Annotated in this window: 34 protein-coding genes (1 of these 34 cut by a window edge); 30 read left to right on the forward strand and 4 right to left on the reverse strand. The window is 33.5% G+C overall.

Annotated elements, in window-relative coordinates:
• The 28 genes from nrfD to tsaB all read left to right on the forward strand — a co-directional run.
• Positions 1-513, forward strand: partial view of an NrfD/PsrC family molybdoenzyme membrane anchor subunit gene (gene nrfD, locus HM982_RS10340; RefSeq protein WP_179353079.1) — the 3' portion only. 1,221 nt of this gene lie to the left of the window's left edge; the window shows 513 of its 1,734 coding nt (coding positions 1,222-1,734); its start codon lies off the left edge, out of view; it ends in the stop codon at positions 511-513.
• An 8-nt stretch (positions 514-521) separates the two neighbouring features.
• A complete protein-coding gene (locus tag HM982_RS10345; protein ID WP_179353080.1) occupies positions 522-1,061 on the forward strand; it encodes a DUF3341 domain-containing protein in 540 nt (179 codons plus the stop codon).
• Position 1,062: 1 nt separating this feature from the next.
• The gene (locus tag HM982_RS10350) at positions 1,063-1,623 is read left to right on the forward strand and encodes a c-type cytochrome (protein WP_179353081.1); all 561 of its coding nucleotides are present in this window, start codon (positions 1,063-1,065) and stop codon (positions 1,621-1,623) included.
• Between the two features lie 21 nt (positions 1,624-1,644).
• Positions 1,645-2,976: a quinol:cytochrome C oxidoreductase gene (locus HM982_RS10355; RefSeq protein ID WP_179353082.1), complete on the forward strand. Its 1,332-nt coding sequence runs from the start codon at positions 1,645-1,647 to the stop codon at positions 2,974-2,976.
• Between the two features lie 24 nt (positions 2,977-3,000).
• Positions 3,001-4,062 carry a cytochrome c oxidase subunit II gene (locus tag HM982_RS10360; RefSeq protein ID WP_179353083.1) on the forward strand — a complete coding sequence of 354 codons (1,062 nt, stop codon included), beginning with the start codon at positions 3,001-3,003 and terminating at the stop codon, positions 4,060-4,062.
• Positions 4,063-4,094: 32 nt separating this feature from the next.
• Positions 4,095-5,888, forward strand: coding sequence for a cytochrome c oxidase subunit I (locus HM982_RS10365; RefSeq protein ID WP_179353084.1), 1,794 nt, complete (start codon positions 4,095-4,097; stop codon positions 5,886-5,888).
• A 187-nt stretch (positions 5,889-6,075) separates the two neighbouring features.
• Positions 6,076-7,098, forward strand: coding sequence for a Holliday junction branch migration DNA helicase RuvB (gene ruvB / locus HM982_RS10370; RefSeq protein ID WP_179353085.1), 1,023 nt, complete (start codon positions 6,076-6,078; stop codon positions 7,096-7,098).
• A gap of 102 nt (positions 7,099-7,200) precedes the next feature.
• Complete coding sequence (locus HM982_RS10375) at positions 7,201-8,532, forward strand: cytochrome P450 (RefSeq protein WP_179353086.1); 1,332 nt, start codon at positions 7,201-7,203, stop codon at positions 8,530-8,532.
• Between the two features lie 93 nt (positions 8,533-8,625).
• Positions 8,626-9,522, forward strand: a complete 897-nt coding sequence (gene queG / locus HM982_RS10380; RefSeq protein WP_394354351.1) for a tRNA epoxyqueuosine(34) reductase QueG — start codon at positions 8,626-8,628, stop codon at positions 9,520-9,522.
• A gap of 138 nt (positions 9,523-9,660) precedes the next feature.
• Complete coding sequence (locus HM982_RS10385) at positions 9,661-11,958, forward strand: NADP-dependent malic enzyme (protein ID WP_179353088.1); 2,298 nt, start codon at positions 9,661-9,663, stop codon at positions 11,956-11,958.
• A gap of 297 nt (positions 11,959-12,255) precedes the next feature.
• Positions 12,256-12,837 (forward strand): Holliday junction branch migration protein RuvA, encoded by a 582-nt coding sequence (gene ruvA / locus HM982_RS10390; protein ID WP_179353089.1) that lies wholly within the window; start codon positions 12,256-12,258, stop codon positions 12,835-12,837.
• 5 nt (positions 12,838-12,842) lie between these two features.
• Entirely contained in the window at positions 12,843-20,135 is a 7,293-nt protein-coding gene (gene sov / locus HM982_RS10395; RefSeq protein WP_449489500.1) for a T9SS outer membrane translocon Sov/SprA, read from the forward strand.
• Between the two features lie 60 nt (positions 20,136-20,195).
• A complete protein-coding gene (gene gcvH / locus HM982_RS10400) occupies positions 20,196-20,576 on the forward strand; it encodes a glycine cleavage system protein GcvH (RefSeq protein WP_179353090.1) in 381 nt (126 codons plus the stop codon).
• A gap of 34 nt (positions 20,577-20,610) precedes the next feature.
• The gene (locus tag HM982_RS10405) at positions 20,611-20,931 is read left to right on the forward strand and encodes a VanZ family protein (protein ID WP_179353091.1); all 321 of its coding nucleotides are present in this window, start codon (positions 20,611-20,613) and stop codon (positions 20,929-20,931) included.
• A gap of 65 nt (positions 20,932-20,996) precedes the next feature.
• Positions 20,997-21,725 (forward strand): energy transducer TonB, encoded by a 729-nt coding sequence (locus tag HM982_RS10410; RefSeq protein WP_179353092.1) that lies wholly within the window; start codon positions 20,997-20,999, stop codon positions 21,723-21,725.
• 119 nt (positions 21,726-21,844) lie between these two features.
• Complete coding sequence (locus HM982_RS10415; RefSeq protein WP_179353093.1) at positions 21,845-22,639, forward strand: energy transducer TonB; 795 nt, start codon at positions 21,845-21,847, stop codon at positions 22,637-22,639.
• Positions 22,640-22,781: 142 nt separating this feature from the next.
• Positions 22,782-24,890, forward strand: coding sequence for a gliding motility protein RemB (locus tag HM982_RS10420; RefSeq protein ID WP_179353094.1), 2,109 nt, complete (start codon positions 22,782-22,784; stop codon positions 24,888-24,890).
• Between the two features lie 92 nt (positions 24,891-24,982).
• Positions 24,983-25,876: a heme o synthase gene (gene cyoE / locus HM982_RS10425; protein ID WP_218849812.1), complete on the forward strand. Its 894-nt coding sequence runs from the start codon at positions 24,983-24,985 to the stop codon at positions 25,874-25,876.
• Positions 25,877-26,476 carry a cytochrome c oxidase subunit 3 gene (locus HM982_RS10430; protein ID WP_179353095.1) on the forward strand — a complete coding sequence of 200 codons (600 nt, stop codon included), beginning with the start codon at positions 25,877-25,879 and terminating at the stop codon, positions 26,474-26,476.
• A 38-nt stretch (positions 26,477-26,514) separates the two neighbouring features.
• A complete protein-coding gene (locus HM982_RS10435; protein ID WP_179353096.1) occupies positions 26,515-27,519 on the forward strand; it encodes a cytochrome c oxidase subunit 3 in 1,005 nt (334 codons plus the stop codon).
• An 18-nt stretch (positions 27,520-27,537) separates the two neighbouring features.
• Positions 27,538-27,987 carry a cytochrome C oxidase subunit IV family protein gene (locus tag HM982_RS10440; RefSeq protein WP_179353097.1) on the forward strand — a complete coding sequence of 150 codons (450 nt, stop codon included), beginning with the start codon at positions 27,538-27,540 and terminating at the stop codon, positions 27,985-27,987.
• A gap of 157 nt (positions 27,988-28,144) precedes the next feature.
• The gene (locus HM982_RS10445; protein ID WP_179353098.1) at positions 28,145-28,858 is read left to right on the forward strand and encodes a hypothetical protein; all 714 of its coding nucleotides are present in this window, start codon (positions 28,145-28,147) and stop codon (positions 28,856-28,858) included.
• The gene (locus tag HM982_RS10450) at positions 28,851-29,615 is read left to right on the forward strand and encodes an SCO family protein (RefSeq protein ID WP_179353099.1); all 765 of its coding nucleotides are present in this window, start codon (positions 28,851-28,853) and stop codon (positions 29,613-29,615) included. The genes HM982_RS10445 and HM982_RS10450 overlap by 8 nt, the downstream gene beginning before the upstream one ends.
• A gap of 2 nt (positions 29,616-29,617) precedes the next feature.
• Positions 29,618-30,163 carry a DUF420 domain-containing protein gene (locus tag HM982_RS10455; protein WP_179353100.1) on the forward strand — a complete coding sequence of 182 codons (546 nt, stop codon included), beginning with the start codon at positions 29,618-29,620 and terminating at the stop codon, positions 30,161-30,163.
• A 4-nt stretch (positions 30,164-30,167) separates the two neighbouring features.
• Positions 30,168-30,413 (forward strand): hypothetical protein, encoded by a 246-nt coding sequence (locus HM982_RS10460; protein ID WP_179353101.1) that lies wholly within the window; start codon positions 30,168-30,170, stop codon positions 30,411-30,413.
• Positions 30,414-30,574: 161 nt separating this feature from the next.
• Complete coding sequence (locus HM982_RS10465; RefSeq protein ID WP_179353102.1) at positions 30,575-32,017, forward strand: TolC family protein; 1,443 nt, start codon at positions 30,575-30,577, stop codon at positions 32,015-32,017.
• A 2-nt stretch (positions 32,018-32,019) separates the two neighbouring features.
• Positions 32,020-33,330, forward strand: coding sequence for an efflux RND transporter periplasmic adaptor subunit (locus HM982_RS10470; RefSeq protein ID WP_179353103.1), 1,311 nt, complete (start codon positions 32,020-32,022; stop codon positions 33,328-33,330).
• Between the two features lie 55 nt (positions 33,331-33,385).
• The gene (gene tsaB, locus HM982_RS10475; protein ID WP_179353104.1) at positions 33,386-34,057 is read left to right on the forward strand and encodes a tRNA (adenosine(37)-N6)-threonylcarbamoyltransferase complex dimerization subunit type 1 TsaB; all 672 of its coding nucleotides are present in this window, start codon (positions 33,386-33,388) and stop codon (positions 34,055-34,057) included.
• On the opposite strand, the gene HM982_RS10480 is transcribed toward tsaB, so the two are convergent.
• The 4 genes from HM982_RS10480 to HM982_RS10495 form a co-directional block, all read right to left on the reverse strand.
• The gene (locus HM982_RS10480) at positions 34,054-34,866 is read right to left on the reverse strand and encodes a mechanosensitive ion channel family protein (RefSeq protein ID WP_179353105.1); all 813 of its coding nucleotides are present in this window, start codon (positions 34,864-34,866) and stop codon (positions 34,054-34,056) included. The genes tsaB and HM982_RS10480 overlap by 4 nt on opposite strands.
• A 63-nt stretch (positions 34,867-34,929) precedes the next feature.
• Positions 34,930-35,628 carry a hypothetical protein gene (locus HM982_RS10485; RefSeq protein WP_179353106.1) on the reverse strand — a complete coding sequence of 233 codons (699 nt, stop codon included), beginning with the start codon at positions 35,626-35,628 and terminating at the stop codon, positions 34,930-34,932.
• A gap of 297 nt (positions 35,629-35,925) precedes the next feature.
• Positions 35,926-36,828, reverse strand: coding sequence for a NifU family protein (locus HM982_RS10490; RefSeq protein WP_179353107.1), 903 nt, complete (start codon positions 36,826-36,828; stop codon positions 35,926-35,928).
• 96 nt (positions 36,829-36,924) lie between these two features.
• Positions 36,925-38,676, reverse strand: coding sequence for a tetratricopeptide repeat protein (locus HM982_RS10495; RefSeq protein ID WP_179353108.1), 1,752 nt, complete (start codon positions 38,674-38,676; stop codon positions 36,925-36,927).
• 575 nt (positions 38,677-39,251) lie between these two features.
• On the opposite strand from HM982_RS10495, the gene HM982_RS10500 reads away from it, so the two are divergent.
• Positions 39,252-42,320: a T9SS-dependent choice-of-anchor J family protein gene (locus HM982_RS10500; RefSeq protein WP_179353109.1), complete on the forward strand. Its 3,069-nt coding sequence runs from the start codon at positions 39,252-39,254 to the stop codon at positions 42,318-42,320.
• Between the two features lie 127 nt (positions 42,321-42,447).
• Positions 42,448-46,464 (forward strand): choice-of-anchor L domain-containing protein, encoded by a 4,017-nt coding sequence (locus HM982_RS10505; protein WP_179353110.1) that lies wholly within the window; start codon positions 42,448-42,450, stop codon positions 46,462-46,464.
• Positions 46,465-46,514 lie beyond the last annotated feature (50 nt).

Here is a 46,514-nt window from a genome sequence, read left to right on the forward strand (position 1 = left end):
TCTCCAACATTTGTTGATATCGGAATCTTTATCGGAACTATTGGATTCTTCTTTGTATTATTTTTATTATACTCAAGAACCTTCCCAGTAATTGCACAAGCAGAGGTAAAAACAATTTTGAAATCTTCAGGAGAGCGTTACAAACGTATTAGAGAAAGTGGTGAAAGTTTAGTAGGAACTGGTACTGATGCTAGAACATCACATCCATTAATTCCTGAAGAAACAACAGCACCTAAACCGTCTCAAGATAAAGAAGAGAAATTAGGTAACTTACTAGAAGGTGTTGGACGCTTTGATGCTGATAAACAAACTGCAGATGATTTAAAAGTTATTAGCGGTATTGGTCCAAAAATGGAAGAAGTACTTAATGAGATTGGTATCTTTACTTATGCTCAAGTAAGTAAAATGACAAAAAGAGAATATGACTTGTTAGACGAAATTACAGGTTCTTTCCCAGGAAGAGCAGAGCGTGATGATTGGTCAGGACAAGCTAAAAACTTATTAAACAACTAATATAGGCTATGGAAACTTCGAAAGTAATTCATGCTATTTATACTGATGATGATGTATTAATGTCTGCTGTTAAGAAGGTAAGACAAGAAAAACATCACATTGAAGATGTATTCACACCTTTTCCTGTTCACGGACTAGATAAGGCGATGGGATTGGCACCAACTCGTTTAGCGATAACAGCATTTTTATATGGCGCTTTAGGGCTATCTGTATCCATCGCAATGATGAATTTTATAATGATTGAAGATTGGCCTCAAGATATTGGAGGTAAGCCAAGTTTTAGTTTTTTAGAAAATTTGCCAGCATTTGTGCCAATTATGTTTGAGCTTACTGTATTTTTTGCAGCGCATTTAATGGTAATTACTTTTTACCTAAGAAGTAGAATGTGGCCATTTAAAGACGCTGAAAATCCTGATCCAAGAACTACAGATGACCATTTTTTAATGGAAATTGCAGTTCATAATAACGAAGAATCATTAACTAACCTGTTAAAAGATACAGGTGCAGTTGAGATAAATATTGTTGATAAAGATGAAGATGCACATTAATATGAAGATAGTCACAAAATATATCGTAGTATTAGTATTACTGGTAAGTCTTGTATCTTGCCAAGAAAATGCTAGGCCAAATTACCAATTTATGCCCAACATGTATGAGTCGGTTGGTTATGAAACATATCAAGAATCAGATGCTTTTGCAAATGGTGTTCAAGCCCAGTTACCTGCAGAAGGAACCATACCAAGAGGTGATTTTATGCCTTTTGAAATTGAAAACACAAACGAAGGCTACTTGTATGCTAAAGAGAACCTTAAAAGTCCTTTAGATTCTACTCAGATAGACTACGATAGAGCAGGACCATTATTTGGAATTTACTGTGGAATTTGCCACGGTAATAAAGGTGATGGTCAAGGTAAATTGGTACAACGCGAAAAGATTTTAGGTGTTCCTAGTTATGCAGATGCAGGAAGAGCTATAACAGAAGGTAGTATTTATCATACACTTTATTATGGTAAAAATACAATGGGTTCTTATGCTAACCAATTGAACGAAGAAGAACGTTGGCAGATTGTTGCTTATGTTCAAAAACTTAAGGCAGATTTAGAAAAATAAGATTTAGATAAAGATTATATAATGGAATATAAAATTTCAAATCGATTAAGAATAGGAGCTATCATTTTAATGGTCTTAGGCGTATTAGGTGTAGGTTATGGCTTTATGGATGCGTATAGCGTTACTGAAGATAATATCACTGAATATTTAGCCAGCGAAGATCATCATGGTGAAGCACATGCTACCGAAGGACATGATTTAGAAAAAGATCACGGCCATGGTGCTGAAGCAGAAGTAGAAGGTCATGAGTTATCTCATGAAGAACATGTATTACATCAAATACACAATAGACCTTATGCGGCTTTATATGTTGCTGCTTTGTTTTTCTTTATGATTGCTTTAGGTGTTTTGGCGTTTTATGCCATTCAATATGCTGCGCAATCAGGATGGTCACCAGTGCTCTTTAGAGTTATGGAAGGAATTACCTCTTATGTTTTACCTGGAGGTATCCTTGTTTTAATTATCCTTTGGATAGCCGATAGTCATATCTTTATCTGGTTAGATGAGAGTGTTGTTGCTCATGACACCTTAATTCAAAATAAATCAAGTTGGTTAAATAAACCATGGTTTTTTATTAGAGGTTTTATTTATTTAGCTGGTTGGTCTTTATACCGTCATTTTTCAAGAAAATTTTCAGTAGCTCAAGATTTAGCAGATATTAATGATAATAGTAATTTTAAAAAGAACTTTAGAATCGCAGCAGGATTCTTAGTATTCTATATTTATACAGAATCTATGATGTCTTGGGATTGGATTATGAGTGTAGATCCTCACTGGTTTAGTACATTATTTGGATGGTACGTATTTGCAAGTATGTTTGTAAGTGGTATTACTGTTATTGCTTTAATTACTTTGTATCTTAAATCTAAAGGTCTACTAGAATTTGTAAATGATAGTCATATTCATGATTTAGCTAAATTCATGTTTGGTATTAGTATTTTCTGGACTTACCTATGGTTCTCTCAATTTATGTTAATTTGGTATGCAAACATTCCAGAAGAGGTAACTTATTTTATAACTCGTATTGAAGATTATAACGTACCATTTTTTGGTATGTTAGCTCTAAACTTTATATTCCCACTATTATTATTAATGAATAGTGATTACAAACGTATTCCTTGGTTTGTTGTGATGACTGGTGTGGTGATTCTATTTGGACATTATTTAGATGTTTTCAACATGATTATGCCTGCAACAGTTGGTGACAGATGGTTTATAGGTGTGCCAGAAATAGGTTCAATACTATTCTTTGCTGGTTTATTTATGCTAATTGTATTTACTTCGCTTGGCAAATATCCATTATTAGCAAAAGGAAATCCATTTATTAAGGAAAGTGAACACTTCCACTATTAATTTTAAATAAGAACAGAAACGATAATGACTGCTATATTAACGATTATAATTGTACTATTTGTAGCTGTTGCCTTGTGGCAAATGGTAAAGATATTTGACTTGGCTCAGGTTGGTACTACTAACACGCAAATTGCGGATGACCATGATAACAAAATCAATGGTTATCTAATGATTGGTTTTCTAATTTTTATCTATCTAATAACAATTCTTAGTTTTTGGTATTTAGGGGATTTACCTTTAATGTCCAATGCTGCATCAGAACACGGATCTAAAGTTGATAATCTTATGATTATCTCTATGATAGTGATTTTTGTAGTACAAACAATTACCCAATTCCTTTTACATTACTTTGCTTTTAAATATAGAGGAGAGAAAGGGAAAAAAGCATTTTTCTATGCTGATAACAATACTTTAGAATTTATTTGGACGGTTATACCCGTAATTGTTTTGGCAGGTTTAATTATATATGGTTTATTCACTTGGAATGATATTATGAATATCGACGAAGATGATGATCCAATGGTAATTGAATTGTACGCTCAGCAGTTTAACTGGAAAGCACGTTATAGTGGTAACGATAATGTATTAGGTAAAGCTAATGTAAGATTGATTGATATTGATCGAGCAAACATTTTAGGTGTTGATGAAGAAGATCCTAATGCTGAAGATGATGTTATTGTAACAGAACTTCATTTACCAGTAGGAAAGCCTGTGTTATTTAAAATGCGTTCTCAAGATGTATTGCACTCAGCATACATGCCTCACTTTAGAGCACAAATGAATTGTGTTCCAGGTATGGTAACACAATTTGGATTTACACCTACAGTTACAACAGCTGATATGCGTCAAACACCAGAAATAATTGATAAAGTAAAAAATATCAATGAACTTAGAGTAGAACGTTCAGCGGAAGTTGAGGCATCAGGACAAGAGCTGATATACGAGTTTGATTACTTGCTTTTATGTAATAAAATTTGTGGAAAGTCGCACTACAATATGCAGATGAAAATCATTGTAGAGACACAAGAAGAGTTTGATGCGTGGATGGAAGAGCAAACTACTTTCCCTAATTCATTGATTAATTAATTAAAGGTTTTTAAGAAAAAGAAAAAGAGATTATGTCAGCAACAGCAGATACACACGGTCACGACGATCACGACGTACATCATCACAAAGAGACATTTATAACTAAGTATATATTTAGTACAGATCATAAAATGATTGCTAAACAGTACTTAATTACAGGTACAGTGATGGGTATTATTGGTATTTTAATGTCAATAATGTTTCGTATGCAAATTGCTTGGCCAGAAAAGCCAAACGTTTTATTTGAAGCCTTATTAGGAAAATGGGCTCCTGATGGTGTTATGGATGCTGATATTTATTTGGCTTTAGTTACCATTCACGGTACCATAATGGTATTTTTTGTATTAACAGCAGGTTTAAGTGGTACGTTTAGTAACCTTTTAATTCCATTACAGATTGGTGCAAGAGATATGGCTTCTGGTTTCCTTAATATGGTATCCTATTGGTTATTCTTCATCTCATGTGTTATAATGATTGGTTCTTTATATGTTGAAGCCGGACCAGCAGCAGCAGGATGGACAATTTACCCACCTTTATCAGCATTGCCTATGGCATCTAGTGGTTCAGGTATGGGTATGACACTCTGGTTAATCTCTATGGCGATATTTATTGCGTCTCAGTTAATTGGATCTTTAAATTATATTGTTACTGTAATTAACCTTCGTACAAAGGGTATGTCAATGACAAGATTGCCTCTTACTATTTGGGCGTTTTTTGTTACTGCAATTATTGGAACAGTATCTTTCCCAGTTCTACTTTCAGCAGCACTATTATTAATAATGGATAGAAGCTTTGGTACGTCATTCTTCTTATCCGATATTTTTATTCAAGGTGAAGTATTACATTATCAAGGAGGATCACCAGTATTGTTTGAACATTTATTTTGGTTTTTAGGTCACCCAGAAGTATACATCGTTATTCTTCCGGCCATGGGTCTAGTTTCAGAAATTATGGCATCAAGTTCACGTAAGCCTATATTTGGTTATCGTGCGATGATTGCTTCTATACTAGCTATTGCATTTTTATCAACTATTGTATGGGGTCACCATATGTTTGTTTCTGGTATGAATCCGTTCTTAGGGTCTGTATTTACATTTACAACCTTATTAATTGCAATTCCTTCAGCTGTAAAAGCATTTAACTGGATAACGACGATTTGGAAAGGTAATCTTCAAATGAATCCAGCCATGCTATTCTCTATAGGTTTTGTCTCTACTTTCATTACAGGTGGATTAACAGGAATCATTTTAGGAGATAGTGCTTTAGATATTAATGTTCATGATACGTATTTTGTAATTGCACACTTCCACTTGGTAATGGGTATATCAGCATTATACGGTATGTTTGCAGGTATCTATCATTGGTATCCAAAGATGTTTGGTCGTATGATGAACAAAAACTTAGGATATCTACACTTCTGGATAACTGCGGTATGTGCTTACGGGGTGTTCTTCCCAATGCACTTTATAGGTATGGCAGGTTTACCTAGACGTTATTACTCTAACTCATCATTCCCATTATTCGATGATTTAGCGAATACTAATGTAATTATTACAATATTTGCCATCGTTGGTGGTATTGCACAAATTATATATCTATACAATTTCTTCATTAGTATATTCTATGGTAAGAAAGCTGAACAAAATCCATGGAAATCTACTACTTTAGAGTGGACTACGCCTGTTAAACATGTACATGGTAACTGGCCAGGGGCTATTCCTCATGTTTACCGTTGGTCTTACGACTATAGTAAACCAGGACATGATGTTGATTTTGTACCTCAGAATGTTCCATTAATGGAAGGTGAAGAAGAGTTACAACATTAAAATACGTACGAAAGCGGGTATCTCTACATAGATTAAAAAAGACCTTTGGAAAGCATTTAGTTTCCAAAGGTCTTTTTCTTTATATTTGCTTTAGCCAAATTAAAATTGGCTAACCTACTAGGTTTTCGGAACCTTGTAGGTTTTAGAAACTATAAAATAAGAGATTCCTGCCTTCGCAGGAAGTAGCATGAACGAAAACCTAAATCCATACAACGATAACTTCACACCCGAAGAACTAGATGTCGAAAAGAAATTAAGACCCTTAACCTTTGATGACTTTACAGGTCAAAATCAAGTCTTAGAAAATCTGTTGGTTTTTGTACAAGCAGCCAATTTACGTGAAGAAGCATTAGATCATACTCTGTTTCACGGTCCTCCTGGCTTAGGTAAAACCACCTTAGCGCATATTTTAGCAAATGAATTAGATGTTGGTATCAAAGTTACTTCAGGGCCTGTTTTAGATAAGCCTGGTGATCTTGCAGGATTATTAACAAATCTTGAAGAACGTGATGTCTTATTTATAGATGAAATTCATCGCTTAAGTCCTATAGTTGAAGAGTATCTTTATTCAGCCATGGAAGATTATAAGATAGATATTATGATTGAGTCTGGCCCTAATGCAAGAACCGTTCAAATCAATCTGAATCCATTTACACTTGTAGGAGCCACAACACGGTCAGGATTACTAACAGCGCCAATGCGTGCGCGTTTTGGTATAAGCAGTCGTTTACAATATTATAAAACTGAACTATTAACTTCTATTGTTCAGCGTAGTGCCGCTATATTAAATATGCCCATCTCTATGGAAGCAGCCATTGAAATTGCTGGCAGAAGTAGAGGAACACCTCGTATCGCTAATGCCTTACTAAGACGGGTTAGGGATTTTGCACAAATAAAAGGCAATGGAAAAATTGATATTGCCATCTCTAAATTTGCTTTAAAAGCATTAAATGTCGACGCATATGGTCTCGATGAGATGGACAATAAGATTTTATTAACCATTATTGATAAATTTAAAGGTGGTCCTGTAGGAATTACAACCATTGCTACAGCCGTTAGTGAAAGTCCTGAAACCATAGAGGAAGTATATGAACCTTTCCTTATTCAACAAGGTTTTATTATGCGTACACCACGTGGCCGTGAAGTTACGCCACAAGCCTATACGCATTTGGGAAAAACAAAAGGCCCAACTCAAGGTGGCTTGTTTTAGAATGTTTCCTATTAAGAGTGACTTGTTCTATTATTTCGGTTGTATTTTGCTGATTAAGGGAAGTAATTACAATTTAAGAATCACTATTAAAGCATCATATATTTGAATTCTGAAAATAACATACCTACAGTTCCACTAAGTCGATTTGTTAAACATTCCTTAGAAATTTTAAAAAATCCGCTCCCGTTTCATCATCAAAATTTTGAGGAACAAGGCGATGTTTTTAGGTTAAAAATTGGACTAAAGAATAGTGTGGTATTTGTAAGAGATGCCGCTTTTGCAGCGTATGTGCTTCAGAAGAATCAAAAGAATTATACCAAATCTAAAATTCAAACCGAAGACTTAGTCAAATATGTTGGCACAGGTTTATTAACTGCAGAAGGTGAGCATTGGAAAAAGCAGCGTAAACTTATTCAGCCAGCCTTTCATAAAAAACAGTTAGAAAACCTTTTAGATAGTATAGCTAATGCTATTACTTCAGAATATAATAAGATTACACCCAACCAAGTTATAGATATATTTCCTATTCTTAATGATTTGGCATTTCAAACTGTAGTCAAATCTTTGTTTAGTAGTGCTGCCAATCAGGAAGATATTAACAGGCTGCAATATATTACTGAAGCAGCTCAAAAAATGTTGGTTAAAGAATTACGTCAACCGTATTTAGGCTGGTGGTTTACTGTTAGTGGTGAAATTAAAAAGCATCTAGATTTAACCCAAGAAGCACGACAAATATTAAAGCGCATTGTTAACGAAAGAAGAACTTCGGGGATAAAGGCGCACGATTTGTTAGATATGTTGTTAGAGGCCAGGTATGAGGATGGTCATCCTATGGAAGAAGAACAACTGATTGATGAAATCTTAATTTTATTTACAGCAGGTCATGAAACCACATCTAATGCTCTCACTTTTGTAACCCAACTTTTAGCATTACATCCCGAATGGCAGGATAAAATACTAAAGGAACGCCAAAAGATACAAAGCGAAAGTGATGACCTTATGGATTTGGTGACCAAGTCTAAAATATGTCAACAAGTTATTGAGGAAGGCATGCGCTTATATCCACCGGTATATTTTATAGATCGGGTTAATAAAACAGAAGACACTTTTAATGGTCTGAATTTTGAAGCCGGATCTAATTTATTATTTTCCGTTTACGAAATGCATCGTCATCCCGAGTTGTGGGAACAACCTGATGCGTTTTTACCAGAACGTTTTAGTGAAGGTGGGCGTAAATTTTCATCACAGTATTTTCCATTTGGCGCAGGACCAAGAAAATGTATAGGGAATAATTTCGCGATGTTCGAAATGATTATTGCAATTTCAGAATTAGTGTCAAACTATAAAATCATCCCAGATTTTGAAACTATAGATATTACGCCATTAATTACATTAAAACCCAAAAATGCTTTTCTAAAGTTTGAAGAAAGATAATTGCTCGGCTGAGCATAGTCAAAGCCTTTAGAGGTTTATATAGGTCTGATTTAACGATACCATAAATTGAATAACAAAGCAAAATACACAGCGATGATTAAATCCGAAGCCAAACGCCTCGGATTTTTGTCTTGTGGTATTAGTAAAGCGGAATTTTTAGAAGCTGAAGCCCCACGATTAGAAACTTGGCTTAATAAGAACATGAATGGCGAAATGCGTTATATGGAAAACCATTTCGAAAAACGTTTAGATCCTACTTTACTTGTTGAAGGTTCAAAATCTGTAGTGTCTTTATTATTAAATTATTACCCTTCAGAAGTTCAAAAAGAGGACACTTACAAGTTATCTAAATATGCTTATGGCAATGATTATCATCATGTCATAAAACACAAACTAAAATCACTATTATATTTTATTCAAGATGAAATAGGTGAGGTTGGTGGACGTGCATTTGTAGATTCAGCGCCAGTTTTAGATAAAGCTTGGGCAGCAAAATCGGGTTTAGGTTGGATAGGAAAACACGCTAATTTATTAACGCAAAAAGTCGGCTCCTTTTATTTTATTGCTGAATTAATAATTGATTTAGAACTGGACTACGATATGCCAGTTACTGATCATTGCGGTACATGCACAGCCTGTATAGATGCTTGTCCTACAGAAGCCATTACCCAACCTTATGTGGTAGATGGTAGTAAATGCATTTCTTATTTTACTATAGAATTAAAAGAAAATATACCCACCGAATTTAAAGGCCAATTTGACGATTGGATGTTTGGCTGCGATATTTGCCAAGACGTTTGCCCTTGGAATCGCTTTTCAAAACCACATAATGAACCTTTGTTTAATCCACATCCCGAGTTATTAGATATGACCAAAAAAGATTGGGAGGAAATAACAGAAGATACCTTTAAGAAAGTGTTTCAGAAATCGGCAGTGAAGCGGACAAAGTTTTCTGGTTTGGAACGGAATATTAAATTTTTAAAAGGTTAGGTTTTACTTATAAAACTTAAAGCGCCTCCTATAAAAGATTATTGATTTTAAAAATAGATGACCACCCTTTTTTAAGCGTATTAGGATGAATACTCAACATTCAAATGCTTATATTTGTAGCTTAATTCTTTTCAAGATATGAGTAAGCAAAGTAAACGTTTAGAGGCTCTAGTGTATCATGCTAAACCAACTCCAGGAAAAATAAAAGTAGTACCGACAAAAAAGTATGCTACCCAGCGCGATTTATCATTAGCTTACTCACCTGGTGTAGCTGAACCTTGCTTAGAAATCGAAAAGGATGTTAATAATGTTTATAAATATACAGCTAAAGGAAATTTAGTAGCTGTTATTTCAAACGGAACAGCTGTTTTAGGTTTAGGAAATATCGGACCAGAAGCTTCTAAGCCTGTGATGGAAGGTAAAGGTTTGCTATTTAAGATTTTTGCAGATATTGATGTATTTGATATTGAAGTTGATACTGAGGATGTCGAAGCTTTTATTGCAACGGTGAAGAATATAGCGCCAACTTTTGGAGGGATAAACCTCGAAGATATCAAAGCACCTGAAGCCTTTGAGATTGAACGTCGTTTAAAGGAAGAATTAGATATTCCGGTGATGCACGATGATCAACATGGTACCGCAATAATATCCGCAGCAGCTTTATTGAACGCTTTAGAAATCGCAGAAAAAAATATTGAAGAAGCTAAAATTGTGGTAAGTGGTGCTGGCGCAGCAGCAATTTCTTGTACACGATTATACCAAGCTTTTGGTGCTCGCCGTGAAAATATTGTGATGCTAGACAGTAAAGGTGTGATTAGAGATGATAGAGATAATTTAACACCTCAAAAAGCAGAGTTTGCTACACATCGTAAAATACATACGTTAACTGAAGCAATGCAAGATGCCGATGTTTTTATCGGTTTATCACAGCCTAATATAGTAACGCCAGAGATGTTAATTTCTATGAATGCAAACCCTATTGTGTTTGCTATGGCAAATCCTGTTGCCGAAATAGATTATCAACTCGCTAAAAATACAAGGGAAGATATTATTATGGCTACGGGCCGCAGTGATTATCCTAATCAAGTTAATAATGTACTCGGATTTCCATTTATTTTTAGAGGCGCGTTAGATGTTAGAGCGACAAAAATTAACGAAGCTATGAAAATGGCAGCCGTTAAAGCCTTATCTAATTTAGCTAAAGAATCCGTACCTGAACAAGTTAATATTGCCTATTCTGAAACAAAATTAACGTTCGGAAGGGACTATATTATTCCAAAACCTTTTGATCCAAGACTTATCTCAGAAGTCCCACCTGCTGTAGCAAAAGCAGCTATGGAAAGTGGTGTGGCTAAAGAACCAATAGAAGATTGGGACCGTTATAAAAACTCGTTATTAGAACGTTTAGGGTCAGATAATAAGTTGGTTCGTATGTTGTTAGAACGTGCAAAAACGAATCCAAAACGTGTTGTTTTTGCAGAAGCTGATCAGCTCGATGTGGTTAAAGCAGCTCAAATAGTATATGATGAAGGCATTGCTTATCCTATTTTATTGGGTAGAAAAGAGGTTATAGCTTCACTGATGAAAGAGATTGAATTTGATGCTGATGTTCTTATTATTGATCCTAAATCAGATGAGGAAACAGACCGAAAAAATCGTTATGCTAAAGTTTATTGGGATAAATGTAAGCGCGAAGGTGTCACACTTTATTCATCTCAAAAGAAAATGAGAGAGCGTAATTATTTTGCCGCAATGATGGTAAATGTTGGTGATGCAGATGCGCTTATTACGGGCTATTCTCGTAGTTATCCATCGGTAGTAAGACCAATGTTAAAGTTAATTGGTATGGCAGAAGGCGTTAACAGAGTTGCAACCACTAACTTAATGATGACGCAACGTGGACCTATGTTTTTAAGTGATACAGCAATAAATATCAATCCTACGGCCAAGGATTTAGCTAAAATTGCACGTATGACTTCTAAAGTGTCTAAAATGTTTGGTATTGAGCCTGTTACTGCAATGATTTCGTATTCTAACTTTGGTTCTTCAGATCATCCTAATTCAGAAAAAGTAAGAGAAGCTGTAGCTCAATTACATAAGGCTTATCCAGATATGGTAGTCGATGGTGAAATTCAGAGTGATTTTGCATTAAATTCAAAAATGCTTCAAGACATATTTCCATTTTCAAAATTAGCAGGTCGAAAAGTTAATACGCTTATTTTTCCAAATATAGAAGCTGCTAATATTACCTATAAATTGTTGAAGGAATTAAATAAATCAGATTCAATTGGTCCAATAATGATGGGAATGCGTAAACCTGTGCATATCCTACAATTGGGGTCTAGTGTAGATGAAATTGTAAATATGACCGCAATTGCCGTTATAGATGCTCAAGAATGTGAAAAACGAGAACGTAAAATTGAAGCCAGAGGTTAGATGTGAGAGATGAGAAGTTAGAGGGTTAATTTGAAAAATGTTAGATTAAATCAGATATACAGTTTTAATTTGTCTTCGACAAACTTCCTCGAAATCTCAGTCTGGTTTTTTCTAAAAATTCCAGAAATTACCCGTGTAATCCGTTCTGATGACTTCAAGAAATAATTCATTCCGTTTCCAATAACAGAATCGCTATTAAATTAAACATATTACTAAAACCAAGTTTCATAGTGCTGATTGAAACCCTTAAATGAAAATAATTTTACTACATTTGGTTTTTTAACTTTTCTTTAATAAATGATTACACATATAGAGGGCAAACTTGTAGAAAAGAACCCGACTGATATTGTTATAGATTGCAATGGCGTTGGATATTTTATTAATATCTCATTACACACATTTTCTCAAATTCCAGATAAAGAACATCTCAAACTTTATACTTTTCTTCAGGTTCGTGAAGATTCACATAGTCTTTATGGATTTTCAACAAAAACAGAACGTGAAATATTTAAATTATTAATTTCTGTTAGTGGTATTGGTGCTAATACAGCACGTACCATGTTGTCTTCTCTTACACCAGAGCAAGTAAAGGAAGGAATAGCAGGTGAAGATGTTGCTTTAATTCAAAGTGTTAAAGGAATAGGTATCAAAACTGCCCAGCGTGTTATTATTGACTTAAAGGATAAAGTGTTAAAAGTGTATGGTATTGATGAACTTTCTTTAATACCAAACAATACGCACAAAAATGAAGCGTTATCTGCTTTAGATGTTTTAGGATTTAATAAAAAACAGTCTGAAAAAGTGGTCGATAAAATTTTAAAAGTCCAACCAGAAGCCCAAGTGGAGCAAATTATTAAAGAAGCTCTAAAAAACTTATAATCCAATTGAATACTACTAGTCATAACCAACGCTTATCCAATTGTTTTTACTGCATATTAGCTTTTGTAATGCTAATGAGCAACCCGCTTATTGCACAAGAAACAGAAACAGAACAAGATTCAACCAGTACTAGCTTTGCAATGGGCAAACTCAATATGCCTAACCCAACTAGTATTGTTTCAAAATATACGTACGATCCTATACTTGATCGTTATATATACACCGAAAAAATAGGCAATTTTAATATTAATTACCCTTTAATTCTTACGCCTGAAGAATTTCAAGAATTAGTACTTCAAGAAAAATTAAAAGAATATTACAAGAAAATGGCTGATGCTGCAGCCGGACAAAAAGAAGGTTCAGAAGAAGATCAGAAGAATTTATTGCCAGAGTTTTATGTCAATTCAGGATTATTTGAAACTATTTTTGGTGGAAATACTATAAATGTAGTACCTCAAGGTTCAGTAGAAGTAGATTTAGGGGTGTTGTTTTCTAAGCAAGACAATCCCAATACTTCCCCTAGAAATAGAACGAATTTTACCTTCGATTTTGATCAGCGAATTAGTTTAAGTTTATTAGGTAAAGTAGGAACACGTCTGCAAGTTACCGCTAATTACGATACAGAAGCCACTTTCGATTTTCAACAGGTTGTAAAATTAGAATATACACCAACTGAAGACGATATAATACGTAAGATTGAAGTGGGTAACGTAAGCATGCCATTAAATAGTTCTTTAATCACAGGAGCGCAAAGTCTTTTTGGTGTAAAAACTGAATTGCAATTTGGTAAAACAAGAGTAACAGCTGTGTTTTCTGAACAGCAATCACAGTCGACTTCAGTAGTAGCTGAAGGCGGAGGAACTGTTGATGAATTTGAGTTTTATGCCAGAGACTATGATGAAAACAGACACTTTTTCTTAGCACATTATTTTAGAGAGACTTATGATAAAGCGTTACTGCAATATCCTTGGATAGATAACCAAGGTCTTCAGATCACTAGAGTAGAGGTATGGGTAACTAATACAAATAATCAAACTGAAAACGTTAGAAATATTGTTGCTTTTCAAGATTTAGGAGAGTCTTCAATAGAGAATATTGGACTTACGTCTTATCCCCCCAATTTTGTTAATAATCCTGGAGCAAGACCAAATAATGAAAACAATGAGTTTGACCCCACTAATATTGGCGGTCCTGGGTCGTTTTTAACCGATGCCGTTAGAAATATTACCAATGTTGAGTCTGGTGTAAATACAGTGAATGTTAATGAAGGTTTTGATTATGGTAAGTTAGAATCGGCACGAAAATTAACGCAGAATCAGGAGTATGTTTTAAATGAAGAGTTAGGGTATATTTCCTTAAATCAGCGCTTACAAAATGACGAAGTATTAGCCGTAGCATTTCAATACACTATTGGAGGTCAGGTGTATCAAGTTGGTGAGTTTGCCAATGATGGTGTAGAAGCAACAACTGTAGATAATAGTTCGGGTAATGAAGTGATAAATAATCAAAGCTTAATCCTTAAAATGCTGAAAAGCACGGTGACTTCTGTCGATCAGCCGATTTGGGATTTAATGATGAAAAATATTTATGATACGGGGGCGTATCAACTTAGCGAAGAAGATTTTGTACTTAATATTTTTTATAATGAATCTTCTGCCTCAAACTATATTAACCCAGTTGAAGGTACAGCGTTTCCATTATATGATAATAATACGCCTTTTGATAATGGTGATGATGCTGTAATTTCAGAAACGCCGTTAATTAGGTTATTTCATTTAGATAAGCTAAACTCAAATAATGACCCACAAGAAGGTGGTGATGGTTTCTTTGATTATGTAGAAGGACAAACGGTTTTATCTCAAAACGGAAAAATTATTTTTACCAAAACACAACCTTTTGGTAGTTATTTATTTGATGTATTAGACGATCCAGATAATCCAGGAAATTATGATGCTGCAACATACACCAATCCCAATCAAGAAAAATATGTGTATGATTTATTATATAAATCAACTAAAACGGCTGCTTTAGATGAATCTGAAAAGAATAAATTCTTAATAAAAGGTCGTTTTACAAGTAGTGGTGGTGATAGTGGGATTCCTATTGGTGCGTTTAATGTGCCTAGAGGTTCTGTTACAGTGACCGCTGGCGGAAGACAGCTAGTAGAGGGTATTGATTATACGGTGAATTATCAGTTAGGTCGTGTAGAAATTTTAGACGAAGCCTTAAAAGCATCTAATACGCCTATTAATGTTTCTGTAGAAAATAATGCGGTATTTGGTCAGCAAACCAAACGTTTTACAGGCATTAATGTAGAACATCAATTTAACGAGAATTTTGTGTTAGGGGGAACCTTGTTAAACCTAAACGAACGGCCAATTACACAAAAAGCAAATTATAACTCCGAACCTATTAATAATACCATTTTTGGTTTTAATGGAAATTACTCTACCGAAGTTCCATTTTTAACTCGAATGGTAAATAAATTACCAAATATAGATACTGATGTACCATCTAATCTTTCTATAAGAGGTGAGTTTGCTTACTTATTACCAGGTGCCTCAAGTGGTGCTGATTTTAATGGCGAAGCAACGGCTTATATCGATGATTTTGAAGGTAGCCAAGGCGCTATTGATTTATTAAGTCCTTTGTCTTGGTCCTTATCTAGTAGACCGCTCACAGTTAATGGTGTGGACGAAAATAACGCTGTTAATAATCCTGGAATAGAAAACGGTTATGGAAGAGCGCTTTTAAACTGGTATACTATTGACCCTATATTTTATAGTAGTCAACGTCCTGATGGTATTACAGATGATGATATTTCTGATTTATATACGAGACGTGTTTTTATAGATGAAATTTTTAGGCAAGATATAGCACAGGGACAAACCTCTGTTATCAATACTTTAGATTTAGCGTATTACCCTAGAGAGCGTGGTCCTTACAATTTTGATCCTGCAGCAGCAAATGGAGCCGATTTAAACCCTAACACAAGTTGGGCTGGTATAATGAGGTCGATAACATCTACCGATTTTGAGCAAGCAAACGTAGAGTATATTGAATTTTGGGTACAAGATCCTTTTTTAGATTCGTCTACGAATACCGGTGGGAAATTATTTATTAACCTTGGTAATATCTCTGAAGATATTATTAAAGATGGTAAAAAACAATATGAAAACGGTTTGCCTGACGATGGAGATATATCTATGCTAGATCCTACTGAATTTGGAACTGTTGTACCACAAAACCAATCTCTGATTTATACGTTTGCGACTACTGGAGCTGACAGAGCCAACCAAGATGTCGGTTTAGACGGTTATAATGACTTTGAAGAAATTAATAGGTTTGGGGCAGAGTTTGGTGAGGATCCATCAAACGATAATTACAGTTATTATCTAAATACAACTGGTAATATCTTTGACCGTTATAAAAAATACAATGGTACTGAAGGTAATACCCCAGATACCTTTACAGATACCAACCGTGGTTCTACAACGCAACCAGATGTTGAGGATATCAATAGAGATAACACCATGAATACTATTGATAGCTATTTTGAATATGAAATAGATATTACGCCTACAAGTTTAAATATCAGTAACCCTTTAATTAACGATATAAAAGAGGATGTTCAGGTAACGTTACCTAATGGCGATGTTAGAGACGATGTAAAATGGTATCAGTTTAGAATTCCTATCGATGAAGAAACCCAGCGTGTTGGTGGAATAACCGATATTCGCTCGGTACGTTTTGCTCGTATGTATGTGTCCGATTTTACCGAAAATACAGTGATGCGTTTTGCCTCTTTAGACTTAGTGCGTAGCGATTGGAGACGTTATACCTTAGATTTAGATAATGATGATACTAATAACAGCCCCAATGCAGAATTTAATGTTGGTGTTGTAGGTGTTGAAGATAATCCAGATTACGAAACACCACCAGGAGTAGAACAAGAGGAGCTTAATAATAACAACAGTATAATTAGACAGAATGAACAGTCTTTAGTTTTACAAGCTTGTGATTTACGATCTACAGATTCTAAAGGTGTTACTAAAAACATCGATTTAGACATGCGTCAGTATAAAAAACTGCGGATGTTTATGCATGCAGAAGCTCAAGAAGGTTCAACCCTACAAGCTGGTGAAATGATTGGTTTTATAAGAATGGGTAATGACTTCACAGAGAACTACTACCAAATAGAATTGCCTTTATTACCAAGTGCTGATGCGGAAGGTACAGACAGTGAAAGAGTATGGCCAGATCAAAACGAAATTAATATTCCTCTAGAGTTTTTACAAACGATTAAATCCTTAGGTATTTCTAATGGATCGTTGTCAGCAGAAGACCCTACATTTTATAATGTAGTTGATGGGGTGTTAGATGAAGAAGGATTTACAAACCCTAATGATGTGCCTTATGAAATGGATTCAGGGCTTAAGCAACAACGTATTGCTATTAAAGGAAATCCAAATTTTGGTGATATTAGGGTGTTGATGATTGGTATTAAAAATTCGGGAATTACAGGAATGAATTCTTGTGGGGAATTCTGGTTTAACGAATTGAGAATGTCAGATATGGATAACGAAGGCGGTTGGGCTGCAGTAGTAAGTATGGATACTCAAATTGCAGATTTCGCTAATATCAGTGCTACAGGAAGTCAAAGTACTGTTGGTTTTGGTGGAATAGAACAAGGACCAAGTGAGCGTAGTTTAGAAGATGTAAAGCAATATGATGTTGTTACTAATGTGCAATTAGGGCAATTATTACCTGAAAAATGGGGCGTACAGCTTCCGTTTAATTATGCACAAAGTGAAGAGCTCATTACGCCTAAGTACGATCAATATTATAACGATTTAACGTTACAATCACGATTAGATGCTGCAGAATCTGATGCAGAAGAGGATCAAATAAGAGAACAATCAGAAGATTATACTAAGCGCCAAAGTATAAATTTTATTGGTGTAAGAAAGCAAAAAACGGACGACTCTAAAAAGCGTGTTTATGATGTAGAAAATTTAACCTTTAATTATTCTTACAATAAGGTAGAACATCGCGATTTTGAAATTGAAAATTCTCTAGATCAAACCATTAGAGCAGGTGCTAATTACAATTATGCTTTTGAACCTTTAAAGATTGAACCTTTCAAAGAAAACGATTCACTCTTTGCGAGTAAACATTGGAAGATTTTGAAAGATTTTAATCTTAATTTATTACCCTCTAGTTTTTCAATTAATTCTGATATCAATAGACAATTCAGTAAACAAAAATTTAGAGAAGTAGAATTAGAAGGCGATAATATTGGCATTCAAGAGTTGTTTAGAAGAGATTACACCTTCGATTTTCAATACAATATTAATTACAATTTAACAGATGCACTGAGTCTTAATTTTATGGCATCTAATAGTAATATTGTTCGTAATTATTTTGTAGACGATCGTATTAATGGAACTCAAGATGCAGAGCTAAATGTTTGGGACGGGTTCTTTGATTTTGGAGATCCTAATTATCAAACCCAAGAACTTCAGGTTAACTACGAATTGCCTTTATATAAAATACCGGCTTTAAGTTTCTTAAGAGCAACTTATGCTTATAACGGTGCTTTTCAATGGCAAAAAGGATCGGATTTAAATACGGGATTACAAGTAGAAGATCCAGATAATCCAGGGGTTTATGAAACTTATAATTTAGGTAATTCGATTCAGAATTCTAATACGCATAACATCAATTCTACTCTTAATATGGAAACGTTATACCAGACTTTAGGTTTGGTTAAAAAAGGAAAACAAACACGAGGTAGATCAAGACAAAGAAGTGCGCCAGTAACAAGACGTTCAGCAACTCCAGATAGAGGAGGAGATAATGAAGATGATCCTAATAAGTTGAGTACAGGTGACAAAGCTTATAATACGTTGCTAGATGTTATAACCATGGTAAAACGTGTTCAGTTTAATTACGGTGAAAATAATGGTACATACCTTCCAGGATATTTACAAACACCTGGTTTTGTAGGTACTTTAAAGCCTACTGTTGGTTATACGTTTGGTAGTCAGAATGATATTAGGCAACTAGCAGCAAGTAATGGGTGGTTAACTATATATGATAGCTTTAGTGAACAATATACTGAAATAGAAAATAAGATATTGGATTACTCGGTTAATATAGAACCGATGAGAGATCTAAAATTAGACTTAACAGGAAACAGAATGTATGCTAATAATGTTTCTGAAAGTTTTATAGCTATAGATTCAGATGATGATGGTTTGAGTGATACCTATGAAGATTTAATTACTAACGCTTATGGTAACTTTAATATTTCAACCGTACTTATTAAAACAGCGTTTAGTAAAAGTGACGAAAGTCAATCGGCAACCTTTGAAGACTTTAGAGCCAATAGATTAGTTATAGCAAAGAGGCTTGCTTCAGAGTCAGGTATGGATGTTAACGATGCAGATAACTTAGATGATGAAGGGTACCCAATTGGGTATGGAAAAAATAGCCAACGTGTATTGCTTCCAGCATTTTTGTCTGCTTATCAAGGATCCAATCCAGAGAGTGTAAATACGGGGGCATTTAGAGATATTCCACTTCCAAACTGGACGTTGAAGTATACAGGGTTAATGAGAATCCCTTGGTTTAAAAATACGTTTAAACGTTTTTCTATTCAACACGGTTATCGTTCTAGTTATACAATTAATCAGTTTAGAACTAATTTAAATTATGTGTCACCAGATTACGATTACTTAGCCAGCGATCCAGAAAACGCAGACGCTATTGATCAAGCTGGAAATTTTAAAAATGAAACACTTTATAGTAATATTAACCTAGAAGAACAATTTAGTCCTCTAATTCGTTTAGATTTCGAAATGAAGAATTCTATCAAGGTTTTAGCTGAAATTAAGACAGACCGTACGCTATCACTTAGCTTTGATAATAATTTAATGACAGAAATTCAAGGTAAAGAGTATACGCTTGGTTTAGGTTATCGTTTTAAGGATTTAAGAATTAGATCTCAACTTGCAGGTCCTAAACAAATTATTGTAAGTGATTTAAATATGCGTGCAGATGTTACTGTAAGAGATAATAAAACAATTATTAGATATTTAGATTTAGATAATAACCAAGTTACAGCAGGTCAAACGATTTGGGGGCTTCAATATACCGCAGATTATGCCTTTAGTAAAAACCTAACGGGTATCTTCTATTTTGATTATACCTTCTCTGATTTTGCGATTTCAACCTCATTCCCACAGACCTCTTTAAGATCCGGAATTACCTTGCGTTATAATTTTGGGAATTAAGCTTGATTGATGCTATTAATAAATTATCTTTGCTTTCTTAATTTTATATCCTTTTAAAATATGAATACACCAACAGAGTTAAAGTACACTAAAGATCACGAATGGATTAAGATAGAAGGCGATATAGCTACTATAGGTATTACAGATTTTGCGCAAAGCGAACTTGGTGATATCGTTTACGTTGAAGTAGAGACCTTAGATGAAACTTTAGATGTCGAAGAAGTTTTTGGTACTGTTGAAGCTGTAAAAACTGTTTCAGATTTATTTTTACCATTATCTGGGGAAATTATTGAGTTCAATGAAAGCTTAGAAGATGAGCCTGAAAATGTGAATTCTGATCCTTATGGAGCAGGTTGGATGATTAAATTAAAATTCTCTGATGCTACAGAAATTGAGAATTTATTATCTGCAGAAGACTATAAAGCACTTATCAGTGGTTAAAAAAATGCTTTTATTGGTGTCAATATTTTATACATTGGCATTAATTATTGCTAGTTTAATCAGTTTAAATGGTGTCCCAAGTTTAGGGTCATCCTTTGATGATAAGATTTTCCATGTGGTCGCTTACTTTGGTTTGGCCTTTCTATGGGTTTTATGTGCTAAGTTATATAAAACTAGAGGTTTACTTGTTAAAGTGTGTTTAGCAGCTATTTTTCTTGGCTTTATTCTAGAATTGTTGCAGTACTTTGTAAATCCTAATAGAACTTATGATACTTACGATTTAATAGCGAATACGATAGGAGCTGTTTTTGGTACGTTAATTGCAGCTAGTCTAAATATATTTAAATTAAAATAACATAATCCTTTGTTTTTTTTACTATTTATTAGTTAAATTAGCGATGTTATAATTAAAATCATTTTATGAAACCTAAAAAGAATCCGAAATCAGATGTCAGCCGTAACAGCTCTTTATACTTTGCTGTTGGTCTTGCCTTAATGTTAGGCATTACTTATATGGCTATCAACTACAAGACTTACGATAAAACTGATGTAATTGCTGATACACTTAATCTAGACGATGAACTAGATGAAGAAGTACCAATTACTGAACAAATTGTTACACCACCACCACCACCTCCACCACCACCACCAGCACCAGAAATTATTGAAGTTGTTGAAGATGAAGTTGAGGTAGAAGAAACCGTAATTGAATCTACAGAAGTTGAAATGGAGACTGAAATAGTTGAAGTTGAAGAAGTTATTGTAGATGAAGTTGAGGAAGATATAGAGGTACCTTTTAGTGTTATTGAAAATGTTGCTGTTTTTCCTGGATGTGAAAAGGAAAAAACAAATGCTGCTAAGAAAAAATGTATGAATGATAAGGTGAATAGATTCATCGGTAAAAAGTTTAATACAGATTTAGCAGGAGATTTAGGTTTACCTCCTGGAAGAAAAAGAATCTTTGTTCAGTTTAAGGTTGACAAATCAGGAAATATAACCAATGTTGTTGCACGTGGACCACACCCTGGACTAGAGCGTGAAGCAAAACGTGTTATTGGTCAGTTACCTAAAATGCAACCAGGTAAACAAAGAGGAAAAGCGGTAGTAATGCCATTCTCAATTCCTATTGTATTCCAAGTACAAGACTAAGAAATAGTCAAAAACATACTTAATATAAAAATCCCGTTCAAAATTAATTGGACGGGATTTTCGTTTTGGTATGCTTATTGTGGATTTAGCATAATATTAACATTTAAATAAATAGTATTATGAAAAATTTTAAACATGACTTCGGAAGTGCTGGTCAGAGCACTAAAGAAGTAAAGAAACCACACAAGCACGATGCAAATTTACAAAAAAACTCAAGCCTTTATTTTCAAATAGGCTTGATACTTTGTTTATTGGGAACATATGCGCTTTTTGAAATGCAGTTTCAAGAAACAGACCTTAGCATTATTAAAGAAAAAGCGCAGGTCGATCCAATTATGATAGATTATGTGCCGCCTTTTATAGAAGAGGTAATTGAGAAACAGGCTCCTAAACCAAAATCGAATACTGTACTTAAAGATAAGGTTAAAGAAGTGGACAACGATAAACCTTTAGTTGAAACAGTTATAGATAGCAAAGAAGACCCGAAGCCAATAATAGAAGAGCCCACTAAAATTGTAGATATTATAACAGTGGACGAACCAAGTGAGCCAGTAATAGTCGACTTTGTTCGTGTAGAATCAGTACCTGTTTATCCTGGTTGTGAAAAATACACTACCAACGAGGATCGTAGACAATGCATGTCTGATAAGATTAACAAATTAGTAGGTCGAAAATTTAACGTTGATATTGGTTCTGAATATGGTATTTCAGGTCGTCAAAAAATCTTTACCCAGTTTACAATTGATAAAAACGGGAGCGTTACAGACGTTAAAATTAGAGGGCCGCATCATGCATTAGAAAGTGAAGCTGAACGTGTTCTAAATATAATTCCAAAAATGCAACCCGGTTTACAGCGTCAAGTTCCAGTCAGCGTTATCTATACTTTACCGATTATGTATGATGCTCGAAATTAATTAGAGTAGTAACATTAATTATATAGTTACATCATTTTTATAGAACCGTTATTGTCTCAATAACGGTTTTTTTAATCTGTTATTTGTAGCTCAGGTTACTAAAAAAAAGAAGTATCTTTCGCAGATTTTAAAATTGTCTTTTATGAAGCGCATTTTTCTATTTGCTTTTTTGTTATTAACTAGCTTTGGTTATGCTCAAAACATACTAACTTACGAAAAACCTCCGGTGTTCAGTGAATGTAATTCTGAAGCTGTAGCGGATTTAAAATCCTGTTTCAACTTCACACTAAACACCTATATATACGAAAATTTTGAAGTACCTCAGATTGTAGAGGACGAATCTTATCAAGGAGAGATTGAATTGCTATTTGAAGTGAATAATAAAGGTGAATTTAAAATCATTTATGTAGATGCTCTATATGAAGCTTTAAAAACAGAAAGTAAACGTGTGTTTAATGCTTTACCAAACATAGCGCCTGCAACCTATAATGGAAATCCCACATTTGTACAGTACAGTATCTCTATTGCAATTCCATTGGTAAAGCCAGTTAGGAAAGTAAATATTCTAGAAGATGACGTTCAAATTACTAAAAATGATAGCCTCAACGCTACTTTGTCTGATGAGTTTGATCAATTGGCAAAAGAATTAAAACCCTATAAGAAATTAGAATATAGTAGCGAATTAAATGTTCCATTTACCCACTCATATTATGCACATTTTGATGCAGAAATGAATGTTATAGGTGCCAATAGTCATACGGCTGCAAAGCCATTTTTGTATAGTGACGTAGAACGCTATTATGATATAAAAGCAGAAAAAGAAAGCTTAGCAAAAGATACTGATACTTGGTTGGGTAGAAAACTTTTTAATGAGCATATGGTTGAAATCCAAGGTAAAGACTATTGGTTCACTGTAAATCCAATTATAGATTTACAAATAGGAAAAGATACCGAAGCCGATTTTAATTCTACATGGAATAATACAAGAGGTATTAATATTCAAGCTGGCTTAGGAAAACGTTTTAATTTAACCGCTTCGGTTTATGAAAGTCAAGGTCGTTTTGCAGATTATTATAATCGGTATGCCGAAAGTTTAAAAGCTTTTGGTCCAGATCCAGCCATTATTCCAGGTCGTGGAATTGCAAAGCGCTTTAAAGAAAATTCATATGATTACCCAGTAGCAGAAGCTTATTTGTCTTATACACCTGCCGATTTTTTAAATATTCAATTCGGACATGGTAAAAACTTTATTGGTGATGGTTATCGCTCTTTATTTCAGAGTGATGTTGCTAGCCCTTATCCATTCTTAAAATTAAATGCTACCTTCTGGAAAATAAAATACACGAGTACATGGAATTGGTTAAAAGATGTTAGAGACGAAGTTATTGTAGATAAAGCATTTTTAACTAAATATATGGCGAATCATTATCTGAGTTGGAATGTTTCTAAACGTTTAAATATTGGTTTGTTTGAATCCGTATTGTGGGCAGATTCTAATGGAAGAGGTTTTGATGTTAACTATTTAAATCCTATTATCTTTTTCAGAGCTATAGAATTTCAAACAGGTCAAGGTGCTGGTAATGCAATTTTAGGTTTGAGTTCTAAATACAAATGGAATAATAAAGTGAATCTTTACGGGCAATTTATTTTAGATGAATTTTCTTTAAGTGAAGTAAAAGCAGGAGAGAAAAGTTGGAAGAATAAATTTGGGTTTCAATTAGGTGCTAAGTATTTTAATGCCTTTGATGTGGATAACTTATTACTTCAAGCTGAGTATAATAGAGTAAGACCATATACCTATTCTCATAATACTGAAATTTTAAATTACGCCCACTTTAATCAACCCATGGCGCATCTCTGGGGAGCAAATTTTAGAGAGTTAGTACTTATTGGTCGTTACCATTATAAACGTTGGTTTGGTGATGCTAAATTTATTATTGGGCAACGTGGTTTTGATTTTAATACCGATGAAGATAGTTTTTCTTATGGAGGCGATATTTATAGAGATTATAACGAGCGTAACGCAGATACAGGGATAGAAATCGGTCAAGGGAACACAACCAATAGCTTTATGACCGAAATACAAGCGGGTTATTTATTAAATCCTGAAACCAATTTAAAAGTATTTACAAATATTATTTATCGCGACTTTAATCCAGACGCTATTACGGCTTCAACGATGGATTCTAATACACTTTGGTTTAGTTTAGGTATAAGAACAGACTTGTTTAACTGGTATAATGATTTTTAACCATTAATAATAAAACTAAGTTATAAGGTAGGTTAGAATCAATTTTCAAACTACCTTTGCAATCGCTTTAAAAACAACTAAAAATAGATAACTTGAGTAGTATAAAGTCTTCGGTGTCAGGAGCTTCTGTGGTAAAAGATTTTAAGCAAATCACTAAGGTTGGTTTGTCCATAAGTGTCGTGTTTTCCTCTGTTGCTGGCTATTTTCTGGGTGCAGAAGTGATAAGCGCTACAACAATCCTATTATTAATTGTGGGTGGCTATTTTATGGTTGGTGCGTCTAATGCTTATAATCAGGTTATTGAACGTGATTTGGACGCGTTAATGGATAGAACTAAAAATAGACCTATTCCTACTGGCCGAATGAGCGTAAACACCGCTTTTGCAATCGCAACGACCTTTACTATTCTGGGTTTAATTACGTTATACATAATTAATCCTAAAACGGCAATGTATGGTGCCATTTCTATATTTTTATATACAAGTGTTTATACACCGTTAAAGACTAAAACTTCATTAGCTGTTTTTGTTGGTGCTTTGCCAGGAGCAATTCCTTTTATGTTAGGTTGGGTGGCTGCACGTAATGAATTTGGTATTGAACCAGGAACCTTATTTGCAATTCAATTTTTCTGGCAATTCCCTCACTTTTGGTCTATCGGATGGTTTTTACACGAGGATTATAAAAAAGGAGGCTTTCATATGTTACCAACCGGAAAACCAGATAAAGGAACAGCAGTACAAATTATAATGTACAGTGTTTGGACAATAATAGCGTCTATTATTCCTGTTTTTGGCTTCACAGGAGATTTAAAATTGTCTATTGTAGGTGCTATTTTAGTGTTTTTGCTTGGCTTAGTAATGTTGTCTTACGCATTTAAGTTGTTTACTAAACGTTCAATAAAAGCGGCTAAACAATTAATGCTATCAAGTGTATTTTATATTACCATGTTGCAAATTATATATGTTGCAGATAAATTTTTAAGATAAATGGATTTAACACAAGGAACAAAACAGGAGAAAGTCGCCCGGTCAAAAAAAATGATGCTTTGGTTTGGTATTGGCTCTTTAATCATGTCTTTTGCAGGATTAATTAGTGCATTTATTGTAAGTAGTAAACAGCGATTAAATGAAGATTGGCTGGTTAATTATGAACTACCTAATGCCTTTTTTATAAGCTTAATACTAATGTTATTAAGTAGTTTTACTTTTATTTTAGGCAAACGTGCATTAGAGCAAAATAATCGTAAAATGGTAACTTTATGGTTGTTAGTTACCTTGGTTTTGGGTTTCGGATTCATTTTTAGTCAATTTCAAGGTTTTCAAGAAATTATTTCGGCTGGATATTACTTTACAGGACAAACCAGTAATATTACAATGTCTTACATTTATGTTATTGCAGTATTGCATATAGCTCACGTTATTGCTGGCCTAATATGCCTCATTGTCGTAATTTATAATCATTTTAAACAAAAGTATAACGCCAACAATATGTTGGGTTTTGAACTTGCAGCAAATTTTTGGCATTTCGTAGATATGCTTTGGCTTGTGCTCTTTTTGTTTTTATATTTTTTTAGATATATAATTTGATTATTTTTGTCCAATCTAAAAAAATTTAAATAAATTCTATGGATTCTACAGTAGTTAGTACTGGCACAGAAGATAAAACTTGGGGAGGTGGTAACAATCCACTTAGAGCAAGTTATGGGAAGTTAATGATGTGGTTCTTTATTGTATCAGATGCATTAACCTTTTCAGCTTTTTTGGCCGCTTATGGTTTTTCAAGGTTTAAGTTTGTAAATGAATGGCCAATAGCCGATGAAGTATTTACTCACGTACCTTTTTTACATGGGCAAGAGTTGCCAATGATTTATGTGGCTTTTATGACCTTTATCCTTATTATGTCTTCAGTAACAATGGTGCTTGCCGTTGATGCTGGTCATCATATGAATAAAGCCAAAGTAACCATTTACATGTTCTTAACCATTATTGGTGGTATTGTGTTTGTAGGTTCTCAAGCATGGGAATGGTCAACGTTTATTAATGGAGATTATGGTGCTGTACAAACAAAGGCTGGGAATATTCTACAATTTGGCGAATATGTCAATGATGAAGAAGGTGAAGAAGTCTTCAAGCGTATTGCTATCGAGGATTTCGCAGTAACTGTTGCTGGCGATCGTGTAGCGCATGAGCGTAATAATGGTATATGGTTTACTGATGAAGCAGCATTACCACCATTTTCAGTAGATGAAATTTATACAGGATTGGCGGCTAATGATAATATTTTAGTAAGAACGCAAATACTTAATGAAGAAGGACATAAAACGGTTTTATCTCGAGCGGAGTCACTTAGACAAATAGAGGAGAATGGTAAATTAGTTGTAAAAGGCGCTAATCTTAAGGTTAACGAATACGGTACAACACTTTTTGCTGATATGTTTTTCTTTATAACAGGATTTCACGGTTTTCACGTAACAATGGGAATAATACTTAATATTATTATTTTCTTTAATGTGGTACTTGGTACTTATGAGCGTAGAGGTAGTTATGAAATGGTTGAAAAAGTCGGGCTATACTGGCACTTCGTAGATTTAGTTTGGGTATTTGTATTCACATTCTTCTACTTAGTTTAAAAATAATAATATTTAATTATGGCACAAGAGCATAAATTAGAAATATTTAGAGGTTTAGTAAAATTTAAATCTAATAAAGACAAAATTTGGGGTGTATTAATATTCCTGTCTATAGTAACTGCTATAGAAGTTGTATTAGGTATTTACAAACCAGATATATTAATGGAAATCTGGATGGATCCATTTGAAGGTGGCGGATTTTTCGCAACTGTAGGTAATATAATTTTATCGCCTATTGTTTACATGAAGCCTTTAAACTTCATCTTTATCGTGTTAACAATTGTAAAAGCCTATTATATCACATGGGATTTTATGCACGTTAGAGATGAAACTGGTAGCTTGAGAAAAATGATTGTTTGGACAGCTGTTTTTCTTATCAGTTATTTAGTTTTTATTTTATTACAAGAAGGTGGTTATGTGTTTAATGCCTACAATGGAGCTGATTCTCTAATTACACATGATTTTTAAAAATATAAGTTCCTCACTAAGTTTAGTCTAAGTGTTAAATACAATGAAAAGGTGGTTTATATAAACCACCTTTTTTATTTTTGCATTTTAATAAATTATGGGGATTAAAGGTGTACCAAAACCTCTCTATCAACGCTGGTTTTTTATTTCTTAATAGATGAAAACAAACACTACAAAACGTTATGTAATTCTGGGCATATTATTCTTCCTGCCAGTAGCCTTTTTATTAATGTTGTATCCTGCCAAACATAATTATATACCCTTAAATGTGGTTAATAATAATGTTTATGACATACATAATTTCTTATCAGATAACAGCGAAGAGTTAATATTAAAAGACAAAATTACTGTTCTAGGATTTTTAGGAAAAAATCCCTTAGAGCGCTCCATTGAAGCTTCTAATCTCAAAGAGTTAGTCTATGATAAGTTTAAAGGCTTTAAAAATTTTCAAATTGTAATTGTGGTTCCCGAGGGAACAGAAGACGAAATAGCAACACTTAAGAAAGAAGTCAATACATACGAAGATTTAACGTTCTGGCATTATGCATATGGAACAGAAGGAGAAATAAAAATGTTATATAATTCTTTAAAGTCTCAAGAAAAATTAGGAAATGACTTAGCTGTAAATAGTGTTTTTATTATAGATAAAGATCTTAACCAACGCGGCAGAATTGATGGCAGAACTGAGCGTGAAATAGAAGATAATAAACCCGCATTTAGTGTTTATGCTTATAATACAATAGAAGTCTCAGAAATCAAGAATATGATGAGTGATGATGTTAGGATTTTATTTACAGAATACCGCCAGAAACGTAAAGGTAAATTTGACGACTCCAACACAAGAAGAGCAAAAGAATTAAACAATGAGTAAAAAATCAAATTATTCCTATGTAGGAATTGCATTTATCATTTTAGTATTTGGAATTATTTTTATTCCAAAAATTATAGATCGTGTTAATCAAGATGATATTACAAGAGACGGAAGTCGAAGTAAAGATGTTACCACATCAACCATCGAAAAACACAAAAAGGAAAACAATAGTGGTTTACGCTATCTAGAAATTAATGGCGAAGCTAAAAAAGTACCAAGCTTTAGTTTTACAAATCAAGATGGAAAGACGATTACTAACAAAGATTACTTAGGTAAAGTCTATGTGGTGGAATTCTTTTTCACAACCTGCCCAACCATTTGTCCTATTATGAATCAAAACATGGTAGAAATTCAAAACCATTTTACTGATTTTGAAAACTTTGGTGTGGCCTCTTTTACCATTGCGCCAAAAATAGATACCCCAGAAGTTTTAAAGGCTTATGCAGAAAAATATGGGGTTACCAATCCAAACTGGAATTTTTTAACCGGAGATGAAGTAGCCATTTATAAATTAGCGAATGAAGGGTTTAACCTTTATACCGCTAAAGATGATGAGGCTGCAGGAGGTTTTGAGCATTCAGGAAATTTTGCTTTAATAGATAAAGAAGGATATATAAGATCTAGAAATGATGATTTTGGAAATCCAATGATATTTTACAATGGATTAATTCCAGAAGCCGTTGGCGTAGATGAAGATGGCATTCCACAAGAAATTTCCATGTTAAAAGAAGATATTGCTAAACTTTTAAACGAATAACTATGGATACAATAGACCACGAAAAAGCAAAAAAATATAATAAATGGGTTATTGTATTGTCTATAATTATTCCAATAGCTGTAGCCGTTTTATTCGGTGTAAATTTACGGAGTCTAGGTTTTGATGTGGAGCCTTTAACTTTTTTACCACCAATTTATGCGACTATAAATGGCATAACAGCATTAATTTTGATTATTGCGGTTATAGCCATAAAAAATAAAAATATTGTCTTACACGAAAATTTAATGACTACAGCTATTTATTGCTCTGTTGTCTTTTTAGTGCTTTATGTTGCCTATCATATGACGAGTGATTCAACAAAATTTGGAGGTGAAGGTGTCATTAAATATGTTTATTATGTCATTTTATTCAGCCACATCGTATTATCCGTTATTATTATTCCATTTGTATTAATTACTTACGTAAGAGCAATTACTAATGATATAGAACGTCATAAAAAAATAGCAAAAATCACTTATCCTATGTGGTTATACGTTGCTATAACAGGTGTTATTGTTTACATTATGATTTCACCTTATTATATCTAATTTTATGAAACGTAAGATTCTTTTTTTTCTCTTCTCTATTTTCTTTTTTATAAAAACGAATGCTCAATGTGCTATGTGTAGAGCCGTTTTAGAAAGTGGTGAAGATCAATCTGCAGCAGAAGGTATTAATGATGGTATTGTTTTTTTAATGGCTGTACCTTACATTTTAGTCGCCACTATTGGGTATATTATTTATAGAAAATATAATCAACCTAATAAAAAGAAAAACACCAAAGAAAACCTATCATAAACCCTCGTTTTTAAAATTTATGGTTATAAATTTTAAAATAAATGTAACACTTTTAGTTTTACATAGACAAATAGGCATTAGGATATGAGATAATAATTAACTAGTTTATGAATCATCCCAATAATTATTTTCATATTTGGCAATAAAATTTATCATTATAAATGAAAAAATCAACACTTATTGTTTTGCTTTTTTTTGGAGTTATAGCTCAAGCACAACACAAAAAATGGACGTTAAAAGAATGTGTAGAACATGCGCTAGAAAATAATATTTCTGTTAAGCAGAGTGAACTAGATATAGAGTTAGCAGATGTAGATCAACTTACAGCTAAGGGTAATTTTATACCAAGCTTAAATGCCAGTGGTGGTGTTTCTGAAAATACAGGTCTAAGTTTTAATCCGGTGACAAACAATGCGCAAACCACAACTTTTTTGTCGGTTTCAGGGCGAATAAATGTAGGTTATACTTTGTTTGATGGTCTGAGAAACTTTAGGCAGTTACAGCGCGCAGATATTTCTAAGCTTGCGAGTCAATATCGTTTAGATAAAATGAAAGATGATATCTCTCTCTTTGTGGCGAATAATTATTTGCAAGTCATATTAAATAAAGCAAATCTTGCAGTTTTTAAATCTCAGAATCAAGTCACTAAAGAACAGATTCAAAGAACTCAAGAACTCGTAGATGCAGGGTCTTTACCTCGTGGTGATTTATTAGAAATAAAAGCTACAGATGCCAGTGAGCAACGTTCTATTATTGATGCAGAAAATAGCATCCAAATTTCTTTAATTAGTTTGGCGCAATTGCTACTGATTAAAGATTATGAAAATTTTGATATCGAAGACGAAGGTTATGATATTGTAGATGACGGTATTTCTGATAAAAGTATTTCAGAAATTTTAACTAAAGCAAAGGAAACACGTTCCGAAATTAAAATAGCAGAGCAAAATGTAGCCTTAGCATCTAAAGATTTACAAATCGCAAAAAGCGCTAATTATCCTACTTTATCTGCTTTCTTTAGTTATGATACAAGATTTACCGATGCCACTTCTTTTGATCAGCGAATAGATTCTGAGAATCCTACAATTACACAGCAAATTGGTGTTGTTGAAGGTACCGGGCAGCCTGTTATTGGCGAATTGCCAAATACATACGCCGTAGAAGTTGGTGCAGATTCGTTTGTTGATCAATTATATCTTAACGATGGTATTGCTTACGGGTTTCAACTTAATATTCCTATATTAAACGGTTTTTCAACAAAAGGAAGTATCCAGAGAAGTAAAATAAATTTAGAACGTTCTAAGTTTGAATTGGAACAAACAGAATTAGATTTAGAATCTACCGTTTATCAAGCCTATGTAGATGCTAAAGGCGCTTTAAAATCTTATGAAGCAGCAGAATCAGCTCTAGAGTCACAGCAATTAGCATACGATTATGCTAAGGAGCGTTACGACGTAGGCTTAACTAATGCATTCGATTTTAGTCAATCTAAACTAAGATTCGACAATGCAAACATTGAATTAAATCGTGCTAAATACGATTATATTTTTAAGCTAAAGGTTCTTGAATTGTATTTCGGAGTCCCAGCAACTGAATTAAAGTTTTAATTATGAGCAAAACAGTAAAAATCATTATCGCAATTGTCGTTGTAGCACTAGTAGTCTTAGTACTTGGGAAATCAATGGGGTGGTTTGGTAAACAAGGAGATTTTAAACAAGTAACCGTTAAAGAAGTCACCTTAAAGGATATTGTAGAAACGGTTTCGGCAACAGGAAAAATTCAACCAGAAGTAGAAGTGAAAATTTCTTCTGAAGTGTCTGGTGAGATTTTAGAGCTACCATTTAAAGAAGGTCAAGAAGTTAAAAAAGGCGATTTATTAGTTAGAGTAAATCCAGATTTAATTCAATCTGCAGTTAGCCGATCTCAAGCATCATATCAAAATGTAAGAGCTGGTTTAGAGCAAGCTGAAGCTAATCTTAAACAAGCTAAAGCCGATTACGATAGAAGTAAAATACTATTTGATAAGGGCGTAATTTCCAAATCTGATTGGGATCAATCTATAGCTGCTTACGAAACTGCTATTGCGGGTAAAAATTCGGCTTATTACAATGTGCAGAGTGCTGCAGCAACGGTTAATGAAGCTAAAGACAACTTAAATAGAACTACGATTTATTCACCAATGACAGGGACTATTTCACTGTTAAGTGTTGAGTTAGGTGAGCGTGTAGTTGGTACGCAACAAATGGCCGGAACAGAAATTCTGCGTGTTGCTAATTTAAAAAACATGGAGGTTGAAGTCGATGTTAATGAAAACGACATTGTAAAAGTTAATATAGGTGATTCTACAATTGTTGAAGTTGATGCGTATTTAAAAAAGCAATTTAAAGGTGTTGTTACGGCTATTGCAAACTCTGCAGCAAGCGATTTAGCAGCAGATCAAGTGACTAATTTTGAAGTTAAAGTAAGAATTATAGAAGAGTCTTATAAAGATTTAACGGAAGGAAAACCAGAAACCTATTCGCCTTTTAGACCTGGCATGACGGCAACGGTAGATATTATTACCAAAACTCGAAAAGATGCTATATCTGTACCAATAAGTGCTATTGTTATAAAAACAGATACGACTTCTACTAAGAAATCTTACAGTGAAACTTATCAAAGCAATACTGGTGATTATGATGCGCAAGAGCAAAAGTTTGAATGTGTTTTTGTAAATGAAAATGGTAAAGCAAAATTAAGAGTCGTAAAAACAGGAATTCAAGATGATGCAAATATTGAAATTGTTTCTGGCCTGAGTGAAGACGATAAAATTATTACGGGGCCATATATTATGGTTTCTAAAAATTTGAATCCTGGAGACTTAATTGAAGTTGAAAATAAATCGACTTCAGTTACTTCAAGTAGCAATACAGAAGATTAAAAAAAAATACGGTTGAACAGCATCTAGAATCAATCAAACGGTTAAAAATAAAGCGATGGCATTAGTGCTAAATATAGAAACAGCAACTACAAATTGTTCAGTCTCTCTGTCTAAAGATGGAGAGACTTTAGTTTTAAAAGAGGATAATAGTTTAGGGTACTCACATGCAGAAACCTTACATCTGTTTATAGATGAAGTTATAAAAACAGCTAACATTAAACCATCACAAATTGATGCTGTAGCCGTAAGTAAAGGACCAGGGTCTTATACGGGGTTACGTATTGGTGTGTCGTCTGCTAAAGGCTTGTGTTTTGCTTTAAATAAACCATTGATTGCGATTTCTACATTAGAAAGTTTAGCACATCAAGTAAAAAACAATGATGGGTTTATTGTCCCAATGTTAGATGCCAGACGTATGGAAGTTTATTCGGCTATTTATAATTCAAATTTTGAAATACATAGAGAAATTCAAGCTGAAATCTTAACAGAAGACAGCTATGCAGAACTTCTAAAAACGTATAAGGTGTATTTTATTGGTAATGGTGTAGAAAAAACTAAAGCGTTAATTCAGCATCCAAACGCTATTTTTATTGAAGGAAAATTACCGTCTGCTAATGAGATGTCTTTGTTAGCCGAAATTAAGCATAAAAAAAGCGACACCGAAGATGTCGCTTATTTAGAACCTTATTACTTAAAGGATTTTGTAGCTTTAAAAAAGAAACATTAAGCTTCTTTATGTATCTCAACTTGATGTGGGTAAGGAATATCAATTCCTGCAGCATCAAGAGCTTCTTTTGTTTGTTCAATGACGTCAAAGTTAACGGTCCAATAATCCGCTTTATTAACCCACACTCTTGTAAAGAAGTTTATAGAACTATCACCTAGTTCAGAGACGTTAATCGCTGGAGCTGGATCTTTAAGAATTAAGTCGTGCTTGTTAATAACACTCATTATTGTTTCTTTGGTTAGCTTAATATCTGAATCATAACCGACACCAAATGTGAAATCGACACGTCGTGTTGCTTCGGTAGAAAAGTTTACAATATTTCCATTTGATAAACTTCCGTTAGGAATTATGATTTCCTTATTATCTGGAGTGGTTAGTTTAGTCGTGAAAATTTCAATTTCTTTAACCGTTCCAGCTTCTCCTTGTGCTTGGATATAATCTCCGATTTTAAAAGGTTTAAAAATCATAATTAAGACACCACCAGCAAAGTTACCTAATGAACCTTGTAAGGCTAAACCAATAGCCAAACCGGCAGCAGCAATAATAGCAGCAAAGGATGTGGTTTCTACACCTACGGTACCTAACACGACAATGATTAAAATAATTTTTAAAATCCAGTTAAGCAGATTAGATAAGAATTTTTTCAAACTCTCGTCATAATCACCTTTATTCATTGCTTTTTTTGCCGTTTTAAGAAGTACTTTAATAACCCAGCTACCAATTATCCATATTAGAATAGCTCCTATTACTTTAGGACCAAATTCAATTATAAAGTTGTAGCCAGAGTCAATCCATTTTTGTGTATCCATATTTGTGTATTAAATTTTAGTTCAAAAATAAATGTATTAAAGAAAAAAATAATTCTGTTTATCTTATTTCAAAGTGTTGATATATCCAAATAATAAAATTAAGTCTTCTCTTTTAGAAGTCTTAATTTTGTTGGATTTTATAAAGTTTAGAATTTTTTTTGAGTTATTAGGAAATATTTTAGCTAGTTTTTTTTTGTTTTTAGGAAGATTAACTGCGACACCTTCATTATTTAAAGTATAGAATTCATCATTCATTCTTTTAAATTTTGCTGGCTTTACATCATCGTATCCACTTTTTGGCTCTTTAGCCTCAATAAAAACTACTTTTTCTTTTAATAAAAGAGGCTTTTCACCTGTGTCATCTTCTACTACAAAGTACCCTTTTTTATTGTTTACTGTGTCATTATCCGGATTGATATATTTATAGGGTCTATAGAGTTTGTTGTTTTTTAAAAAAGCAATAGAGACGTTTGATATACTTTCGTTTAAACCTATAGTTTCATCTGATTCATTTTTAAGTTCTATAATATCATCGTATGCATTATATCTAACTCCATATACCTTACTTTCATCACCTATCTGAATTTTAGCCGGTAAAAACTCTTCTTCTAAGTAGGGTGATCCCTGTACAGAAGTGTTATTATTGAATACGGTTATTAATCCCCTTGAAGCAAAATTTTCTCCCCATGTCACATTTTGAGCCATAATACTCATAGAAGATATAAATAGTAAAGTTGTAATTGTTATGATTTTTTTTGTCATTATTATCAAATTATTTAAGAATTATTAAATTTATAGTCTAGTTTAAAAAAATAAGCATGTTAGAATTTATTAAAATGGAACTAAGTACTAGGATTTTATAACTTAATGTTTTAGAAATGTCTTTGTAGCTCTCAATTTTGTTTTGATATTTCTTACTTATCCTAAGTTTAGATAAGACCCTGACGATAGTTGGTAACCTGACTATAGTTGATAAGTAGTAATTATTTGTTTAAAACCATGTATGTCTATTTAAGACACAAGCATAAAGTCATTTTTAAAAGTGAAATTAATAAATTTTTAACCGTTTATAGCATTTACAGTAATAGAATTGTCATTTAGCATATCTTTTAACATTGTTTCAATGCCATTCTTTAAGGTAAACGTTGAAGAAGGACATCCGCTACAAGCACCTTGCAATAGAACTTCTACTTTTTTGGTAGTTTCATCATAAGACTTAAATTCAATATTTCCACCATCACTTTCAACAGCTGGTTTTATATACTCTTCTAAGATGTTTATGATATTTTTTGAAGTATCGTCTAAAGCTTCAAACTTTTGCTCAATAGCTTCCTCTGTTTTGTTGAGTGTTTTAGGGGCATCATCATTAAGAATTGTTTTACCATCTTCAACATAAGATTTCAAAAATTCTCTAAGTTGCAGTGTAATGTCTTCCCACTCTATAATATCGAATTTTGTTATCGAAACAAAATTCTTTTCCATAAATACATTTTTTACAAATGGGAATTGAAATAATGCCGTGGCCAATGGAGAAGGTTTAGCGTCTTCTATAGAAGTAAATTCGTACATGCTAGCAACCAATACTTTATTGCATACAAATTTTAATACGCCAGGATTAGGTGTACTTTCAGCATAAAAAGTCACTGCAGCTTTAGGTTTCACAGCATCTTCAGTGACAATAACACCATCTTTAGATAAATAAGCTTCAATTTGTGTAGCGACTTCTTCTTGTACATCTTTCCACTCTACAATATTATAGCGCTCAATAGCTACAAAATTTGAAGCGATATAAACTTTTTTTACAAAGGGTAAATAAAATAACTGTTGAGCTAATGGCGAGTGTTCTGCTTCATCTATATTATTAAATTCAAAACTGTTATGGTGTGTTAAAAACCGGTCTGCCTCAAATTTTAAAATAGCGTCATTAGAAGTGGGGATTATAGAGATTTTGGTATCTGTCATTTTTTATTTGCAAAAGTAGTGAATATTGTTTTTATGTATTCAGGCTTTACTTAAGTTTAACGACTTTAATAAAATGACAAGTAATTATTTGCGTCCTTAATCTCTTGATATATTATCTAAGAAGACCTTAATTGAAATATTCGAAGGAATGTCTAATTTCTTTTTTAATCGACTTCGAGCTACTTTTACTGTGTCAGGTGTTACATTTAGTATGGTAGCGGTTTCTTTTATAGATAAATTGAGTTTTGTTAAAAGACAATAGCGGATTTGAGTGTCTGATAAATTTGGGTATTTATTTAATAAGGTGGCTGCCATTGTTGGGTATTCTGATTCTATTCTTTTAGTAATTATTGACATATCTGAAGCCGTTTTTATAAGACTGTCTATTTTACCTTTGGCCTCTTCTAATTTTGGTATTAGTGGTTTTTTTATTTCGTCTAGTTCATTCTTTATTAATGTAAGCATTTCTATACGCTTTGATAAGGCTATAGCAGAAGCTTCTAGTTCATTTTCGCGAAGTGTAATTTTTTCTTCAAGTAGTTTTTTCTCGTTACTCTTTAAAACTTCTATAACTTTTTCTCCTTTTTTATATTTTCTAAATAATAAAATACTTCCTAATAAAAGAATGATGCTTGCAAGTATGGCACTAATACTTAAATAATAGAGCTCTTGCTTTTTGTTTTTAATTTCTAACAACTCCATGTCAAAAAGTATTTTCTGACTTTTTTGTTTTTCTTTAAGAAGTTTTATGTTAGAATCAATATAGCTAGTAAGTGCTTTTTTCTCATTGGTTCTTAACCTATCAATCAGCTCATCTTTCTTTTGATATATTTCAATAGCATCTAAGTATTGTTTATTCTCTGTATAATAATCTGCAAGTCTATCGTATGTATCTTTTTTGTATTCTGCTCCAGATGAAAATTCAAGAGCTTCTTTTCTATAGGCAATGGCCTTATCTAAATCTCCTGCTGCGTGATAGAATGTACTTAAATATGCTGTATTATTAAAAACGATTTGATGAATATTCTTATCTAAACAATATTTTCTCACAACTAAAGCAGAGTCAATAGCTCTTTGTACATCACCTAGTCTAAAATAGTCATTTGCTAATTTGTTTTTAGTCCACCAAATGTCAAAAATGTTATTATTTTTTATAGCTATATCTAATAATGCTTTATGTAGAGGATAACTTTTTTTAGGCATGTCTTTTTGGACATAATTTGCTGAAATATTTTCTAATAATCTCTTTTTTGTAAAAGACCCGAGGCCAACTGTGTCTTTTAATAATGGCGTTAGTACTTCAAGTGCTTTGTCATATTGGAATTTATGATAATATATTTCAGAAATAGAAATGTTATAGGCTATTGATAATCTAACATTTCCTTTTGGGATTAATGGATAAACTTTAAAATAGCTTTCTAAGCCTTGTTCAGGCAAACCAAAACCATTAGCTAATATTTGACCTTTATTTAAGTAATATTCGGGAAGTTGAAGTTCTCTAATTAAAGCGGTGTCTTTTTGAATATTCTTAGTCGCTATTTTGGTTTCAAAAAGATTAGCATAATGTAAAACACTATCTAAATTTGCTCTTTTACTAGTGCCATGTTGCCAAAGCAACGATTTATAGGCGAAAAGAATCCCTTTAGTATAAGATAGTTTTTTTGATTGCCTTAGAAGTTTATTATGAATTATGTACGATTCTTCAGTAGCCTGACCATAGTATTTAAGGTGTAAACTATCTAAGTCATTAATTTTAATTATACGTTCTTTATTTTGAGCAAATAATGAATTGCAAAAAACAAACGACAAAATGAGTATAATTATTATTTCTTTGGCATTTGAAAACATACAAACGTTATAATTTTTTATCTATTTTAGACGGTAATTCTTCTTAAAAAAAGCTATTATTCTAGTTTTAAAAATTTAATAATAAAGAAAGTTTACAATATAATTACGGTAATTAAATTTATTTCTAAATTTTTATTATAATCATGATTTTTGGTGTGTTTTTTTACCAAAATAAATACTATTCTCACTGTAATATTTTGCCTAGATTTTTTTTGACAAATAATTTTAACACTTAATTTTTTTTTCAAATTCATTAAGTTTTTTATCTAGAATCATTTTGGTAAATGTTATTTTGTTTGATATAAATTCAATCAAAACTCAATATTTCTACTTAATTCTTATATTTTTAATAAGGATGCTGGTTTTTTTCTTGTAAATCCATTATTAGCTTAACGTATTGATTGTAGGTGATTTAAAGAAAAGTGTGTTTGCTAAATTCGGCTTGATTACCTTTTGATAACCCTTAAAATTCAAAAATAAGGAAGATAATGTTCAACTTTAGCTTCATAAGTTTTAAAATTTGAAAGCGCTATTTTTTGAAACTATATTAACACTAACTTTTTAATCCAAACTTTATGAAAAAAATTACTTTTCTATTTATCTTAATGATTGCTTTTTGTTGGCAATCTAATGCACAATTTAGTGAGAGCTTCGAAACAGAGATACCTGCAACATGGACTATATTAGATCTCTCTAGTACAAATTCATGGGTATGGGATGATACTCCAGAAGGTGATGGTGCACAAGATGGTTCTGCTATTGCAAGAATTGAGTCTGGATTTGAGAATCCTAATGACGATTACTTAATTACACCTCAAATTACAGTAGCTTCTGACTTAAATGATAGAATCTCATTCTATGTAAAATCAAGAAGTGGTTTATTTTTAGAGTCTTACGATGTGTTGTTGTCTAATGGTACAGCGACTGCAGCCGATTTTACTGTAGTCTTACAAGAAGAAAGTTTAGCCCCTGAAGAATGGACTAAAGTAACACTAGATTTAAGACCTTATGATGGTCAATCCATTTATGTTGCAATTAGATCAACTTCACAAAGTGAATGGGAATTGTATGTGGACAATTTTATAAATGATACATTTCCAGCATGTATGGAGCCTACGGATTTAACAGTGGATAATATTTCTACTACTACAGCAGATTTAGCATGGACAGAGAATGGTACTGCTTCAGCTTGGAATATAGAAATTGTTGATATTACTGCTGGTGGAGTTGTAACCGGCACCTCAACAATTAGTGGAGTTACTAACCCTTATACAGTAACTAATTTAGTCTCAGGTAACCAATATGAATTTTATGTACAAGCAGATTGTGGTGCAGTTGATGGTTCTTCTATTTGGATGGGCCCAATGGCATTTACAACGGTTTGTGATACTTTTACAGCACCTTATACACAAAATTTTGAGAATTCAGGTGATATTCCAGCTTGTTGGACAACCTACAGCGACACAGGAGAAGAAGATTGGTTTTTTAGAGATTCAGGACCAAGTCATGTTGGATATGATGGCGATATAACAGGAAATTCATTGTCAGATGGCTATTATGCTGTTTGTGATGCATCAAGTAGTCATGGTCCAAGATACTTATTAAGTCCTTTTGTAGATGTAAGTACGTTAACTACGCCTGAATTACGTTTTTATGAAATAAGTGATAATGAAGGTTCAAGTAACGCACAATTAGATGTAGAAATTTGGGATGGGGCTGCTTGGAATCTTATGGCTACATTTGATACAAATACAGTAGGTTGGGAGTTAAAAATAATTGATATAAGTACTTTAGCATATACAGGACCAGCACAAGCTCGCTTTACCTTTTCTGAACCTAATGGAGGTAGTAGAGATGATATCGCTATTGATGATGTAATTTTTGATAACCCTATACCTTGTATTTTTCCTGCAGATTTATCAGTTGCAAATATTACTGCTACTACAGCAGATTTAGCATGGATAGAAACTGGTAGTGCTTCGGCTTGGAATATTGAAATTGTAAATATAACTGCAGGTGAAACTGTAACAGGTGTAGCAACTTTAACTGGGGTTTCTAACCCATTTACAGCTACAGATTTATTGCCAGATACATATTATGAAATTTATGTACAGTCAAATTGTGGTGCAACGGATGGAAATTCGCTTTGGATAGAACCAATATCATTTCAAACAGATTGTAATGCGCTTACGGCACCATATACAGAAGGGTTTGATAATGGTGGTGCAATACCAGATTGTTGGAGAATGTATAGCGATTCAGGAGAAGAAGAATGGTTTTTTGAAGCTTCAGGATTGAGCCATGTTGGAAATGATGGTATTATAACAGGAAGTACGGCTTCAGGAAGTTTCTATGCCGCAGCTGATTCTTCTAGTGATCATGGACCTAGATATTTGTTGAGTCCTTTTGTAGATGTAAGTACATTAACATCACCAGCATTAAGTTTTTATGAAATAAGTAATTCTGAAGATTCAGAAAATGCACAATTAGATGTAGAAGTTTGGGATGGTGCTGCTTGGAATCTTATGGCAACATATAATACTAATACAGTAGGTTGGGAATTGAAGACTTTAGATATTAGTGATTTAACATTTACCGGACCAGCACAAGCGCGTTTTACATTTTCTGAAGTTATTGCTCCTGGTGATAATGACGATGATATTGCTATTGATGACGTTACTTTTGATGAGGCACCTGCTTGTATGGCTCCTACAGATTTATCTGTATCAAATATTACATTAACTACTGCAGATGTAGCTTGGACAGCTAATGGTATTGGTACAACTTGGAATATTGAAGTTGTTAATACAACTGCCGGCGAAACAACTACTGGATTAGCAACTGTATTTGGGGTTACAAATCCATATACACTTACAGGTTTAGAAGATGATAACCATTACGAAGTTTATGTGCAAGCCGATTGTGGTATAGAGGGTGTTTCAACATGGACAGGTCCGTTTATATTTGCAACAGCAATTGTTCCTCCAGCTTGTGAAGGTATTTTTGTTGATGGAGGAGGAAGTCATGGCAGTTATTCAGAATCTGAATTTTCGTCTTCGACTATTCTTCCAGATTCAGCTGGAGAAGCCGTAACAATTACATTCACATATGTTGATATAGAGGTTGATACTTTTGGTACAGGAGAACAAGATGGTTGTTATGACTATTTAACTATTTATAATGGGCCAGATAATACATATCCTGTATTAGCACAAACATTGTGTGGACAAGACAGCAGCAATGGAGATAATACAATCGTAGCAGATAGTGAACTTCATATTGGTGATTCTTTTACTTCTACAGATGCATCAGGAGCCCTTACTATTGAGTTTAGGTCTAGTCCTTATACTAATTTAACAGGTTGGGAAGCAACAGTTTCATGTGCTGTTTTAGGAGTTGAAGATGTGATTAACGAAGCTGCATTTACGTATTACCCTAATCCCGTTACAAACACATTAACATTAAATGCTCAAAAAAGTATTGAAAATGTAACGGTGTACAATATGTTGGGTCAAAAGGTGTTGAGAACAGCTCCTAATAATATCACCAATGAGTTAGATATGTCTAGCTTAAGTGTTGGTACTTATTTTGTTAAAGTTACTATTGAAAGTGTAACGCAAACGATACGAGTAATCAAACAATAAATTTATTTTAAAATACAGAAGCCACTTAATTTTACTATGTGGCTTTTGTTGTTTTAATTAATTTAAGGTTTAACAGGTGTCTGTTTAAATATTGACTTTTTTTTACCGAATTAAATAAAAATTGAAAATGAATAAGAATATCTTCAAACTGACTTTTTTAGCTTTATGTTTGCTGGGGAGTTCAATAGCTTTATGTCAAACAATACCCTCGCCAGTTGGGGTATCTTGCCCTTCTAATAACTCTACTTACGTATTTACAGAAGAATTTGACGATTCTGACGGATGGGTAGGGGATATAACTACTAATAACATTGGGGGCCATTGGGAAGTTCCGGGTTATTCTGATAGTAGCGAAACCGGGCCAAGTTCAGCATTTAGTGGTTCTAATTATATGAATTTTGAAGCTTCAGGTAATGTTGACCAATCATCAGCATCAATTATTAGTCCTGTTATTGATCTCACTACAGCTACAGATGGGGCTGAATTGTCTTTTTATATGCATGCTTATGGGGATAATATGGGGGAGTTGGAAGTTGGGATTTCTACTTCAATTTCAGGGCCCTTTACAAATGTATTTACATGGGCAGGTCAATTACAAACATCTAGTTCTGAAGCTTGGGTGCCAGTTGGTGTTAATTTAGATGCTTATCTTGGGCAATTTATATATATTGAATTTAAGAATACTCGAGATACATATAGTGGTAGAGCAGATATGTCTATAGATTTATTACGTGTAGAGACTTGTGGAACGTTTTGTATTTCACCAACCCTTTCTCTTAATTACATCAATTCTAACGAAAACAATACGTATGCCAGTTTCTCTTGGGAGGCTAATGATAGTGAGTCGTCATGGGAGTATGTTGTAATACCTTCAGGATCTAATATTCCTTCATCGGGTACATTCTCTTCTGTTACAACTATTATAGAAAACGACCTATTATTTGATATGGAGTATGACGTATATGTAAGAGCAAATTGTACAAACGGTAATAGTATTTGGGCAGGTCCTTTAACTTTTACAACGCCAATACAAACAGATTTTATAGTAGATTGTGATGCTGGCCCTTTAGTTGGGTCACTGTGTTATGGAGATGGCGGCGTAGCTAATCCTGAAGTATTTACTTTTACGAGTACAGATGGCACTCCTTTAACTTTAACTTTTCTGTCTGGCTTTGTTCAAGATGGATGGGATCCATTGGTGGTTATTGATAGTGATGGCTCTTCTATAGTTGCTTATGAGGATTATTTTTTCGGTGACGAAGGAGATTTAACAGGTGTGACGTACACGTCTACTGGAAATAGAATTTCCTTTTATGTCGCTTCAGATGATTTTGTACCATCAAGTTGTGCTAGTGGATTTGATCCCATGAGGGGAGGTATCACTTACACCGTTAATTGCGCTACATGTACAAACTCAGAGTCTACCTTTACGCTTGTTGATGACTGTGATAATGGAGAGCAATTTTTAGTCGATGTTGATGTCACTTCTTTAGGTAGTGCAACATCATTAACTTTATCTAATAATATTAATTCTAATACCACAACAGTAACATCTACAGGTGTTTATCAAATAGGACCATTTCCATTAAATGTTAATGTTGTTTATACTTTAAGCAATGATCAAGATTTAAATTGTGTATTTAACAGCTTGCCTATATGGTTGTCCGCTTGTATTCCGGATAACAATGATTGCTTTAATGCAACCACTGCAATTGTTAATACTGATGATAGTTGTACCGAATTAAATTCAGGGACACTTTTATCAGCAACCCCATCTGGTGTTGTAGCGTCCTCATGCGCCGGTGAATCCGATGATGTATGGTTTGAATTTACAGCTTTAAATAATATCCAAATTATTACATTTGAAAACATCATTAGCTATGGTAGTTTCTCTGGTTTAAATCATGCCCTTTATGAAGGGAGTTGTGGAGACCTTAATGAACTGTACTGTGTTGATAATATCAATAGTACTACGCCAGAACTGATAATTGGTGATACGTATTATATTAGAGTATTTGCAGAGTCTTTAGAGGCTGAAAATGTAACCTTTGATTTGTGTATTAAACCTGGCTTTAATAGCATAGAAGTTAGTGATGATTCTTATTCTATCGAAGATTTAGTACAAAGCATATTGTTTGGTAGCGATTGTGCTAATGTTTCAAATATTTCATTTTCAACAGGGACTAGTTTTAGTAGTGATCAACCCAATGGAATAGGGTATTTTACAATGGATGGAGATGAGTTTCCGTTCAGTGAAGGTGTTTTAATGAGTACAGGAAATGCTGTTGACGCCGCCGGAACAAACAACAGCTTAATGAGTGCAGGAGGAAGTGCTTGGCCTGGTGATTACGAATTAGATAATACTTTTGGTGTTGATTCTAGAAACGCTACCATTATTGAGTTTGATTTTGTACCCTACACTCCCAATATAAGTTTTGATTTCTTAATGGCTTCTGAGGAATATACAGGAGCTTTAGGTGGAACAGATGAATGTAATTTTTCAGATGCTTTTGCTTTTTTCTTAAGTGATTCTAATGGTAATACAACTAATTTAGCAGTTATTCCAAGTTCTGATACGCCTATTTTAACTACAAACATTCATCCTCAAAACTCACAGTGTGATGCTATTAATGAGGCTTATTTTGGTGAATATATTCCTGAAAATCTTCCTCCAATGAATTTTAATGGTAGAACTACTGTTTTCACAGCTCAGTCTCCTGTAACTATTGGAGAAACGTACCATATAAAACTCATAGTTGCAGATGATAGAGATTCTCAATACGACACTGGTGTTTTTCTTAAAGCAGGTAGTTTTGATATTGGAGAATTAAGTTTAGGAGATGATATTACCATAGATGCAGGGACCGCAACTTGTTTAAATGAGCCTATAATTCTAGATACTCATGCACCTGAATTTGAACACATATGGTTTAAAGACGGGTTTGTTATTCCTGGTGAAAGTTCATCTACATTAACGGTTACAGAACCTGATTATTATGACGTTCAGGTTGTCTTTTCAGGAGACTGTATGATTTCAGATAGTATTCTTATCGAATTCTTACTTGAGCCAACAGCAAATCCTGCTTCAGATTTATTTGAATGTTCTACAACCAACCAAGCAGTCTTTGATCTTACTGAAAATACTGAAACTATTCTTGGTGATCAAGATTCAAATGATTTTACGGTAACTTATCACCTATCAGAGCAAGATGCTATAGATGGTTTAAGCGAATTAAGCTCTCCTTACACTAATGTTTCAAATCCTCAGTTAATTTATGCGAGAGTAGAAGATAATGCAACAGGGTGTTTTGTTACAACAATATTTACCTTAGAAACAACTTTACCAGCACATACAGCAGAAAGTATAGATGCCATTGGTTGTGATTTTGATAATGATGGTGTTGCTACCTTTTATTTGTCAGATTACAACGCAATGATACTTAATGGTCAAGATGCTTCATTGTTTGAAGTAACTTATCACACATCTCAAGCAGATGCTACATTAGGAACGGGTGCTATTCTAGGAGGTTATGATAGCTCAGGTGAAACGTTATTTGTAAGAGTTGAGTCGGTAGATTACTTCAATTGTTATGTTACTAATAGTTTCAATTTGGTCATCGGAGATGAGCCAATTACAAGTTTCCCTACAGATTTTGATTATGAAGTTTGTCCTAATGCTTCAACTCCAATTATTATTGAAGCACAGCCTGAAAACTATTTATCTTCAGAAGTCTCTATCGTTTGGTATCGAGATGGAGGTGTTATAGATAATGAGAGTAGTCTTAGCTTAGCGGTGTTAGAGGCTGGTTTTTATGAAATTGAAGTCATTTTTAACGATACGGGGTGTAATGAGTTTACTGAAGTTACAGTTGTTGAATTAGAGAATTGTGTTATTCCTCAAGGAATTTCACCGGGCGTATCACCGGGACAAAATGATTATTTTGATTTAAGTAGCTTCAATGTAACTAAACTAGAAATCTTTAATAGAAATGGAACTTTGGTCTATTCAAAAAATAACTACACAAACGAATGGGAAGGAAAAACTAATGATGGTAAAGAATTGCCAGTAGGTACTTATTTCTATACGATGGAATATGAAGGAGGAGCTAAAAGACGTAGTGCTTGGGTATATATTAACAGATAATAAATTAACAGATTCAACTTATTATAATGAAAAAACTCTCTATTATAGCG

The sequence above is a fragment of the Winogradskyella vidalii genome (genome assembly GCF_013403955.1).
GTDB lineage: Bacteria > Bacteroidota > Bacteroidia > Flavobacteriales > Flavobacteriaceae > Winogradskyella > Winogradskyella vidalii.

Bases quoted from the DNA above. Each gene is read 5' to 3' on its own strand.
- HM982_RS10345 (WP_179353080.1), top strand. From the start codon at position 522: ATGGAAACTTCGAAAGTAATTCATGCTATTTATACTGATGATGATGTA.
- HM982_RS10350 (WP_179353081.1), top strand. From the start codon at position 1,063: ATGAAGATAGTCACAAAATATATCGTAGTATTAGTATTACTGGTAAGT.
- HM982_RS10355 (WP_179353082.1), top strand. From the start codon at position 1,645: ATGGAATATAAAATTTCAAATCGATTAAGAATAGGAGCTATCATTTTA.
- HM982_RS10360 (WP_179353083.1), top strand. From the start codon at position 3,001: ATGACTGCTATATTAACGATTATAATTGTACTATTTGTAGCTGTTGCC.
- HM982_RS10365 (WP_179353084.1), top strand. From the start codon at position 4,095: ATGTCAGCAACAGCAGATACACACGGTCACGACGATCACGACGTACAT.
- ruvB (WP_179353085.1), top strand. From the start codon at position 6,076: ATGAACGAAAACCTAAATCCATACAACGATAACTTCACACCCGAAGAA.
- queG (WP_394354351.1), top strand. From the start codon at position 8,626: ATGATTAAATCCGAAGCCAAACGCCTCGGATTTTTGTCTTGTGGTATT.
- HM982_RS10385 (WP_179353088.1), top strand. From the start codon at position 9,661: ATGAGTAAGCAAAGTAAACGTTTAGAGGCTCTAGTGTATCATGCTAAA.
- ruvA (WP_179353089.1), top strand. From the start codon at position 12,256: ATGATTACACATATAGAGGGCAAACTTGTAGAAAAGAACCCGACTGAT.
- gcvH (WP_179353090.1), top strand. From the start codon at position 20,196: ATGAATACACCAACAGAGTTAAAGTACACTAAAGATCACGAATGGATT.
- HM982_RS10410 (WP_179353092.1), top strand. From the start codon at position 20,997: ATGAAACCTAAAAAGAATCCGAAATCAGATGTCAGCCGTAACAGCTCT.
- HM982_RS10415 (WP_179353093.1), top strand. From the start codon at position 21,845: ATGAAAAATTTTAAACATGACTTCGGAAGTGCTGGTCAGAGCACTAAA.
- HM982_RS10420 (WP_179353094.1), top strand. From the start codon at position 22,782: ATGAAGCGCATTTTTCTATTTGCTTTTTTGTTATTAACTAGCTTTGGT.
- HM982_RS10430 (WP_179353095.1), top strand. From the start codon at position 25,877: ATGGATTTAACACAAGGAACAAAACAGGAGAAAGTCGCCCGGTCAAAA.
- HM982_RS10435 (WP_179353096.1), top strand. From the start codon at position 26,515: ATGGATTCTACAGTAGTTAGTACTGGCACAGAAGATAAAACTTGGGGA.
- HM982_RS10440 (WP_179353097.1), top strand. From the start codon at position 27,538: ATGGCACAAGAGCATAAATTAGAAATATTTAGAGGTTTAGTAAAATTT.
- HM982_RS10445 (WP_179353098.1), top strand. From the start codon at position 28,145: ATGAAAACAAACACTACAAAACGTTATGTAATTCTGGGCATATTATTC.
- HM982_RS10450 (WP_179353099.1), top strand. From the start codon at position 28,851: ATGAGTAAAAAATCAAATTATTCCTATGTAGGAATTGCATTTATCATT.
- HM982_RS10455 (WP_179353100.1), top strand. From the start codon at position 29,618: ATGGATACAATAGACCACGAAAAAGCAAAAAAATATAATAAATGGGTT.
- HM982_RS10460 (WP_179353101.1), top strand. From the start codon at position 30,168: ATGAAACGTAAGATTCTTTTTTTTCTCTTCTCTATTTTCTTTTTTATA.
- HM982_RS10465 (WP_179353102.1), top strand. From the start codon at position 30,575: ATGAAAAAATCAACACTTATTGTTTTGCTTTTTTTTGGAGTTATAGCT.
- HM982_RS10470 (WP_179353103.1), top strand. From the start codon at position 32,020: ATGAGCAAAACAGTAAAAATCATTATCGCAATTGTCGTTGTAGCACTA.
- tsaB (WP_179353104.1), top strand. From the start codon at position 33,386: ATGGCATTAGTGCTAAATATAGAAACAGCAACTACAAATTGTTCAGTC.
- HM982_RS10480 (WP_179353105.1), bottom strand. From the start codon at position 34,866: ATGGATACACAAAAATGGATTGACTCTGGCTACAACTTTATAATTGAA.
- HM982_RS10485 (WP_179353106.1), bottom strand. From the start codon at position 35,628: ATGACAAAAAAAATCATAACAATTACAACTTTACTATTTATATCTTCT.
- HM982_RS10490 (WP_179353107.1), bottom strand. From the start codon at position 36,828: ATGACAGATACCAAAATCTCTATAATCCCCACTTCTAATGACGCTATT.
- HM982_RS10495 (WP_179353108.1), bottom strand. From the start codon at position 38,676: ATGTTTTCAAATGCCAAAGAAATAATAATTATACTCATTTTGTCGTTT.
- HM982_RS10500 (WP_179353109.1), top strand. From the start codon at position 39,252: ATGAAAAAAATTACTTTTCTATTTATCTTAATGATTGCTTTTTGTTGG.
- HM982_RS10505 (WP_179353110.1), top strand. From the start codon at position 42,448: ATGAATAAGAATATCTTCAAACTGACTTTTTTAGCTTTATGTTTGCTG.